The sequence below is a fragment of the Hymenobacter metallilatus genome (genome assembly GCF_003944705.1).
GTDB classification, from domain to species: Bacteria; Bacteroidota; Bacteroidia; order Cytophagales; family Hymenobacteraceae; genus Hymenobacter; species Hymenobacter metallilatus.
The window spans coordinates 172,682-226,193 of sequence record NZ_RWIS01000005.1 but is presented as its reverse complement, the minus strand read 5'-3'; the positions used below and the strand labels follow the sequence as shown (position 1 = coordinate 226,193).

The window sequence follows — 53,512 nt, the reverse complement described above, 5'->3', positions numbered from 1 at the left end:
GAACCTGCTCTTTGGGTGTCTTGATGGCTTCGCTCATGACGTCTTTCCTTTAGTGTCCTGTAGTACCGTATTTGTTTACGTGAATATAACGGGCTCCTCGCCAAAAAGGTGCAAAATCACGTCCGATTTTTAACAAATTTTCTTCCTGATTATCATGTAGTTAAAAACTATATTTCCAAAATTTTTAGCCAAGCATAATTTTTAGCTTTTCTACCCATGCCGGAGTCAGCGTATCTGCCCTTTTCTGGTCCTTCGCGGCCTTCAAAAACGGAAAACCCGCTGCCTCGTTCCGGTAACGCGGCAGCGGGTTAGAAAGCACGGTCCGGGGCAAAGCGGACGCGCGACCAGATTAGACAAAAGCCACCTGAACCAGTGGTTCAGGTGGCTTTTCAACAGGTGGTTAGGCCAGGAAGTTCCACTTAGTCCTGGGTATTCTCCTATCCTTCCCAAATATTTCCATCTTTCATCGTAATCTTCCGGTCAGCCATTTCGGCTAGCTGGTCGTTGTGGGTTACGATGACGAAGGTTTGGCCCAGCTCTTTGCGCAGCAGAAAGAAAATCTGGTGCAGCTCCTGAGCGTTCTGCGAGTCAAGGTTGCCGCTGGGTTCGTCGGCGAAGATGATTTCGGGGGAGTTGATGAGGGCCCGGGCCACAGCCGTGCGCTGCTGCTCGCCCCCGCTCATTTCAGAGGGCTTATGGTCGGCGCGGCGCTCCAGGTTCAGCATCCCGAGCAGCTCCCGGGCCCGCACTCGGGTCTCTTTTTCGGAGCGGCCGGCCAAGTAAGCCGGCAGGCACACGTTTTCGAGGGCCGTAAACTCGGGCAGCAGGTTATGAAACTGAAAGATGAAGCCGATGTGCCGGTTCCGGAACCGGGCCAGGTCGGAGCGGCCCAGGGAGCTGACAGATTCTCCATCGAACAGCACTTCCCCGGAGTCAGGGTTATCCAGCGTACCCAGGATGTGCAGCAGGGTACTTTTGCCGGCCCCCGACGAGCCAACGATGCTCACGATTTCCGACTTCTCAATCGTTAGGTCGATGCCCTTGAGCACTTCCAGCGTGTTGTAGCTTTTACGGACGTTAATAGCTTGCAGCAAAACGGACTAAATGTAAAGTGGAGCCGGAGTACGGGAAACAAATCTACGGAATGTAGGGCGTTGCGGTGGTGCCGGCAGCGTAATCAGGCAAAACAGCGGCCAAACCTACCCAAATCAGGCTACCTTACAAGCTGCTATGGTTGTTGCTATGCCTCGTCTGCCGCTTCGTTCTGTTCGCCGGGCTGCCTGGGTACTGGTGCTGCTGGCGCTGGGCGGCCTGAGCTGGCTCCGGTGGCCCCGCCCCCAGCCCGCCACGTTGCCGCCCCTGTCTTCCGTGGGCCCTGCCCCAACTGATGGGCGCCTGCGGGGCGTGAGTTGGGTAGCTGGCGACTCCGTTTCGGCCCTCGACCTGGAGCCGCTGCGCCGGGCCGGCGTTACCTGGATTGCCCAAACCCCGTTTGGCTGGCAGCCCAGCGCCACCGGCCCCGAAATCCGACTGAGCACGGGTAATAACCGCCACTACTGGGGCGAAAGTGACCGGGGCATCCGGCTGACGGCGGCCCGGGCCCGGCAGCACGGTATCCGGACGCTGCTCAAGCCCCACTTATGGCTGCGCAACGGGGGCACCTGGCCCGGGGATATTGCCATGACCTCGGAAGCCGACTGGCAGCAGTGGTTTGCCAACTACTCCCGGTTCATCCTGCACTATGCCCAGTTGGCCGAAGCCAGCCAGATTGAGGCCCTGTGCATTGGCACGGAGCTGGAGCACGCCAGCGGCCCGACCCACGAAGCCGCGTGGCGTCAATTAATCCGGCAGATCCGGGCGGTGTACCATGGGCAGCTCACCTACGCCGCCAACTGGAGCGGGGAGTTCGAGCGGGTACCGTTCTGGGATGCGCTGGACTTTATCGGGGTGCAGGCCTATTTTCCGCTCGCCACTACCAACAGCCCCGACAAAGCCACGCTGCTGCGGGCCTGGCGGGGTCCGCTTAAGCGCTTGGAAGCTGTGCAGAAGCAGTTTGCCCGACCTGTTGTATTTACGGAGGCAGGGTACAAGACCACACCCGACGCGGCTATTCAGCCCTGGACCTGGCCCGACCGCATGGCCCTGCTCAGCAAGGCCGACGAAACAACCCAGGCCACTTGCTACGCGGCCCTGTTTGAAACGTTCTGGGCCCGCCCCTGGTTTAAGGGGCTGTTTGTCTGGAAGTGGTACCCTGGCCTCTCCCCCGATGGCTCGGCCCGCCGCCACCTCGACTTTACACCCCAGCACAAGCCCGCGGAACGGGTAATGGCCGAATGGTTCCGGAAGTGAGCTGCTGGGAATTGAGTTGTCTGGTGTCGGTTTTTTGGTTTTTGGCAGGTCGGATGTTGATGCCCAATTATCAGCAATGAACACTATTCTCCCAACAGTATCACCCAGCCACAGACAACGAATATCAAACAACGAATAACTAAGAACTCATTTCTCCCTACTTTCGCGCCTAGTTAACCACCCCGAAACCCCTCTTAACTGACTCTATGAACATTCACGAGTATCAGGGCAAAGAAATTCTGAAGCGCTACGGCGTGCGTGTGCAGGAAGGCATTGTGGCCGATACGGCTGAGGAAGCCGTGGAAGCTGCCAAAAAACTGACCGAGGAAACCGGCACCAGCTGGCACGTAATTAAGGCGCAGATCCACGCCGGCGGCCGTGGAAAAGGGGGCGGGGTGAAACTCGCCAAAAACCTGGAGCAGGTAAAGGAAATTGCCGGTCAGATTATCGGTATGCAGCTGGTAACCAAGCAAACCGGTGCCGAAGGCCGTAAGGTGCACAAAGTGCTGGTAGCCCAGGACGTGTACTACCCCGGCGAGTCGGAAACCAAGGAATTTTACATGAGCGTGCTGCTGGACCGTACCTCCGGCAAGAACGTTATCATCTATACCACCGAGGGCGGTATGGACATTGAGGAGGTAGCTGAGGCTCACCCCGAGAAAATCCACCGCGAGCATATCGACCCCCGCGTGGGTCTGCGTCCTTTCCAGGCCGCTAAAATTGCCTTCAATCTGGGCCTGACCGGTGCCGCCCAGAAGGAGATGGTGAAGTTTGTGCAGGCTCTGTACAAAGCCTACGACGAGACGGACTCGGCCATGTTCGAAATCAACCCCGTGCTGAAGACGTCGGACAACAAGATTCTGGCCGTTGACGCAAAGGTTACCCTCGACGAAAACGCGCTGTACCGCCACAAAGACTTCGTGGAGCTGCGCGACACCAACGAGGAAGACCCGCTGGAAGTAGAAGCCTCGCATTCTAACCTGAACTACGTGAAGCTCGATGGCAACGTGGGCTGCATGGTGAACGGTGCCGGTCTGGCCATGGCTACCATGGACATCATTAAGCTGAGCGGCGGCGAGCCGGCCAACTTCCTTGACGTAGGGGGTGGAGCCAATGCCCAGACCGTGGAAGCCGGTTTCCGCATCATTCTGAAGGATCCGAACGTGAAGGCCATCCTCATCAACATCTTCGGCGGCATTGTACGGTGCGACCGGGTAGCCAATGGGGTGGTAGAAGCCTACAAAAACATCGGCGACATTAAGGTGCCCATCATTGTGCGCCTGCAAGGAACCAACGCCGAGGAAGGTGCCCGCATCATTGATGAGAGCGGCTTGAAAGTGTATTCGGCTGTGCTCCTGAAAGATGCTGCCCAGAAAGTGAAAGAAGTACTGGCCGAGCAGGGAATTTCATAGTATTTCCAAGAAAAAATTGTTTACTTACAAGACCCATTCGGACTTCCGAATGGGTTTTTTGTTTGCCTGACCTTCAACCCCGGGGCCGGGGGTTGCGTTAAGAGCAACTCATCACGCATTGCCTATGTACCGCAGAACGTTTACGCTTCTTTTCACGGCGTTGAGCATGTCGCTTATGGCCCAGGGCCAGGCGCCAACTGCTGCGCCCGATTCCCCGTACCTGGCTACCCTCGACCCGGTTGCGTACCCTTTTCAGTTCAGTTCGCCCAAGGAACCCTACCTGACCCGGTTCCGGGAAATGTTTGGTCTGCAGGAAGTAGTTGCTCAGGAAACTACGGATCTGGGTCGGGCCCGGGCACTGTGCCAATGGGTGCATTTCCGGTTGGAGCATGACGGGCACAAGCAGTTCAAGTCTCAGGACCCGTTTGCCATTCTGAAAGCGGCGCAGGCAGGCCAGCAAGTGCAATGCGTAGAGTTTGGCCTCGTGCTGGCAGCCGCCTTCAATGCCGTGGGCATTCCGGCCCGTCCGCTTTACCTGAAAGCCGAGGACGTACAGACGCGGGCTTCCGCCGCCGGCCATGCGTTGGCTGAGGCCTGGCTCCCTGACCTGGGAAAATGGGTCATGGTGGATGCACAGGCGGATATAATTCCGATGCTGGGCACTACTCCACTCAACGCAGTAGAACTGCAGCAGGCTATAGCCGCCGATGCCGAAGGCCTTACCGTGTTGACATCTACGGATGCTAAACCTAAATCTTACTTTAAGTGGGTAAACCAGTACCTGTTTTACTTCGATACCGTTATGGATAACCGCTACGGTGTGAAGTCGGCCAGAACCGGACTAATGCTGGTGCCGCTGCGTGCTCATAAACCCGTAGTGTTCCAGCGCACTGAAGCCATTCATAACATTCGCTACACTAACTCGGTAGCTACTTTTTATGCCCCTCCTACCTCATCTACCGAAATGACGGCAAAGTCGGGTAGCCTCTCGGCTCCCTAAGCAACACGGTAGCCAAACTACTCCCGTACACGCAACGGCCCAGCTACTCAAAAAGTGGCCGGGCCGTTGCGTGCACGGGAATAATTAATGCCTAGGAACTGGCCTGCGCGGCCACTCCGGCATTTTCCTCAGCCTGTACCGGAATACTTTCTCCCTGCACCCGCAGCTCTACCTCCATATTGCCGCGGGTACCCACCGAATAAGGGCAGATTCGGTGCGCCTGCCGGACCATCTCAATGGTTTTGTCCCGGTCGAATGACTTTAGGTCAACATCCAGCACTGCCGATAAACCATAGCCTTCACCTTCCTGGAAAAGCGAAACGGCACATTTTACTTCAGTTTGCGGGTCCAGCCGGTCGCCAGCGCGCTGGGCAATAACAAGCAGTGCCTGCTGGAAACAGGAGGAATAACCGGCAGCGAATAGCTCCTCGGGATTTGTCGCTCCTTTTTTACCTCCCAGCCCCTCCGGCACCGACATATCCAGATCGATAATGCCGGTAGTGGAGCGTACGTGGCCACTACGGCCACCAATGGCCGTTGCTTCGGCCGTATACAGGGTCTTTTTTTCGGTGCTGGCCATACAAAATGGGTGTAGTATCAGAATTAGTGTGATGAGTTAACTCCCCTGAGCAACCGAAGGTTACTGAAACAGAGTGCAGGATTTTGCAGAAAATGCAGAAAGCGGTTTGGCAACAGCCGGTTTTCTGGCTAGTTTTGCCCCTGCTTACCGGGTCGCGTAGTACAACGGATAGTATGGGAGTCTCCGAAGCTCTTGATCTAGGTTCGATTCCTAGCGCGACCACCACGTAGTAACAAAACCCCGATTCCAGTCCGGAATCGGGGTTTTGTTTTTACAGTGTGTGATGCAGTGTGCGAGAGTATATAAAAACGCCCCGACCTAACCGGCCGGGGCGCTGTATTTCCACCTACAGAGTACCACAAGAAATATTAAGTACAATTCTCCCTAAGCTGGGCGGGAAGCGGGGTAATTTCCATCCTTATCCCGTCCCATGTCAGCCGATAAAGCCGCCGTATTTTTATCTTCTATTGCTCCTCACATGCTTCGCCTGGTCAGTTATGCCCGGCACGTCATTGGCCACCAGCGGGCCGACGCCGAGGAGTTGCTCCACGAGGCTATCCTGACCTGCCACCGCCGCATTGAGGCCCGGGGCTTCCAGGGCGAAGACGATGCCATGGTGGGCTACCTCTACCAGCAGATCAAGCACGAGTACGATTGCCAGCGCCGCTCGGCCCGCCGGCATCCGGAGCACGAGCTGCCGGGCCAGGTGCCCGACCAGCTGGAGGAGGCCCCTACCCCGGCCGGGCCGTGCCCCGATGCCGTGCACGTGTTCCTGCACCAGCACTTCTCCCCCGCCGACTGTGCGCTGTGGGAGTATCACTTGGCAGGCGTCACGCTGGAGGAAATCGGCTTTCTCACCGGCTCGACGAAAAGCACCGTGCACCGGCACCTCGATAAAATCCGGGAGGCGCTGCGAAAGGAGTTTCGCACCTGGGACGACGACCAGGACTAAACCGGCACTACCCCGCCCGGCACGCCCAGCGCCGCGGCGGCCACCAGGAAGCGCCGCTCCCGGTCGGCGTAGCCGTTGGTGCCACCATTGATACGTTTAGTGATGGTCAGGAAGAAATTCCCGTCGGCCAGCGCGTTCAGGTTCCGGCTGCTCCAGTACCACCCAGCCGACAGCGCGGCGTACAGTGGCTGCTCCAGTAGCAGCGGGTTGGCCACGAAGTCCACCCCGAAGGCCTTGCTGAGCGCGAAGTAGTTGGCGCGGCCCGTAATCTGAATGAGGCCGCGCCCCCGGAAGCGCACCCCGTCGCCGGGCTGCACGTTGCCCAGATCCTTCCGGCCCTCATAGGCGGCTCCGCTGGCATATTCGCGCACGGCATCGAGGCCGCACGACTCGTGGCCAATCTGAGCCAGGAAGTGCGCCACCCGGAGCGGGGTGTTAATCTTGTACTTGGCCAGGGTCTTGTTTACTGGCTCCAGAAACTTGTCGGCCTCGGCGGCCGTGCAGCCGATGAGGGCTGCCATAAGGAGTTGTTTGGTCAGTTGCACGTGGGCAGCTAGTTAAGAGTGGGGGTATCCTCGCAGGTGAGCGAGGCTAGGGCCACAACGACCCCGCCGGCGACGACGCAATACCCGCCGGCAATCGGTAGCCAGGGCGGCAGCACGGGAGCGGCGGCGGCCATGGCTGTGCCAGCCGAGCCCAGAAATAACCCAAACCGGCGTACTTTTTTCCAGAAAGCCGGCGTCGGGGCTTTCAAGCGGTGTAGTATTTCCTGCATTATGGAGCTAGTGAGAGGTAGACAATAGAGCCCAGCACCGTTGTAAGCCCGGCTACCAGCCACCCCCGCCGGCGGGCCCGGCCCTGCCAGAGCTGAGAGCGTTGCTGGCTCACGTCGAGCCGGCGGCTGAGCAGCTGCGTGGCCCGGGCCGAGGAATCGGCGGCCGAGCGGAGCGTGACTACCTGCCGGCGCCGGAGGCTGTCGGCCGCGGTGAGCTGCACGAGCAGGCGGGTTTGCACCTGGTGCGCCTCCCGGAGCACATCGTAGCGCCGAAGGGCGTCGGTTACAGTATTTGCCTGAGTCCGGGGCACACAAATCATGTCATCCTGAGCAGGACGAAGGACCTTATTGGTAGTCTGACAGGTAGCGCGTAACGCGGTCAGCAGGCCAAGCAGAAGCAGGAGTGCGGCGAATTTCTTCATTGCGGGTTTGGAAGGTTTTCAGCTCCCGGCGCGTACGGGCCAGGGTGCTGTCGTATTCGGTGAGTTGAGACTGTTGCCAGCCGGCCAGCAGCTGCAGGCTGTCGGCCGTGCGCTGGAGCCGTGCCACCCGGGCGGCTTCGGGGTTGGGTTTGGGCTGGCAGGCCGTAGCCAGTACCAGGCCCATGAGCAGGAGCTTCCTCATATGTCGGAGGGGTTGGGAGGTGGAATAATGCCCTTGGATATCAGCCACCGCGTGAGCGAGTCGTGGCTTTTGCGGAGGCTGGTATTCTCGGCGTCGATGCGCTCCACGTGCTCGGCCAGTCGCTTCGTTTCGGCGGCGTTGGTGTTGAGGGCCGCCGTCAGGGCTTTGACGTTGCCCACCAGGTCCTTTGCATTCCAGGCCAGCAGGCCGAAGGTTGCCGAGCAGAGCGTGCCCAGCAGCAGTTTTATAATTTCTTCTACTGACACGGTTTACAGGACAATGCCCCCGGAACGGCGGCGAATGGGCGTATAAGGGGGAGCTTCGGGGTACGTGGTGCGGCGGGCCTCAATCCACTTTTTCAGGTCGCCGGTGCGGTCTTCCGCTTCGGTCTGAATAGTTTTCTTCAGCTCGTTGTAGGCCCCGGGGCTCAGGGGCTGGCCACTATCGACGAGGCCGGAGTTGGTGGTGCGCAGGTTCAGGAAGGGCAAACTCTGGAAGTACACCCACTGCCCTAGCATCGGCTCCAGTGCGGTATGCAGCTCGTCGAGGCGGTCGGGCATCGGCACGGGTTGCGGCTGCTGCTCGGCCCGGTAGGCGTCGCACACCAGCTCGTAGAGCGGCCCCAGTACCGGCACCAGGTACTTCTCCTGCGCCCGGATGATGCGCGGCTCGAAGTAGGTAGGCGACACATTTCTCTCCACGTCGGTAAACTCGTGGATGCGGCTTGCGGCGAGTAGTTTAGTTTCCATCGAGGGGGGCGGCGTAGTTGAGCACCTTGCCGGTTTTTGGATCCAGATAATTGAGAATGCTCACCACCTCCACCGACCGGAATGAGCGCCACGCCTTTTTGCCGTAGTCGTAGTAGGTTTTCGTGGTGCGCGAATACGGCCGGAAACTCTTGGGCTGCTTGCTGGCCGGCACCAGCTGCAGGTTGCGCGTCCCCTCGGCCAGCCGAATGCGCCCCTTGGGGCTCCCACCCCGGGCCGAGCCATCGGTTACCGTCTGGTAGGTGAAGCGCACGGCCGTTTTGCCCAGCAAGTCGAGCAGGTACTCCTTATTGCCCCACTTCTTGCGCTGGTGGAGCTGTACCCGAAGCGTCCTAGCCATCACGTAGCGCCTCCAACACCGTGCGCTGCAGGCTTTCGCCGGTATCGGTGGGGTTTGGGTCGGGACCCTCTCCCATCTCAGCCTTTTCCTCGGCAGTGAGCTCCGGCTCATCAATCCATTTCCGGAGACGCGAGGCCGGCAGAATCTGCTCGAGCAGGTTTTCCGAGAACGTCATGCGCACCGGCAGGCTGGTGGTGATGTCGAGCGTCTCCACGGCCTCCTCCTCCACGTCGCAGTACTCGAGCAGCCGGCGGAAGTCTTCACAGAGTTCCTCCTGCTCCGGGCGGCACTCGGTATTGTAGAACAGCTCGTAGGCGTTGCGCAGCTCGTTGCCGTTGCCGCCGAGGCTACCGGTGCCGGGAATGCCGGCAATCACCGGCGAGGTGAAGCCGTTGGCGGTGAGAATCTTCTGCTGGCAGAGTTCGGCGTAGGTATCGTAGAGCGTTTCCCCATTGGCTGTCGTGTAGCTCAGCAGCTTCGTGGACTCCGGATCCGTGATACCGGTCATCACCATCAGCGACTTGCCGCGGGCCCCGGTGAACTTGTCCTGAATCTTCTTCTCGAATTTCTGGGCTGCCTCCTCCGGCGTCAGCCCCTCCCCTTCCGGCTCCTCCTTCGTCACCAGGATGGTGTTCACGGCGAAGCGGTTCTGCACGTTGCTCAGGTGGAACTCCGACAGGTCGCGCTCCAGCTGGGCGTAGTTGATGGCCGCCCAGTACTCTGGCTCCGGGTAGTACTCGATGTCGTCCGACTCGGTGATGCTCACGTAGAGCTGCCGCTTCTGCTCACGGGCCAGCTCCGGGTTGAAGGCCGGAATGGATACCGGCTTATTCTTGCCCCGGGGGTTGGCCCAGTCGCGCGACACGAAATACTCCTCACTCTCCCCCTCGTCGTTCCACTTGCCAAAGCGCACCTGCTTGAAGCGCTGGTAGTGGAGCTGGGTAATCTGCGTGCCGTCCTCATTCCAAATGACCTGCACCGCCCACCCGCGAAAGGTGCGCTTGTCGAGGGTAATCTGCTTGAGCAGCTGCTTGGCCGAACGCTTACCGTCGATTTTCTTGAAAAACTCGAACAGCTTGGGGGCGTCCTGTTTATCGACGGCAAAGCCACTGCCGGCAATGAGCCGGGCGGCCGTGTTGATGCAGCGGGCCAGCGTCGTCGAGCGTTTTTTGATGGCCAGCAGCTCGTCGAAAAACAGGTTGTTGGCCCCAATATTCACCCACTCGCCCCCCGTACCCTTGGTTTTCACCACGGGCGGGGCGGGAATGACGAGCGAGAGGGCCACGGAAACGACTTGCATGAAAGAAGCTTAGAGGAGGTTGAGAAAGCCCGGAATGAGGGCGGCGGCTACCCGGTCGGCCTTGCGGGTGGCCTGGCTGGCGAGGCTCACGGACAATTCCACGCCGGGCGTGTCGGCGACATCGAGCGAGAGGCCGAACTCGGCCCCGGCCCACCACCAGCGGCCCTGCAGGTCCTGGGCCAGCGCGTGCACCGGGCCGGTGGCCAGGTCGAGGGCGGCCCCGGCGAGGGAGCCGGCGGCATCGGTGGTGGAGAGGCTGAGCTTCTGCGTGACGAGCGGCCCCTGCTGCGTGAGCTGGCCCTGCTCCGAGAGCTGGCCAACGGTGCGGCCCACCAGCAGCAGACCGCCGGCAACGGAAAGGCCCAGCGTACTCACCTCCCGCCGGTCGGGGGTCGAGTAGAAATACTCGACCCCCGGTTGGAATGGTGTGAGCAGCAGGGCCCGGATACCCATTGCCGAATAGGTAGCCCCGGCCATCGGCTTAGGCGACCAGGGCGGCTTTGATGCTGTCGAACGCGGCCGGCGCCACTTCCAGCGGCCGGCCGTTTTCGGCACCGGCCACGGCAATGTCGTAGCCGTTCAGGTCGCCGGCGGCGGCCCCGGTCGAGCCGTCGTTTTTCTCCGCCTGCAGGCCGTTGAGAATGCCAGCAATCCAGCGCTTACCCCGGCGGTCGGTCACCAGGTACGTGTGCGGCTCCAGGTCCATGGCCGCAGCGGCGGCCGATTTCTCCTGCGAGGCACCGCCCAGCACCAGGGCGAGGGTTTGCTTCACGTAGGTGGAGGCCCCGAATTGGGTGGCGAAGTCGAGCTTTACCTTGTCCTTGTCGGAGTCGAGGGCGACCACCTTCACACCGGCGGCAACTACGGCCGTGGCCACGCTGCCGTCCTGGGCGTAGGTGTAGGTAACGGAAGGCGTCACGCCATCGGCCAGGAACGTGGCGAAGGCCAGCACCGTCACGAGGGCACCGCCCTGGTTGTAGGCATTGGCCTGTTTTACTGAGTTAGTGAGCTTGGGCATTATCGGGGGAAATTTCAGTGATAGAATCAGCGTCACCGCCGGCGGCAGCCAGGGCCGCATTTTCGTCGAAATAGGCAGTGCCAGCTACCACGTAGCCCTTCTCCAGTCCGTAGCGCTGGAGCAGCTCCCGGATTTCGGCGTGTTCGTCGGTCGGCTCCTGCTGCTCAGTTGCGGCCGGCTCGATGGCAGCATCCTGGGCCGGATGGGTCTGCTTGTAGGCTTCGAACTCCTGCTGCAGCTGCTGGAGCTTTTGCTCGGCTTCGATGCGGCCATTCTTTTCGCGCGACACCGACAGCTTCAGCCCCTTCACTTGCTGCTCCAGCTTCAGCTCAGCCTCCGACTTCGTGATGGGCAGGCCCGACTCGGCGGCCGTGGCCACCGATTGACGCGGGGCAGTGGCTTCCACTGCCCCGGTCGTTTCGTTGGTTACTGCGTCCATCTTAGAGCGAGAGCACCTTTTTACCAGAGTTGAGCACCGTCGTGTCGGCGGCCGCTACCATCTTGAAAAAGAGGTCGTCGGAGTAGTTATTCACCTTGCCAACTTCGAAGGTGCTGTCATCCGACGTCAGGTCGCAGGCGTGCACGAAGTCACCATCTTCACCGGCCTTGCCAGCGAAACGAGGGCCACCGGTGGGCACGAACTCAACCGGCACGTTCAGGAACGTCACCTTGGCGTCTTTGCCCTGGCCTGTTACCACGAACTTGTCCTTGAACTCGGCGTTCAGGTTGGCCAGCTGCAGAATCTGGAAATCGTCGAGGGGTGCGAAGATTACCACGTTGCCCTCCTCCAGCTCGGCTTTGTCGATCTTCTTGTAGATGTCGGCGTAGGCCGTCACGATGTTGCTTTCCACAACACCGCCGGCGGGAGCCGCTACAAACTTCACCACACCACCGCCCACAGTGCTGTCAGTAGCCGAAATCATGCGGGCAATCAGACCATCGAACTCGCCATCTGGCTGAGCAGCGGCCCACGCCTTCTGAGCGGCGGGAACACCGGCAGCGCCCGCAATCGTGGCCTTCGTCTCAGGCGTAATCGATTGGTAGATCAGCTCCTCGTAGCTCTTACCCATGCGGGGCACGAGGTAGGTGGTGGTAGCCTTCTCAAACTCCGTCGAGCCGATGTTGGCCGCACCGGGTGCCATGGAGGCACCGAAGCGGGTGGAGCGCAACTGGTTCATCAGCCAGTTGTCAAAGGCCATGATTTTCTTCGGCATCACCTTCCGGTCGCCGAATTTCATGTCATTCTTAGAAGCCAGGGCGTCGATATCGGTTTCCCGAATCTTCTCCTTGTACTTCTGCCACGCCACTTTCCCCGAAATCGAGGTCAGAATGCGCTCATTCTTCACGTTATCCTCCTGGCGCAACAGTCGGCGCTCGGCGGTACGGTTGGCTTCCAGCACGGCCGCGTAAATCTCTTGGGCGTGCTCACCGGTAAAATTGATAGGATTGTACTCCATGAGTGAATTGGCCCGAAGGCAGGTTGAAAAAAGGTGGTAGATTATTTGGTTTCGGCCTTTTTACCGTTCGCCTGGGCCGCACTCAGGCGCTGTTTCCACACGGGCATTTCGCCAGCTTGCTGCTCGGCTTTCTCGGCGCCTTTGTCGCCGGCCAGCTTCACGGGAGCAGCGGCGGGCTTGGCCTTGAGCTTCAGGTTGGCCTCGGCCAGCTCAGCCCGGAGGTTGGCAATGACCGTTTTGTCGGCCTCGGCCGCCTTCTCGGTGGCTTCGAGCTGAGCTGAAAGAGTTTCGGTGGTTTCGTACCACCACTGGTCGAGCGACACCTTGAACATCACGCCGTCCGCCGTCTTGTACTTGCCGCTCTTGAGCAGCTGGCCCGACGCGTCGTAGAGCTTTTTGGAAATCGGGTCGTGCTTGACGACCTCGCCCGTATCGAGCGTGATTTCGGCCATGGTCACGGCCGCCGGCGTCTCGGTGGTATCGGCCTCGGCCAGCTTCTGCTCGGCCATTTTCATGTCATCGCTAGCTGCAGTGGCCTCCAACTCATCTCCGGCATACCACTTGTGCACCGTGCCGTCGGGAAGCTTGACGGCATAGAAGCCGTCTTTGACTTCGGCAATGGTCAGGGCCAGGCCTTTGTGCTCCGGCATGTGCTCCTTGCCGGCCTGCACCTTCACGGCGTCGCCGCTGGCAAACGTGGCGGCCATAGCGGTGTCAGTGGTATCCGTAGTATCAGCCGCGGCCACTACCTTCATGCCGTCCTTCACCACCAGCTCGCCACCGTCCTTGAGTTTGTAGGTACCATCGGCCACCAGCTCGCCCCGGTTGCCCTCGGCATCGAGGCTGAATACCTCGCCGGTGGTGTCGTCTACTTCCACGCTCGAATCGTCGTCGAGCGTGAGCATGGCCAGGCTGACGCCGACCACGAGTTTCTTCAGCTCACTGAAGAACGCGGCCAGTTTATTGGCCGGCTTGGGGGTTTTCTGCACGGATTTGGGGGTTGGTTGAATGGAAGAAAGCTGCGCGGAGAGGGTGGTGTAAGCCAGCAAACCCTCGATGGAAAAGCCCTTCACGTTGCCGGTTTCCACCTCATCGGCCCAGAGCTTGGCATCCGTCACCTTGTAGCTGGCCATCCACGTGCCCACCGGCACCTGCTCGGCCGTGAAGCCCAGCGCGTAGGCCTTGTCCTGGGTGCTGTCCGTCACCAGCCAGGACTCTTTACAGAAATTGCCCTCCAGCGCGGTGTCGTGCTGCAGGTTGGTGGCGTGGGTGTTCTGCTGCTCGTGGAAACGCTCGTGCATCTGCTCGATGCACTCGGCTGAGAAGTTGAGGTAGTAGAGCTGGCCCTTGTCGTCGAGGCGGGCAATCTGCTTGTTGGGAATGAGCACCGGCCCCGTGAGCACCTGCTTCTTGGCATCGGCCTTCAGGGCCACGGGTAGCGTCTGCTCAGCCGACAAGGCCACGAAATCCACGCCGATAGCGGGCTTATCCACGAACGAAACCAGGCTCACTCCTACTTCCGGAGCGGCGGGCGCGAACTGAACGGCGTACACGGGGGGCTTTTTCTGCGGCATGTTGCCCCTATCACGCCGGCCCCTCCGATTTTTCCCACGGGCACCGGGAAAAAAGCATCCGGCGGCCGTGATAGAGGCATGATAACCAAAGCCTACAAAATCACAATTGACGGGCAGGAGGCTCTCGCCACCACCGGCCAACTGAAAAAGGAAATCGAGCGGCTGGAGGAGGAGCTGGATAAGGTCCAACTCGGCTCACCGGAAGCCGACGCCTACGTGCGCGAGCTGGGCAAGGCCAAGGCCGCGCTCAAAGGGCTAGAGGAGTCGATAGACGTGGCCTTTGATAAGGACAAGGCCGGGGCCTTCGTCGATGCCGCCGCCGGTCTGGCCGGTGCGTTCGAAGTGGGCACGGTGGCCGCCACCAACTTCGGCCTGGTGTCGGCCGAGAGTGCCGAGGCCTACCAGAAACGGCTCACCGAGCTGATTGCCGTAGTGCAAGGCCTCGAAGCCGTGCACAAACTCACCACCAACGAAGTATCCACCGCGCTAAAGGGGGCCTGGTCGGATGCCAAGCGCGTTATTCTGGGCTACCTGGGCATTGGCGAGGCAGCCACGGCCAGCGGTACCGCCGCGGCCACCAGCGGCAAGGTGGCCCGCCTGGCACTGGCCAGCATCGGCATTGGCGTACTACTGCTGCTGCTGGGCCTGGTGGTGACCAACTGGGATAAAATCACCGGCGCCGTAGAGCGCAACCGGGAGAAAGTGGTGGGAGCCCTCAAATACATCTCCCCTCCTATCTACGGGCTGATTTCGCTACTCGACGAGGTAACCAAACGCTTCGGCGGGCTAAGCCAGCTGGCCTCCGGGCTGGGCGCGGCCCTGGTGGAGAGCTTCAGCGTCGCCGGCGACGTGCTGGGCAAGCTGCTGCAGGGCGACGTGACCGGGGCGCTCGACGAGGCCCGCAAGTTCGGCACCCGCACGAGTGAGGCCTTCGACAAAGGCGTTACCGAGAAAAACGCCGAGCTGGCCGAGGAGCGGGACCGAAAGGAAGCCGTGGGCCGGGCCGAGCGCCTGAAGCGCCAAATTGCCGAGGAGGAGGCCGCCGGCCGGGAGGTTTTCGCGCTTAAAAAGCGCCTGCTCGACGAGGAAATAAAGCAGCTGGATAAATCGGCAGCTGACTACGCGACGAAGCTGGCCGATAAGCAGTCGGAAATCCGGGCCCTGACCAATGCCCATACGAAGCAGCTGGCCGACGATGCCGAAAAAGCCCGTAAGGAAGAGGAGGCTAAGCAGAAGGCAGCCACCGAAAAGGCCCAGAAAGAGGCCGAGGAACGATACGCCAAGCTCCGGGCGGCCCAAAAGGAGGCCTCCGAGAAGGAATTGGCCGCCAATGAGGAGGAGCGCAAGCGCAGAATTGCCCTGTCCAGGGCCACCGGCGGCTCCCAGCAGGCCATTTTACGGGCCGAAATTGATGCCGCCAAGGATGCGCAGGTGGAGCTCCTGCTCAACGGCAAGGGGTTTGGCTCCGACTACCTGGCCTTGAAAGAGGAAATCCGGGTGAAGGAGCAGCAGATTATCGACGCGAACCTGGCCGACCAGAAAAAAGCCCTCGACGACCGGGCCGCCCTCCAGAGCAGGGAGCTGGCCGACTTGGACGAGGTGCAATTTGGCCGGCTCAGCCGCCTGCAGCGGGCAGGTGCCAGTGAGCAGCAGCTCGATAAGCAGCGCCTCGACGATTTACGGGAGCGGCAAAAGCTCATGGAGAAATTCGGCCTCACAGCTTCGCGGGCCTTCCAGGAGGTACTCAACTCCATCGACGAACTGGAGAAGAAACTCAAGCCTAAAACCCTCACCCTCGGCCAATCTATTCTAAAGGCCCTGTTTGGCCTGACCAATGAGGCGGCTGGTGAGTTAGCAGGAGCTCTGACTGAAATTTTCGGGCAAGTGTACCAGGCTGCTCAGATCTTCAACGACCTGTTTTTTCAACAGGCCGACGAGCGGCTGGCTCAACAAATACAGAAGTACGACGACCAGCTGGCCGCGCTGCAGGACCGGGGCAAAACCATCGAGCAGGAGCTGGCCGACGCCACCCGCACCCGGGAGCAATTGGAGAAGGACGTGGATAGCCAGCGCGGCGCACGTCGGGAGGCTACCATTGCCCGCATTGCGAAGGAACGGGCCGAGGAAAGCCGCCTGGCCAGAGAGAAAGCCAAAAACGACGCCGAACAGCTGAAGGCAGCCAAGCTGAAGGAGGATGCCGAAAAACGCCGGCAGGAGCTCCAGAAGCAAAGCCAGATACTTTCGGAGTCGGCCCAGCTTGCCGCCAACGGGGCCACGGCCGCCGAGGCTATTCTGGCCGGTGTGCGAGCCGTATCGGGGGCCAACGCTATTCCGTTCCCCGGAAACCTAATAGCCGTAGTGTCGGCGCTGGCAGCCACTGCTTCAGCCATTGCCAGCGCGAAAAAGCTGGGCGCAACCATCAAAGGAGCGAACGGTGGCTTGCTCGAAGGACCCTCCCACGCGCTGGGTGGTATTCGCGGTACTGGCCGTTTCGCCAATGTGGAAGTAGAGGGCGGCGAGGCCTTGACCAACCGCCAAGCTACAGCCAACAACCTGAGCACGCTGGCCACCATCAACAAGTACGGGGCGCGGGTGCAATTCGTAGCCATCCCGCGGGCCCTCGTGCGCGGGACAAGTGGTGGCCAGCTCTCGACCGATGGTGGACTCGACGTAGCCACCGCCAACGGGGGCGACATGGTCACGGTGCCGGCGGCCCAGCTGGAGCGCACCAACCAACTACTGGAGCAGCTCGTGGGCCACGCCGCTATTACCGCTACGAAGGAGCCGTTTGTGTTTGATGGGCCCAACAGCCGGCGAATTGCCGACCGGGCCGATCAGGAAAAGGCCGATGCCGGCGGCGGCCGGCTGTTCTAACAAAAAGCCCCGAGTTCGGCTCGGGGCTTTTTTATTAGCAGAATGGCAACAGACCGGAGCCTGTTTGGCGGCCACCCCGCCAACACGGTAAGGCGAAGCTAGTCAAACTCGGGCGAAAACTCACCCTGGTAGAACTCGTGCACCTCGGCACCACCGCCGCCACCTGGTGCTCCTGGTGCTGGCACTCCACCGCCAAAGGCCGCCGGCACCCGCCGCAATAGCTCCAGTGGCGTATCACCCTCCCCTCCCACCGTAAAGCTGGGAATCCGGGCCAGTCGGTACAGACTCCCGCCCAACTGCACGGGCACCGCCGGCGAGAGGCGGGCATAGTGGCCCGGCGTAAGCGCCACACCAAGCCGGAGCAGGTGGCCATGCAGCAGCTCGTCGAACAGCCCGGCATAGTACCGCTGGTAGAGGCCCTGGCTTCCCCCAAACCACCAGCTACGCGGGAACTCGGCCAGCCCGTACGCCCCCGTAGGCTTGAACCCAAACGGGAGTACCTGGCTGGCCACCGGTGCCGGTCCCCGGTACACGAGCAGCCGGGGGGCATAGCTGTAGTTCCAGCTCACCTCGTTGAGTGGCGTGGCCAGCGCGTCGGCCGTGGCCATGCACGGCAGGTGAATACGCACCACCGGGCCGGCCACCCCGGGCAGGCCCGTAACGGGGTCCGGCAGGCCGGCCCGCTGGTAGAGGTACTCCCGGCGCACGATGGGTGCCCATGGGAGTCGCAGCTGCTGCTCCTCCTGCTCCACGCCGGTCGGCACCCGGTCGGGCTGGTACACGTAGTCGGCAAACCCTTTGCGGGCCTGCAGCAGCGCGTCGCTCTCGTCATCGGCCCAGCCGAGTACGATACGCCGGGCGGGTAGAGCAGGCAGGTACTCCCCTTCCTCGGGGTTGCACCTGTCCGACAAGTCCATGGCTAGTGCCGGCGGCAGCTCGTACCGCTCCTGGTAGTGAAAGGTGAGCGTGCGCGTGAGGGCATCGGTGGTAAAGCGCAGATTCCGGGAGGCCACGAAGCCGCGCACAAAGTCGCGCTGGCTCAGTGCCGGTAGCAGCTTGGCCACGTCGAGCGAGGTGGGCCAGGCCTCCCGGGGCTCCACCTCCAGCGACCAGGCCGTATAGTCGAGCCGGAAGCCGCTGCCCGGGGCCGCATGGTACACGACAGCGAGCAGGCACTGGCCGGTTTCCAGGTAGAGGCCGTTCAGGCTGAGCGTATCCGTATCGAGCACGTGCTCCCCCACGGCCAGGTACGTGCTCATCAGCACTTTCCCCTCATTCACCTTCTGGCCCGCCAGCAGCCGCACGAGCTGGAGCTGGCAGGGCCCACCGCTCAGCCCCGATACCAGAAAACGCACCTTGGCCCGGTAGCCTCCATCGAGGCGCACCCGGTAGGCTTCGCGCCGGCCATCGGTAAACACGCCCGACTCCCCTACGTCGGCCCCACGCAGGCGGCCGGCCGGGTTGTAGGTGGCCACGGGTTGCAGCGCCCAGTAGCCGGGCGGCGTTACGCCCGGATCTGCTACGAGCGGTATCTGCTGGCCGAACATGCCAGTATCGAAGAAATTGAACGGTACGGCCGGCACCCCGCCCTCGGCCCGGGCCTTGAGCAGCTCCCCCCAATTCCAGGGCATTTCCGAGCCGGTAAACGGCAGGCAGGCCTCCCGCACGTCGGCCTGCTCCAGCACCTCGCCGCGAATGCTCCAGCCCACGTCGGCAAAGATTTGCCGGAGGGTGCGCACAAACGATACCGAGGGCAAATACTCATCCACCTCCAGCGGGGCCCCGATGCGGTTACTCGGCGGTACCGTTAGCTCCCGGTCGTCGACTACCTGGCCGGGCTGGTAGAAGTTGCCGTAGGCCACAAACGGAAACTGCACGTCGGTATCGGCGCAGCTCAGGCCCAGCCGCTCGTCGAACCCATACCGGCCCCGGTACACGAACGGGGCAAAGCCCAGCTCCTGCAGGGTTTTCGTGCCGATGCTGGTAAACACGTCTACCTCGTCGCTCACGAGCTTGCCCACGTAGGCTCCTTTGATGCTGGTGAGCTGCCAGATACCCCGAAAGAACAGGTTGCCGCCGACGTACAAGCGGGCCACGTAGGGCACCAGGGGGGCGAACTTGTCGAGGGTTTGCGGGTCGCGGTGGTGCTGAAACACCCGGTCGTTTTGCCGGGTATACTCCAGTGCCAGCGTGTAGCTGCTCTCGGCCGAGCGAGTGTCGAGGCTGGCCACATCGGTACCGGGCTTCTGCATGCGCAGCAGCCGGCGTACATCTTTGGGCAAGTCTACTTCCTGGTCATTCAGGAATAGCCGGATATCTTCCATTTAGTTGCTGAGCGTGTACGTGGGCGGGGCCGGCACCACGTCGAGGGTGAGGCTGTAGGTATTTTCGGGCTCGTTGTAGTCGGGGCTGAAGCCGGTTACGACCACGGGTTCCAGCTGCTCGTCGAGCAGGTACACCTCCGGCGAGGTGGCCAGCTCGTCGCACAGCCAGTCGAGTCCGCCCCGGGTGAGCGGGCCGCTGGCCAGCTTCCGGACTGGCTCCAGCTCCACCCGGCGCACGGCCTGGCTGGTACCGCGGCTGTAGAGCTGGGCCGACCGTTTGGGCGCCGGCTCAGTCAGGCCGAGCAGCCAGATCGTTTCGTAGGCCCCGCGCCGGCTCAGGAAATGCAGGCAGGCCCGGGCGGGCGCGTGCTGGTACCGGCCGCCGCCGACCGGCTGGCCATTTACCTGTAGCGTCAGGTTGGAAAACAGCGCCTCAGCCGGCAGCTGACTCAGCAGCCCGCCGAGGGCCAGCGTGTGCACGCCGCCGGCCGCCACGGCCTGCACACTCTGCGTACTGAGCACGCCCGTGGCCGAGCGCGTATCGAGCTGGGCCCGCACCGTGGCCCCGGCTTCGGCCAACAGGTACACCCGCTCCGGATAGGAGGCCCGGCCAACGGGTACCCGGCCCTGAGGCATCGGCACGGACAACGACAGCCGCGTGGCCAGCGGCGGTACCGGTACCGCCGACTCCAGCCCAAAGCAGACATCAGTGTCGGCTACCACCAGCCGGCGGCGCAGCTGCTCCCCTTCGGGAATATACATTTCCCCGAAGCGCACGAAGTAGGCCACCAAGCGGTCGGTGCTCGTCGTGCGGCTGTGGCCCACCAGCGGTAGCAGAGCCGGCGACAGGTCGAAGGTGTAGCGGTTGCCCGTCCGGTAGAGCTGCTCCAGCCGGTCAACCAGGTAGGCGCTGCTCAGATTAACGGCTCCACCAAAGGCCGCCTCCGGTACCGCCCAGATTTCCACGTAGCAGCCCCACTCCTTTTTCGTCTGGCTCCGGAGTCCATCCACGCCGGCGGTGAGCTGCAGAGTGAGCCCGCCCTGCTCGTCACTGGTCGAGGCCTGAGGCGTGAACTGTGAGCCCTCGGCCAGCGCCACCAGCTCCACGCTGGTGGCATCGGGCTGGCTTACCCGGTACCGGGCGCTCAGGGTAACGGAGCTGGCCAGTACGGTTGCCAGCGTGGCCGCCGAGGCGAACTGGCCCGGTCCCGGGTTGGTGGCCACGGCTGTGAACGTTTCGCCCTGCAGGGTGAGCACGGTACCGGCTACTAGGCTGGCCACGGTGAGCAGCAGGCGGGCTCGTACCGATGCCTGGCCGGTTTCGGCCGACTGCACGGTAAACAGAAGCGGTACGCCCACAGCCGCCAACCGGGGCAAGGTGCTGACATCGAGGCGGGGCGTGTACACGCACGTGCCGTTATCTTCCGTCGCGTTGGCGTTGTAGTTGGTGGCCTCGGTATCCATGCAGCCGGGCACCGGTGCCGGCGGCGCGTAGCCACACGTCGGGCTGTTTTTCTGCACGAGAATAGCCGTTTCCCCGCCGGCCCCATCGGCCACGATGCGGTACCGGTCCAGTCCACGGCACTCGTGCCGGAGCACGGTACCGGCCACTGGAGGAGGCGTATAGCCACATGCCGAGCTGTTCTCCTCCCGCTCAATCCGGAAAGTACCGTTCCCGTTGTGGAAGAAGTCGCGCTTGGTGGTGCCGGCGCAATCATCGTAGAAGGCCGTGGTAGTACTGATACCGCTTGATTCCGGCGGCGGGGGTGCCCCCTGGTAACCGCCGGTGTAGAGAACATCGGCCTCCCGGGCACCGGAGGCCTGCTTGGTTACGGTATCGAACTCGTAGCGGGTCGGCTCGTAGCGGGCGGTATAGACCCCGGGATTTTGGGGGTCGTCATTCTGGTCGAAGGGGCCGTCGAGGGCCAGGTACAGAAAAATCTTGGCCATTAGGCAGCGCGTTTTTTAAACACTTGGTCAAGCTCCAGCGTGATGCTGTTGAGCAGGTCTTCGTTGAGGTAGATGTCGAGCAGCTGCTGGCCCTCGCTGAAGGCCGGCGTGAGAAAGTGCCGGCCCCGGATGCCATTGCGGTAAATGGCATTCTGAATGAGGAAAGCCAGCTGATTGGCGCTTTTGAACTGGCCACCCTTGCGCCGGTTGAAAATCTTGCGCTTGCGCATCCACTTGAGCAGCGCATCGAGGGGCACCTTCTTGGTGAACTTGGGCCGGCCCCGGTCGAGGTATTCCAGGTAGTCGAGGGCGTAGAGCTCCAGCGAGGCCGAGGCGGTGAACTGGCCGCCGGCGCTGCGGGCCTGCACGGCACGGGCCTGCAGGCTCTTGAGCAGTGGGGAGGTGCGACGGTCGAGCGGGTAGCGCCCACTCTCCAGCACGAAGTAGATGTGCTGCACAATGACTTCGCCCACCGCCTCCAGCACCTGTTGTATGTCGCGGTAGGTAGGCATGCCGGTATCACGCCCGGCTACGTGGTTTTTCCCGCTGGCCACGAAAAAGCCCCACCGGGTGGGTGCCTCATATGGAGTAATATTGCTTACTACCTTTGCTCCATGAAAAAATCAGCTATTCTACTCGTATCACTGCTCACCACCAGCTGCAGCTATTTTACCCCGCAAACCAAGATAACCTTCGTAAGTAACAGTCTGATGGCGGGCGACGGAGGGTATAAGCTTGATGAGAAGATTCTGGCTGAATTGAAGCACAACGGCGTACGAGCCGTTGGACAAAACCTATCCGTGGGCGGCACTACTACGGCGCAACTGGCCACCCGTATGGCGGAAATCAATGCGGCCTGGGACAACTCGAAGCAATACAACGTGTTACTCGTATGGGAACAGACCAATCAACTCTATTTCGGAGCCAGCCCCCTACAGGCCGATTCAACCCTACGCAAGCTCATTACTGATGCCACGGCCGTACACCCTTGGAAGGTAGTAGTGGCCACGGTACTGCCGCGGGCCAACGATGGCACACCGCCTGATCAGGAAACCAAACGCATCAAATCCAACCAGATGCTACGCATCAACCATACTGGCTGGCAGCTGGCCGATGTAGCAGCCAACACCGAAATAGGCGAGCCGGGCGACTGCTTGAACTCGAAGTATTACTATGATAAGGTACACCTCAATGATGCCGGCCAACAGATAGAGGCCCCCATATTTGCTGAGGCAATTGAGAAAGCGCTGAAATAAAAAGAGCCCCACCGTATTGGTGGGGCTCTTTCTTTACTAGGCAGGCGTGAGGCCCACGCCTTGCAGGTGATACATGGCACCCGGGCCGCTGATATCCACTGCTACATATAGTATGTTGGAGCTGTTGCTGGTATGGGTGCGCTTCAGTATCCACGAGCTCCCCCCGTCCACTGAGATTTCTGAGTAAATAACCGAGCCGGCCCGCCGCAGGCGCATAAACAGGCCCAGAGAACCCGACTGATTTAACGCTACGCCCCCGCCGCCATCGAAGGCGTACAGGAACTTCCCATCCCCGCCGCCCGCGTCGTAGCTGGCATTCCAGATACCTGCCTGAAAGCCGGTATAGAAATTACCATTGGAATCAAACTCAATGGTGTTGGTGGTTTTCAGCCCCAGCACGGCGTCGAAGGCATCCGGCTGGCTGAGCTTCATGGCGACCCAGCCGTCGCCCTCCAGTTTCACGCCGGCCAGGCCTGCCCCACCGTAGAAGCCGAAGGGTTTGCCCGTCGTAGCCGTTACCTTGGCACCGGCCTGCTGCACATAGACGGATGACACCGATAACGCCGTGGCCCCGGGTAGCAGGGTCACGTTGGTATCTGCCGTGGCCAGCACCAGGCCCGCGCCCTGTGGGTAGGTGAGCTTGCCTGATTTCTCAATATCGGATACCAGGTACAAGTCAGCAGCACTGGTATAGGTGTAGGGATAGACATCCGTCCATGCCGTGCCGTCGCTGGATTTCTGCGCTTTCAGCCCCGAGCCGTTCCGAAACAGGCGCAGGAAGTTCCCCACTGCAGCCGTGATGCCAGTAGCAGTCGGAGCCCCGGCATTATCGACTACGTAAATCTGCCCGTCGCTGCTGCTGCGCCATACGGCCGCCTTCATGGCGGCATACCCCACGCGGCTGTTATCCGTGTTTACGCCCACAATGGCATCCTGTGCGCCGGCGGTAATCTTGCTACCTACCCAGCCGGTGCCACCAGCGGGCAGTTTGTAGCCTGACAGGCCCGTCGCCCCGTAGCCCGCCGCCGTAGCCGCCGAGGTAATCACGCCGGCCTGAATCACCTGGTTTACCTGGGTGGGGTAGGTGACCGCCTGGGCACCAGCTGCATAGTTGCCGGCCTGCGCAGGCGGCTGCACCGGGGCCGGCTGGGCGGTACCGAACAGGTACTGCATAATGCCGGCTACCAGCCGGTTGATCAGATTTCCGCCTGAGCCATACCCGGCCAGCGTGGGGTGTACCCCGTCGCCGGACAGCTCAGGGTTGGTGGCATCATACGCCGGATCAACCAGCGTCAGCACATCAAAGCCGGCCGTACCCGCGGTTTTCTTGGCCTGCAAAATGTTCACGCATTCGGCCATGACCTGCGCAAAATCGGCCCGGGGAGGGTAGTACGTGGCGTTGGTGGAGTCGCGGAAGTTATCCGGAAAGCCCAGCAGGGCTACAATGCCCAGGGAGGGATGCGCGGCTTTGCGGTTCAGGCAGTAGGCATTGAAACTGTCGGCTCCCTGCTGCGCGGTGGTCGTTGCGTACGGCGGGCGGAAGATGTTGAACGGTTCCCCGATGGTCAGCACCACGTTGCGCTTGGCCGCGTCGAACTGCGTATCAATGTCCTGCGCGGCGCTGTTCATCTCGTCGCTGGTCTGGCCGCTGATCCCGTTCCAGTCAAACGACAGGCTGCCACTCAGGCCGGCGGCAGCTAGTTGTTGCGGGGTTTTAGCCGCCAGCGCGGCGGCCACCGCCGCCTCGAAGGTGGCGTGCCACCCGGCCGCATAATCTTCGGTGCTGATGCTGTTGCCATCCACAATGAACTGCAGGTCTTTTACCCCAGCCACCGGCGTAGCACTCACCACCATGCCAGCCAGACTGGTACCAATAGCATTCGTGGCAAATGCGCGGAACTGGTAAGCGGTGCCGTTGGTCAGCCCCGTAATTGTAAAGGAAAGGTTGCCCGTGGTGCCGGCCACGCTCCAACTGGTCGCGCCGGTTGGGCGGTACTCGTAGCGGTAGCTCAGAATGGGGGAACCGCCGTTGGCCGGCTCTTCCAGGTTTACCACTGCCTGCGCATTGCCGCCGGTGGCATCTAGTTGCGTAACAGCCGAGGGCACGGTGGCCACGGGGGCAACTGGGCCAGTGAATACCTGCTTATTTAGCACAAATGGTCCCGCCGGCTGGCTGCCAGAAGCAGCTACCCGGAAGCCCACCTCATCCACTGCAATAGAACCTGTCAGGCCCTGCAGGTAAATGCGGCCGTTCTGAATGTAGGCATTCGACGAGGTGAGGGGCACGATGCCAGCCACGCCCGGAAAACCAAAGCCCTCGTATTGCACCAGCGCAGGAAAGCCGGCTACGAGCTGGGCCGAGAACGTGTTGGCTACGTCATCAACCTGGCCGTTTTGGGGCTGGCCAATGGCAACCGTGGGTACAGCTGCATTCAGACGCTTGAGGACATACTCGAAAGCGGCGGCCTGCGTGAGCAGTGCGGGGTGGTTTCCGTACTGGTTGGCCTGAATGGGCGTGTAACCGAGGCTGGTAATCATCGTTTCCAGCACTTCGCGCAGCTCGTACGCCCGGGTAGGGCCGAGTTGAGCATACTCGGGAGTGCCCTCGTCGCGCAAAATGGCAACGACTTGGGCAAGCATTTCTTGAATAGAGGCCATTAGGCGGGGGTATAGCGCGACCAGAGGGCCTCGCGGTTGACAGCTGAGGGATAGGTAAAGCTGATTTCGACTCTCCAGCCGCTTGCCTGGTCGGTGCTCACATCGGTCAGGCTCACCGCCGATACCTTTTTCACGTCGGTGAGCTCCTCCTCCAGCCGCAGGATTTCCACCAGCTCCTCCACGTAGCCGCCGGTGGTGGCCAGAATGCCCGCCTGCAGGCGCGTGCCCTCGTTGGTACCATGCTCAGCCGGCAGGCTCAGCACGTGGAGGGCCACCTGGTAGGTATCGAGGCCGGGGCGCTCCTCTCCTATCTGCATTTCTGCTTCGAGGAAGACCTGCGGATAGGGCGTATTACCGGCCCCGGCCTGCTCGTCAGGGTAACCGATTTGAAAGTGGGCAATGGGCGAGTAGCGCTTCACCACGTCTTCGAGGTAGGCGAAGATGCGGGCGGCTCCGGAGTCGAGTGGTGGCTGGTCGGGCATGGTCCTATCACGCCGACCGGGGCGGCATTTCCCGCTTCAGCTCGTACGCCATATCTTCTAAGAGCTCCTCAATCGGCCAACTACGGAGCGCACGTACCGTCTCGCCAATCCGGCGGCTATGCCAGAGCAGCGCTGCCGTAAACCCGCCTTCGCTGGCTGAACGGAAGTCAGGGCCAGCATCTGCTCCAGCGCTGTCTCCATCCTCGTCGTCGCGAGGGAAGAGGCTTGGATGCGTAGCGCGGGCATCATCCAAGCCTTGAGAAAATTTAGCACGTAGGGCCAGGCCTGCTCCATGCTCAGGCCAGCCAGGGCCTCGGTGGCCTCCCGTACGGCCTGGGCATCCTGCCGGCCACCGGTGCGCACGAGCAGCACGGCCAGCAGCTCCGGCGCGGCTACGGCCGCACTTCCGCCGGCGGCATCGAGGAAGGCCAACAGCGCTTCGAACTGGCCGGCGTTGAGCCGGGAAAAATCTCCCTGCCAGGTGTACTCGATACCCCGATGCACGAGGGTAGCCGCCGGCTCCGCTTCCGGAAGGCCGGTAAAGAACCAGGGCATTTGCTGGCCGAGGTAGGCGGCTAGGCTCACGTCGGCGGCCAGCACGTCGGCGGGCAAGCTGGTGAGGGCCTGCACGGCTGAGAGCATGGCCAGCTCCGGCCGGCGCTCCAGCTGCAGGCGGGCGAACTGTTGGAAGGCCGACACGGGCACCTCGTGCCAGCCGGTCGGAATGTGGCCCGGGTATACCTGATTGGTGGCCGGGTCGGTGATGGTGATACTACGCATAGGAGAATTTCTTTTTGCTCTGATTGCGGGAAATGGCTTGAGTGAGCGTATCCAGCATGTCGTCGTGGGCGGCGGTCGGGAAAGCCGCACACTGGTTGATAAAGGCCTCGTTCCAACTTCCGTCGATCAGGACCACCCGCTGGGCCTCGATGAAAGGCGATGCGGCCTGCACCCGTTGGGTTTTGTCGCCAGAGGGCGGCGGAGCCTCCACAATGTTGAGTTGGCTATTCTTGCGAAGCCAGCTCACAATGTCCTTACCGTTGGCCTTGGGCTCGATGTGGAGCTTACTCTGCCGGCCGCACCCATGGGTTTCGGCCAGTTTCGGCAGCAGCTTCACCAGCTCATTGAACTCCTCCCAGTATTCGCCGGCGTACCGCACGTAGAGCGTCTGGCCCACGTAGGCGGTAATGAGCACGGCCGAGGGGTCGTTTTTCTGATTGTCGGTATAAGCCCCGTCGTAGTCGAGGTGCCAGACAGCCGCCCCCGCCTCCGGCAGCTTGAGGAACTCGGCAAACGTGATAGTCTTAAACCAGGCCTTTTTCAGAATGCCGCCCTCGTCGGGTGCCGGCATCTGCAGGATCTGGCCCGCGTAGCCGTAGCTACCCAAATCCTCCTTCAGCGTGGCCAGGGCCCCGCGGTCGAGGCGGCCCGCATCGAGCAGCCCGTTGGTATAGCGGGCCACCAGCTCCGCCGGCCGCACGTTCTTACCCAGCTCTCCGGTTTTACTGTCGGGCGTCAGCTCACCAGGCAGGCAGATGTGTCGAAGGTTTTTCTTCTTCTTCAGCCAGGCCCCAGCCGGGTCCAACTCGTGTACCCGCTGCATCACCATAATCGACACCGTGCGCTTCTTATCGGTTTTCCGGCTCGACACCGTTTGCACGTGCTTGGCCGACTGCTTGCGGTGCTTTTCGTTCTCGGCCTTCTCCGGGTTGGTCGGGTCGTCGATAACGATGAAGTCGGCGTGTACCCCCGTTACGCGGGCCCCGCTGGAGGTAATGAAGCGCTGGCCGCCGGCGGTGTTGCGGTAGTTGGTCTTACCGTTCTGGTCGGCCTTGAACTCAATCCGGCCCGGAAACAGACGCTGAAACTTGGGGTGAGACAGGCAGTCGCGCGACTTCAGGCCGTGGCCAATGCTCACGTCGGAGGCAAACGAAGTGCTGATAATGCGCATGCTCGGCTCCATCAGCCACAGCCAGGCCGGAAAGAGCTGGGTAATGGTGGTGCTCTTACTTGTGCCCGGCGGGATATTCACCAGCACGTCGCCCTGGGCCTCGCCCCGCTTCCACCGCTCGTACACCGCCTGCATTTCGTCGCACAGGTACTCGATATGCCAGTTAGGCACGAGCTCCACCGCCTCAATGGTTTCCCACATTTCGAGGAAAAACCAATAGAAGCGCTGGTAGCACTGGGCAGCAATGACAGTATCGAGGGGTAACAGCTCCACTACTCAGTCTTCAGGAAGTCGGCGTAGGGCTGCAGGTGCTTGACCAGGGCGGGCCGGCCACCGGCGCGGTACACCCGGCGCAGCTCCCGTAGGTGCCGGCGGCGGGTGTGTTTGGTTACCACGAGGTAAAGCTTATGGCCGACGAGGGGCTGGCCGTGGATGGTGAGCAGGTCCGGGTACTGGCTGGCCAGCACGGCACCGGGTTGGGGGGCACCATTGGCAAAGGCCGGCTCCGGCATCCGAGCGGCAAATTGACGAAGGGCGTGGTCGAGGTCGGGGGTGATGAGGTGCTTAGCCATGGGAGAGAGTTTGATGTGCGGCACGCAGGGCGGCCAGCTGTTCGGGGGAAAGTTTCTTGGCCAGCTCGGCCGGGTCGTAAGTGGGGGCCAGCGACTCGCCGCCGCTGGTCACGTCTATTTTGTTGGTGAGCATGCCGCGGTGCTTGGCCAGGTTCACCAGGGCGGCGTCCTGGTCGCGTAGGGTGAAGGAGGTACCCCGGGGGCCACTGGTGATGCTGGCCACCAGGTCGAGCAGGCCGAGGGCCTCGGCTTTGGCGAGGTCGAGCTGCATTTCGTATTTCCACTGCTTCGGACCATCCACGAAGCACACGGCGTCGGGGTCGTTCTCCAGTTGCACCTCCAGCCGGACCAGGTGAAGCTCCCGGCGCTCGTGGGCCACCTTCTCCCGCTCCCGGAACTTCTCCCGCTTCTTGCGGTCAAGAATCACCGCCTCGGAGCGAATGGCTACCTCCTGTTCGAACTCCATGTTCTTGCGGTACTCCTCCACCACCTGAGCCAGCTTCTTCTCGATGCGGGGCTTATACTCCACCTTCACCCGGGTGTAGAAGTCGGCGAGGTTGGCCGTGGCCAGGCGCTGCCAGCGGGCGGCCACCTCCTCCGGGCTCATGCACTCTTTGAGCAGGTACTTGATGGCCGCTTGGATGTCAACAGATGTTAACAGGCGGGAGCCCTGCTGCCGTGCCGTTTTCTCGCTGTATCCGGCCTCCTGTGCCGACTTCGTGGCATTGAACGACAGCACATACGCCTCAACGAACTTGCGTCGCTGAGGGGGCAGATGTTGCACGGGGCTTTTCTCAGCCATGGCACACCAGGTAGAGGGCCACGACCTCCACCACCGCGCCGGCTATGGCCAGGAGGGTGCGGGTGCGGCCGTTGAAATCATTGCGAGCCGTGGTGGTCGGGCTCTGGTAGCCGTACTCAAACTCTCGCCACGCCATTTCCCAGGCGATATAATCCGCCTCCGGGTTATCGGGCTTACAGCGCTCTCTCCAGCTTATCCAGAGCCGTACAAAATTGTACACCTCGTCGTGCACCATCGGGAAGCAGAGTACCGCCGCCACCAGCTCGGCACCGACGTACCACCAGCTCCCGCTCCACTGCATCGTCACGATAGCCGCCGGCACCAGCAGCAGCACGGCCAGGCGCTGGGCCACCATCTCCACATGCTCGTTTCTTGAAAACGCTTCTGCTCCTCGTCGGGAATACAGAACGGCCTCCACCACTCCAGACAGAGCAGCGAAGGCCGAGTACAGTACAACAAGCATTAGTTCGCCTCCTTCTCCTCAGCCCGGGCCAGCAGGTAGCCAAACACGATGCAGCCGAGGGCACCGGCAACTAGGCCAATGCCGCCGCCAGCCAGCACCTTTCCGAACGTGTAGGAAGCGGGGGCACCGTACTTCAGCCACCACAGCAGCGTCGAGCCGACGAGGAAGTGGTAGCCGCCGGCGTAGGGGTACGGCACGGGGTAAAACAGAAACGAGGCAACGCGGAGCAGCTTACGCATGATACAGGGTGTGAAGTGTGAAACTCTTGGACCTGTATCACGCCGGCAGCCGGCCTATTTCCCGCTAGAGCCGGGGCCGCTTCTGCAATTCGGGGTGGCGCTTGACGAATTGGTAGAGACTGCCGACGGGGCGGCCGAGCAGCTGGGCCAGCTCCACCGCCGGCGTGCTGGAGTAATTGGCCTGAATGGTGCGCCGGTCGGCGGTGGAGAAACTACGGCGGGTAGAGGGTTGGCTCATGGAGCGGTGACGATGGAAATAGCCTGGTCGATAGTTTCGACGACGTGGTAGGGTGAACCCTGCCAGGTGCGCCGGAATTCCTCCTCCCCCGGCGTGAGCTTGCGTTTGCTCGGGGGCTGAGCGGGGTCTTTGATTTCCATGAGGTGGGTGCGGCCGCGGTAGCCGACCAGGATATCAAAGCAGTTCTTGAGCTGGTGCGTGAGCAGCACCGTGCAGCCGATGCGCCGGAGGCTGGCTACGATGGTGGATTGGTTGCCATCCACGCGGGAGGCAGTACGAAAAGTGGACATACCACTACACGCCCGCCTCCCATGGATTTCCCGCTAATCGTCGTCTTGGTCAACTAGAAGGCATCCACATTGCGAACAGATAGGGGCTCCTGCCTCATCCGAGCCACACTCGGGGCAGGTATCGGGGTTGAAGTCGTCGGGGTCCTCTTCCTCATAGTCGTCCTCCTCTTCCTGCTCAGCTGCTTCCACTTCCATTTCCTCCCGTTCCTCATCACTACATTCTTTGCAGATGACGGTACCAGGATACCAGGATTTAGAACCGCGGCCGTTGTGTAGGTCGAACCATTCACCACAGCGCTGGCAAGGGCAGGGCATTTCCATGTCTTCGTCGAGTTCGATGTAGATGATGCTCATTTTCCGGTAACAGCTAGGCAACCGGCACACTTGGGGCCGGCATCCGTGTGACGGTTTTCAGATTCTGGGCGTTTGGCCTGGGCGTAAGCGCCACAGGCAGACAAGGTGGTACCACGGTAGTAGTGCGCCTTTCGGTTGCGGCTATTTCGGTACCAGCCATAATCCAGCAGGTAAGTTTTCATCACACGTTGGCGTTGTACTCGTGGTCGAAAGTGTAGAGGGCTGCTGGCTGCATCGAGACGCCTACCAGCTTGAGCATGATGGGCCGGCCAGCATTTATGGCCTGTATATCCTCGTGGCTGGGCTGCCAGGCGGTGAGCACGAAAGGCAGGTTATCACTATCCCGACCAACGTAGGCCGAGACGGGCATACACTGTTCGTCGGTCATATCGGCGGGCTTGGTAAAGGTGGTATTAGCACCCTCGAAATGGACTGGCATCATAGTTTTCTGAGTTGGCGGGCCAGCACCACGTGCACGGCCCCGGTTTCAAATTGGACGAGCATGGAGCCGTTGCGGCCCCGGATGCACTTGCCGCCGGCGGTGCGCACGGCCTGGCAGGGCTGGCCCCTCAGCTCGGGAGCGGTGAGCCGGTCGCCTCGGTAGGTGTAGCTGCTCATGGGCTTACTGAAAAAGTGAAGGCACCTGCACCGACTGTAGCCGGACGTTAGCCTGTGTTACTTGTTGTGGATCCACATCACAGCCGGCGAACTCCCGGCCTTCCAGGAGGCAGGCGTGGGCCGTAACTCCCGAACCGGAGAAGGTGTCGAGCACCCGCTCCCCTTCGTTGGAGTAGCTGCGCACCAGCGTCCGGATCAGGTCCAGCGGCTTCTCGGTTGGGTTCAGGCAGTGCAGCGTGGGTACGCTGTCGAACTCCAGCACCGAGGTAGGGTAGCGGGTCCCATCGTCGGCATACTCACTGTTGCGGTGGGTACCGTAGTGGGCCGTTGCCTGGTTTTTGCGGTAGATGCTTTTGCGAACAGAGGCAGCACCGCGGCGGCTCTTTTGCGGGTTGAAGGTGCTGGCATCAGCATTTCGGCCAAACACCAGAATATCTTCATGCCCGCGCATAGGCCGTTTTTTGGCCGAGAGAAAACCAGTGGCCTTGCTTTTTACCCACACCATCCGGTAGCGGTAAGCAGCCCGGTTGGCCAGAATCATATCGACGGTGAACAGATCAGCCGAGAACATGAGCACCACCCCGGCCGGCACCAGTACCCGCTCTACCTCTGCCCACCAGGCAGCGAAGTCCAGCGGCGGCGCTTTGTCGAAAGCCAGCTTCGTGGTGCGGTACGGTGGATCTGCAATGATGAGGTGAGCCGAAGCAGTACCCTGAGCGGCCAGAAAATCAAGGGCATTAGCTTCCTGAATCATGCGGCGGGGGCTTCAGGTTGCTGCTCTGCTTCCTGCTCCGCCCGCTCCCTCTCCCGCTGGGCTACCCATCCGGCCCGGAAGCGCTTGTACTCCTCCTCGCTGGCCTCGACGGCACCGGTACCGGATTCATTTACCACCAGCACCCGCCGCAGCAGCTCCAGCTTGGCCCGCTCCACCAGCACCGCCGTGGCCAGCTCGATGCGCAGGGCGGCGTGGGGCTCCATCGGCCGGGCCTCATACCAGGCAATGCCCTTCTGCAGCTGCTCGTCGGTGAGCGTTTCCAGGTGCCGGATATAGGCCTGCTCGTCGGCCGCCCGAGCCGGGCCCTGGGCCTGTTCTGCCAGGCGGCGGGCTTTGTGCTCCTCCCGGGCGGCCTGTTCCACCACGGCGTCGCGCACCTCGGCGTAGGCAGTACACCAGCCGTGCACGGTCGGCGCGTCGATGGTCGAGTAGTTGCAGCCCCACCGGCCGGCAATGGCCTCTTTGCACAGGTACACGAACTCGTCGAAGCGCCAGAACCAGTACCGCTCCAGCAGGTCTTCCGCCAACAACCCCACCTGCATATCACTCAGATTGCGCGGCACGTTGAACTGATGGGCCGCGAAAATGAGCAGGTTGCCCAATGCCTCGGCCGTTTCGCGGGGAGCCTGCCGGGCCAGGACGGAAAGTTGCGGGCTCTGCAGCGCCTTAGCTGGCGTCAGACCCCATTGCCGGTCCGTGATGGCCAGGGCCAGCGCTTCGGAGCCGCGCGCGGCGCTCAGCAAGGGCGCCAGCGAATTCGCTGCCAGCACTGGTAGGTTTGGCCCCGTTGGCCGGCCGCTGGGGTTGCTGTGAGAAAGTTGAACGGCTTGCATGAGTTGTAGCGGAATCGTTGGGAGGAGTGGTGATCAGGCCGGTTTCGCTGTTGGCGTCGTTGGTGAGGTAGCGCTGGATGAAGTTCTGCCAGCCCTTTTCGTCGCGCTGCTCAGCTCCGGCCTTGAGCAGCATCTGGCCCCGGTAGTGCGGGAAGTAGGCGGCCTGGTAGCCCAAGGCCTCGGCAATGCGGGCAAAACCCTCCGGCGTGATGTGCTTGCTCTCGGCGAGCGGCACCTTGTGGGGGTCGGTGGCCGCGCCCCCCCTGGTGTGCGAAGCCGACGCGACAGAACTGGCAGGACGAACGGCAGCCAGGGAGTTGCGGAGAGCATTCCGTTCGCGGGTTCTTTCCTCCAGCTGGGCCGTGAGCTCCCCTATTTTTTTTTGGGCGGCGACGAGGGCGGAGCGTAGCGCCACCTCCTCCTCGTTCTGTTCGTATTGGTCGTCTCTATATACGCGCGACCCTGTTTGGCTATAGTTGCTACCACGGTTGGCTATAGTTGTGCCACGGTTGTCTATAGTTGGGTCCGGTTTGGCTATAGCCATTTTGGCCGGAGTGTCTATAGTTTTGGCTATAGTTTTGTCTATAGTTGGCTCCTCCGACCGGGCGTCGAGCAGGGCCGACGAGAGGGCCTGAATAGCGGCCGTGGTATCGGTGCCGGCATAGCACGCCCGGAGCCCGGCAGAGGGCAGCAGCACGCGCTTATTGGTGGCACCCGACGAGGTGAGCAGGCCCGCCTCCTCCAGCCCCGTAATGGTGCGGGAAATGGTGCGCAGGCTGGCCGAGAGACGTTCGGCGAAATACTCATTCTGAGCAGAGCACTTGCCCTGCTTGCCATTCTCCACCAGCTCACACACCTCAATCAATACCGCCTTATAGGTGCGGTTGATACCGGTGAGCTGGTTGAGGTTTTGACGAATAGGTAGCATACGGCGGGGGGAAGCGGAAAGGGACAGCCCACCGGAGGAGGCTGCCAGTAGTGGAGCGGTATTCATCAGGCAGCTGCGAAAAGTGAGGGTTGATTTACTACCACCTTCTTGCTCGATGCCTTCGCGGCCAGCGGCCCATTGATGGGCTCGAGCTGGTGTAGGTGCTGCAGCAGGCCGAAGCACATCTCCACGTCACGCAGGGCCCGGTGTGCGCCGTGGGTGGCAATACCGAAGCTGGTGCACAACTCACCGAGGCCGTGCTTGCGCTTCGGTAAGCGCTGCTTACTGAGGGCCAGCGTGCAAAACCATTCGTTCGGTAGTGGCTCCCGGGCCCCCTGACGAGTGCGGGCGGCCTCCAGTATCCGTCGGTCGGCACTCAGGTTGTGGCACACCAATAGGGAGTCTCCGGCCAACTTGCGGAAGGACGTGAGCACGGCCAGCTCGTCGGGCGCATTCCACACGTCGTGCCGGCTGATGCCGGTGAGGGTGGCCACGTGGAAGTTTAGCTCACCCCGGAAGCGCACGAAGGTTTGCAGCTGGTTTACGGCTTGCCAGTTCTGGTAGCGGATTGCAGCCAGCTCTAGCATTTCAGAGCCTTGAAATTCAATATCCAGCACGGTAAAGTCGGCCAGGAAGTGAGGTGCTTCGACAACGAGTTTCACCTCTTCCGGATCCGGCTCGTTTGAACCATTGAACTTGCCGGTTTTGAGTAGCGCAGCAAACGCCTTGGCCTTGGCCTCTTCATCGGCTTTTTTCTTCTCTGCAGCCATGGCCTTAGCCAGCGCAGCCTCATACTCGGCTACAGTGCAGGGCAGCGCACCTGGTGGCACCGCCAGCAAGTGGCCCGGAAGCTCGGCATACTTAAAGGGTGGCTGCTCACCTTTCGGCACCTTCAGCTTACCCTCACGCCAGGCCAGCCAGTCGGCAGCCGGCTTGCTCAGGTCACGGCGGTACGTGGCAGGGCTGCGGTACACAAACCCGTCCTCATACACGGCTACCTGAGCCAAGCGGCCCGACGCATCTCGATAGAAGTACTCGTCTTTGTACACGCAGATTTTCTTCTTAGCCGTGGCGTCATCGACGCCACGGCTAAGACCTGTCCGCAGTTTGAAGTAGCTAGACTGACTCATTTGGACGGCCCCTTCTTTTTCTTGGTGTAGTAGCGGTTCTCTACCCACGCATCGGCCTGAGCACCTACCTCCTCATATCCTAAGCCCTGGCCACGAAGCAACGAGCCAATAACAAATTGGCGGTCTTCATATTCGTGCTCCATGCGGTGGCGCACCTTTCTGGTAAAGTAGAGCCACAGCAGCTCGTCAAAGCTCCGAGGTGTGAGCTGGCCGATAAGCCAGTTCCGAAATGGGGTATTACCTGCTGCGTCCCGCTTGTCCCAGTCAGTGTTGCGCTCGTCTAGGGTGGGCTCAGGACAGCCCAGCATGTCCACTACCAGCGCAATATGAGCGGAGCCGATAGCCTCGAGCAACATGTAAACGAGTACGGCATGCCCTACAGGTCCAGTAGCAGAAGGGACAAGATCGGCCGTTAACTTATCGGCCAGTATGATGCGCTCGGCCTTCTTTACCCGCTCTTTCCGGAGGCGGATAGCATCCTGAGCTTTCTTCTTAGCCTCGTCCTCCTCCGACACAACTTTGCTCCAGGAGGCGAGCTTGCCCCAACGTTCCGCACCAGCCTCAGGCCCGTCGAGCACCAAGGCCCGCACGACGCCGGCAGCGCCCTTCTTGCCCTTTTCAAACTCGTAGCTATAAACAGCTTTGGGATACTTCTTGCGAGATTCGGCTTCTACACCAATCAGTACAGGCATACGCCCATCCTCCTGCTTGATTTCAACTAGGCGGCGCTGAATGTAGGCTTGCGTCTTGCTGGCAAAGCAAGCAGCATCTAAACACTGGTCCTTATCCGACTGGTCGGAAAACAGTTGCAGGTTGGCCCGGCTACGCTTGGGGCAGGCCTCACAGGCACCCACGCCCGGGCATAGGGTGGCATCGTCCTTTGGAAACACTACGCTGGCCAGGTCGCGCAGCACGTCGCGCCGGATAGCATTACTTACTTGCCCAGCATCATACTTTGGGCTGTTGCCATTGTAGTAATACTCCAGCGACTTTTTAGCAGCTAGTTGGCTGTGGGCGGGCAGCCGGGCCAGCTCATGCGCCGACACCAGGGGCAACCGTTCTTCCTGCAGGGCCTCCATCCAAAACGGAATAAGGGTAACGAGCTTGGCCCGCTGGAGCACGAACTTAGCAGGCTTGCCCACCTTTAGGGCAATTTCCTCCGGAGAAAACTTGTGCACGTTCAGCAGCTCGGCAAAGGCCATCGCCTCGTCGGCCGGGCGCACGTCCACGCGCTGCAGGTTCTCCAGCAGCTGCACCTCCAGAAACTCCCGGTCGGTGAGGTAGCGCACCATGGCCGGCACGTGCGTCAGGCCGGCCAGCTCCGCCGCCCGGTACCGACGCTCACCCGCTACCAGCTCATAGCCTTTCGGATCCGTTAACCCGTTATCACGCCGGCGCACGACGATGGGTTGCAGGATGCCGTGGGCCTTGATGCTCTCAGCCAACTCAGCCAGCGCCACCTCATCGAACACCTTGCGCGTGTTGCGGGTAATGGCAATGCTGGAGAGGGGCAGCATCCGGAAGTCGGCGGTTTCAGATTCCTCTGCTACCGGGGCCGTTTCGACTGGATCCGGAGCCGCTTGTTGTGCGGCCAACAGGCCGGCCGGTGTCAAGCTAAACCCGCCCCCCTCTTCTACTAGCAGACCAGACTTTTCCAATTCAGCAATGCAGGCTTGCGCCGACTCACTGCTCACGTTGGCAAAGGGTACCGTACCGCCACACACTTCAATCGTTTCCAATAAGTCCCATGCCTTCGTGCTCAGGCACACCTCTACTTTGGGCGCGGCCTCCGGTTTCGGTGCAACCGGTGCTGGGGTACTCAGGTAGGTGAGGTTGCGCAGGAAAGCAGGAATGGACGGAGATTCTTTCCAGGTGGAAAGTTTGTGCAGTTGCACTGTGGCCACTGGCTCCTGGTTGCCTTCCTTGACATGGATGGCCATGAGGATGCCAGCCCCGCCGCTATGAATACTGGTAGGATGCGTGTAGCGCACTTCGTCGCCAACGGCTATCGGATGCCCGTCAGTATCTTCCCAGTATTTGGCTGCAGGAGTTGCCTTCTTGCGCTTTGGCGCCTTCGCAGGCACGTGCCGCCGCAACTCCACGTCATTAAACTCTACTTCCTGCTCTGCTGCGTCGTTCGTAGCAGGATAGAGCACGGTAACACGTGGAAAAACCGTATTGCCGGAATCATTGACACGCTGCACCGCCCCTACCAGGCCAGCATACAGGTCATCCGGGTTTATTACTTCGACCAGGTCGCCGGCCGCAAACTCATACACGGGGTTTGTGGCTGGCAGTGTTTCGGCTAACTCGTGCATGGCCGAGGCAACAGCTCCTTTTTTCAGCTTAGCCATTGGACACCTCCTTTCCCTTTTTCACGCGCAGCACCGTAGCACCGGCAGTAAGTAAGCCCACTACGCGGGTGTTCTTGGATCCGGGTACTACTGTCAGTTCAGCAGCTAGCGGCATGGAAATAGAAGAGGCCTCCCCAAAGGTTTTGGCAGGAAGTGAGTCTATAATCTCCCGTACGGCGGCGCTGTGTGAAACCGAAACAGTTTTGGCTTTACGCTGCACGGTAGCTGTTTCCCCTGTTGCAGCGGTGAAGCCCACCAGGTACACATTATCTTCCTCGTCCTTGGCCACTGCCAAATGAGGATATTTATCCAGATCCAACAGCTCAGCAGCGGGGCCGTTAAAGCCAATGCGCCCCCCAAGCAAAGAGAGGGTAATCGTTGGAGTTTTGGCCTTAGCCTGTCCTGGGCGAGCAGGAGCAATGAATGTGAGTTTCATACTTTTGCAGTGTTGAAAAGAAGTAAATGGGGGCCACCGTGGCGACGGTGGCCCTCGTTCGTGTTAGGCTGCCAGTGTCTGGTTGCGCTTCAGGTGCTCCTTCCGCTCCTCTTTGGCCGAGTACACAGCCAGCTCCTCGGCTACCTGCTTGGGAATGGTTTTCCACGTGGCCTGCAGCTCGTCGAGCGTATTCGCCTCGTTGATGGAGTCAATGGCCGACGCAATGGCCATGAAGTCGTCGGCATCATCCGGGGCGCTGCTTGGGGCGGCACCAGCGGAGGGAGCCGGGGCGGCGGAACTGTTCCCGCCGCCGGTCGTAGGGCGCTGCTCAGTGGCCTGCTCCAGCGTGGGGCTGGCCTGGTTGCGGGCCCGGGCGAAATCATCCGCCTCCTCCTCTCCAGACACGCCCAGCTTCGAAAAGCCCATCAGCTTGAGCACGGCCCGTACGGTGGCGCGTTTCTCGGCCATTTCAGCGTAGTAGCTGATTTGGGTACAGTTCTTCGGGTTGGCCGAGCCCAGCGTGCGGGCCGTAAGCTTTTTCAGCGTCGTTTTGCCCTCCACCTTCACGGTGCGGGTGGCCGTTACTTTTACAATGGCGAAGTCGATGCCGGCGGCCGACACGTCCATATCAATGTCGATGTTGTTACGGCCCTGGAGCTTTTCAGCCCCGACCTTCGACATAATCCAGTTACCGGACTGCTTATGCTGCCACAGGTCGGTACGCATATCCAGGCCATTCTCCTGGCAGAGCTGGCGCAGGTCAGTCAGTTGTTCGGAAGTTTGCATTAGCTTTGTGGTATTCTGAAGTTTGAAAGTGTGATAGGGCCGCCCCGGGCAATGGGGCGGCCCTATCGTTTTAGAGGGCCTGCCAGGTGTAGGGCGAGTAGCGCGGCGCGGGCTGCTCCACGTCCCGAATGCCGAGGCCGGTGGGCTTGCGGTTGGCGCGGGGGCCGTACGCCACGCAGCCGAATACCAGCCAGCACAGGCCGGCGAGGCCAACCAGGATGAGCAGCTGCAGGCGCCCGCGGGCAATCTGCTTTTTGCGCTGCCGGCCGACAGTGGCCTGCTCCAGCGCGTAGAGGCGGGGGTGAGAGTGGCGCTGCATTACAGGCGGCTGCTGAGTTGGCGGGCCTCACTCACCGACGCGGCGGTGGCAATGTTCTGCCGGCGCTGGAGCTGCTCGGCCGAGGTGCGCACGTGTTGGGCCAGTGCCACCGCTACCCGGCTGCCGGTACCGGACCAGGTTTCGGAGCAGAGGTAACGGCCGGCGGCATCAGTGGCCGTAATCGTGGTTTCGCGCCGGGCGTGGTCGATGGATTTGGAGAGCGTAATCACAGGGCAATTGTGGTTGAAGTGAGAAATGAGTTAGGCGGCGTCCCGGTCGCACTCGTCGTACATCTGCTCGATTTCTTCGTGCAGGGCCAATTCGCGCAGCCGGAATACTTCCTTGAGAAAGGCCCGGTACCAGGCCCGCTCCCGGCTGTGGAGCATAAAGGCGAAGTGCCGCACGGCCGAGCGCTCCACCCCGTTATCGAGCAGGCCGTTGTGGGCCTCGATGAAGCTGAGCAGGTCGTGCAGCGTCAAATCGTCTTCGCCGGGCTTGGCTTTCTCCTTGAGCCGGTCCCGCTCGGCTTTGAGCCGGTAGCGGAGCTGCGTGCGCTCGGCCGGTGACCAGCCGGGCCACTGCTCCGTCCGTTCAGCCAGGAGCTTCGGGTGAGTCTCGACGAGGAGCGGATTCTGGAGCCAGAACTCCAGCGAGGCGGCGGTGGGCAGCTTGGCCGGCACCACGTGAAAGGAAGGATTGAAGGAAGCAGTAGCGAGTAGCATCGGGATTGCGGCGTTAGCGAGTGGGTACCATCATGGGCCGGGCCCGGCGGCGGGCTTCCCGCTCTACCACATAGGCCGTTTCCTCGGCGTAGCTGGGATGGTCGAAATTGATTTGCCAGCGGCGGGCCTCCAGCTGCTCCAGCGGAGCGGCGGCCACCACGGCGGCCGGCATGAGCTGCTCCACCCGGGCCAGCTCGGTGAGGTTGACGGTGGGCTTGGGCGTAGTCGTTACCAGGTGCATCGGACTAGGCAGCTTTGCGGTGAGAAACCTGCATTGGCGCATCCCCGAAGAATTCAAGTACCGCCGCCTCCGTCACGATGTATTTGGCCCCAATGCGGATATGCCGCAGGCCCCCGGCTTTGTTCTCCTCGTAGCGCTTGAGCAGCTCGTAGGCTTTGGTTTTCCCGCAACCAAGACGGATATGCAGCCGGTCGTCGTATTTCTTCTCGGCGCTCTGCTTGGGGCTTTGCACGTAGGTGCGGGTACTAACTTCGGCTTCGGCAGCCGCCTTGGCCTGAATTTCCAGCATGGTTACCCAATCCTGGGAGCTAACACCGCCGGGCATGGCGGTAAGCATGATGTTCTGAAGGTGAGACATAGAAAGTGAAATGTGATACTATAAGTGAAAAACGTGAAATGCAGGGCAAAAAAATTTACGCCGCTGCTGCCTGTCTGGCACACCGGGTAAGCCACATGGCAACGACCTCACTGACACTGGGCCGTTTACCAGTTTCTTCCTGAATCTTGTTCTGCTCTGCTTTGAGAGCCTTTTCCGTTTCAGCATCAACTACAGAGCGAACGGCGTAGGTTTTGGGGGTTTCTGCTACTTCCATGGCGGTAAAGCGTGGTATGATGTGACAAATATATGTTACAATACGTGTTAAAGCAATACTAGTTGTTACTATTTATCACTAGCCGTTACAGTTTTCCGTTGCTTTGTTCACGGAATTCACTCTTATCACATGTCCAGTACACGAGCCTCCCGACTAATTCGCCTTCGTGATGATGCAGACCTGACCTTGGAGGAGGCCGCAGCAGCTATCGGTATGAGTCGTCAGACCATCTATCGATATGAGTCTGATAATAAGAGTAAGATTCGCGCCTCAGTACTGGAGAAGCTGGCTAAAATCTACAAAACTACTGTAGAGTATATTGAAACTGGACGCGCGTCCGCTGTGAAGCCAGCGCCGGGCCTGTTAGATGAGTTTATGTTTATTGACCAGGACAACGCAGAGTTTATCGACCTGCCTTTCATCGAGCCCGTGGCCTACGGCACCTTCTCCAACAGCTGCCACGACCGAAACTACGGCGACTTTGCCACCATCCGGATTCAACGCCGCCCGGGCAAGGACTACACCAACGCCGCCGTTATCGAGGTGCGCGGCAACAGCATGGCCGACCGCTACCCCGACCGCTCCCAGCACGTGGTACGCCCCGTATCGGACGGTAATTTTCAGTACGCTACCGGCGTACACGCCCTCTCGCTGCGTAGCCCCGCCTTCCTCATCAAACGCATTGTCAGCAACCTGAACGGCCTTATCCGCCTCCGCTCCGACAGCAACGGCGAGGAAATGGAAATCACCCTCGGCGACATCAACTGCCTCTGGAAAGTGGGCGAATCCGTGTACATGCCGGAGGAGGAGTAACCGATGGCTATCCGGTTCTACCTGCACAACAAGGCAACGGCCGGTATGCACCCTATATATATGGAGGTGCGCTGGGCCCGGCACCCGGCGGCTGAGCCGGGCACCAGCCCGGCCGTACGGCTGGGCATTCGCGCCACCGTGCTCAAAAAGTATTGGACGAAAAAGCAGCGCGTCAGCACCCAGGACGAAGGCCGCTGCCTCACTATTAACCGCCGGCTCGGCAAGCTGGAGAAAACCGCCACCACGCTGCTCGACGACGCCGAGGCCGCGGGCCAGCGCGTAAGTGCTGAGCAGATGCGCGAGGCCCTGCTCATCGTGCTGGGCCAGGCCGAGGCCTCCGAGCCCACGCCGGCACCAGCGGAGCCAGCCGCCCCGGCCGTGGCCACTATTGCCCAGGTCGCCCAGGAGTGGAAAACCTTCTACCGGGCCAAGTACAGCCCCAACTACCTGCGTAAAGCCGACCCCATCGTTTCCCACTGGGAAGCCTTCCGGCCGGGCACAACGCTGCAGCAGCTGCTACCCGACCCCAAAACCCGCCGCTCTGACCTGGTAGAGCAGTGGTGCGAGTACCTGGTGGAAGAGGCACCCAACCGGAGCACCGGCGAGCAGGGGCTGGAGTCCAACAGCATCGGCCGCTACGTGGGCGGGCTGCGGCAGCTGCTCAAGTTCGCGGGCCTGCCCTGCGAGTGGCTTACCGACGAGTACACCTACGAGGTAGAAATCGAGCCGCTGCTGTTCGAAGAGGTAATGGCCCTCTACGACACCCCCCTCCCACCCGGCCACATCAGCCAGGCCCGCGACGTGTTCGTGTTCAACTGCTTCACCGGTCCCCGCTACGGTAACCTCAAAGCCCTGCAGCCGGCCGACGTGGTGCTGGAGCAGGGCAGCCACATCCTGGAGTACGTGCAATTCAAGGGCCGGCGCAAAAAAACGAAGGTGCGCGTAGCCATGGACCCGGTGGCCGTGGAAATCTGGCAGCGCTACGAAGGCCAGTTGCCCGTCTTCTCCAATCAGAAGATGAACGACTATATTAAGGAGGCCGCCCAGTTGGCCGGCATCGACCGGCCCGTGCTGCAGGTGCGCCAACGGGGCCCCCACCGTATCGAGCGCCGCGGCCCGCTCTGGCAGTTCATCACCTGCCACCTGGCCCGGCACACCTTCGCCACCCTGCTGCTCGATGGTGACGCCGATTTGGGTCAGGTGCAGAACAGCCTCGGTCACTCCGGCATTAACACCACCCGGCGCTATGCCAAGAGCCGGGAGCAAAAGCGGCACGTAGCCACGCTCTCCGCTTTTGATAAATTACGGGCGTCGCACACTGAGGGCTCCAGTGTGCGACGAGCCCCGGTAAATGATAGTAAACGGTGGTAAACTATGGCAAGCTGAGGAATGGCATAAAGGGCCGTAATTGCCACCGTTTACCGGGATTTGTCAGGGTTTGCCACGGTTTACCGCTACGATCGTCTTCTAGCGCGACCACCACTTAGTAACGAAACCCCGATTCCAGTCCAGAATCGGGGTTTTGTTTTGCCAGACTGTTCGGAAGCACTGTCATGAGTAAAGCCTTTCGGGGAGCTTACTTTTTATATATACGCTGTGTCATTTGAGGAACGTCCGTACCGCTGCCGTTTCTGGTAGCACGCCGTCGAGTAGCGGTAGGTCAGGAAGCAATAGGGCATTCATTTACTGCTTTGCCCACAAGTGTATAATGCCGCCTCCCTGCAGTAGTCAGTACCAGTAATCTATCTCATATATATGCCGTTGCTACTTCGCTCACCTGAAAGCAGCAACCGTGTATTTGGTTTAGATGCATTGCGCGCATTTGCCATCTGCTCGGTTGTGTTGGTACATGGGGCAGTTTGGGTTTCGCCTAGCTTTACTTTCTTCCACCGCTATATCAACCGGTTTGATGGGGTGGCCATATTCTTTGTTTTATCGGGGTTTCTTATTGGAGGAATTTTGATCAGGACAATGGAAAGCAGGCTAGCCTGCTTGCATACGTTGTGGGACTTCTGGCTGCGGCGGTGGCTGCGCACCTTGCCCCCTACTATCTAGTATTGCTCGTTACTATTCTGCTGGAAACACAGCTTGGCATTTTTCCACTGGAGAACTACCCGGCTTACTTCGTCTTCCTCCAGAATTTCAACTGGGTACATCACCCCAATTACGGCGAAGCGTGGTCGTTGGCAGTCGAGGAGTGGTTTTATCTGGTGTCTGCCCCGGTTGTAGTTGCACTTTGTGCGTTACGGCTGCCGCCCAAAATTGCCGTTCTCACAACTGCCATTACGTTGCTACTGGCTACTACCCTGTACCGGTACAGCTACTACATGCATTTTCAGCCGACATCACTGGCGGAATGGCAGAACCACTTCTACAAAATTGTACTACTACGCCTCGACTCGCTTATGTACGGGATGGTGGCTGCGTGGTGGGCATTCTACTACCCGGGCACTTGGGTTCGGTGGCGGTTAGCAAAGTTTATAGGTGGCGTGGTGGTAGTGTATTCCCTTACTGGTCCGGCCTCGGTGGATGAGCTCAACCTATTCTTCGGTGTTTTCCATTTCGGTTGCTATCCGCTGGCCGTCATGTTCGTATTGCCGTTGCTGAGCACTTGGAAAAGAAGCCGCGGTTTAGCAGGCTCGGCCATCACCCACATCAGTCTGATTTCCTATTCCATGCATTTATTGCATAGCTCCCTGATTCATAATCAGCTTGTTATTCCCCTGGTGCAATCCTTGGCCCTGCCATCGTATTTAAAATCGTTGCTAGGAATGGGGCTGTTATGGGTATTAACGTTGGTGCTGGCCACGTTGCTTCATACATATGTTGAGCGCTTCGTAATGAACCTGCGCAAACGACTGAAGGCGTAGTCCATACTATATCATTTTCACACGTGTTGTAAGGACGCGACATTTCGCGTTTTCTTCTGCGAGCCTTCTGGAGAAGGCCGTTCCACTCGAAGACGAGAGGTGCCGCTTTTCTAATATTCATAACGCCGTGCATGAAACGGCTACATCCTTTGGCCTGCTGCAGTGCAGGCTACATAGCACATACTTTGAATATTGCGTACAGGAACTCATGGTGAAAAGGTAGACACTTTACGCTAGCACAGAGCAGTTAAGCTTTCGTTACGTATCCATCAAAAACACCTGTTCTATATCCTTTCTGTTGAGGTTGGCGTACAAGGCAGACATTTTCTCTCACAGGGTGTCCACCCTCAACCCTTCTGTCTTATGAACAAGTATCTGCTCTCTACCCTGGCACTGGCCTTCACGCTGACGACTGGCTCGGCCGTGGCCCAGGGCAAAATGAAAAGCAAGTCGGACGACGAAAAGACGAAAACCAAGGATGGTGAAATGACCACCAAAACCAAGGTGGCCGATGACGGCAAAACCAAGGTAAAAGGCAAGTCAGAGGACGGGGCCAAAATTAAGGCCACCACCAAGCCCCGGGAAGGCAAGGACATGAAGGATATGACCATGACGACCGGTAATGGCGTAATGGTGGGCGGTTCCATGATGACCCCCGATAAGGATATCGTGGATAATGCGGTTACTTCGGCCGACCACACCACGCTGGTGGCTGCGGTAAAAGCGGCCGGCTTGGTAGAAACCTTGAAAGGGGCTGGTCCCTTTACGGTGTTTGCCCCCACCAATGCTGCTTTCGATAAGCTGCCCGCCGGCACGGTGAATACGCTGGTGATGCCCGAAAACAAACAGAAGCTCACGACCATCCTCACCTACCACGTAGTACCGGGCCGCCTGTTGGCTGCCGACCTGAAAGATGGCCAGACGCTGACTACCGTGGAAGGAGAAGCCCTGACGGTACACCGCAACGGCAACATGGTGATGATTCATGACGCCAAAGGCGGTATGGCCAACGTAGCCATTGCTGATGTGGTATCTAAAAATGGGGTTACGCACGTAATTGACACCGTCCTGATGCCCACCAAGTAGCCTCTTCTTACTTTGTTGAGAAACACCAAAGCCAGCCTTCCGGGCTGGCTTTTTTGTGGCCCGGCTTCCGGATGAGTGGTTGCGGAAGCGTATGGACAGCGGAGAGGTTACGGGCAGGTTATTCTTGCAGATGGCCAGCCGGTTGCGTGTCAGGGTTTCCTAAAAGAGTACGACATTTGTATTCCTCTTTCATTCTCACACACCTTCCCCCCCGTTAATGAAGCACTTTTTCTCCTGGATGGTAGGAGCAGCCTTGAGCCTTGGCTCGGTAGCGGCTTCTGCGCAAACAATGCCCGCTGCGCCTCCTACCTCACTGCAGGGTCAGCCCCTGAAAGACTGGCTCCGTCAGAACTGGTACGATGGTAAGCGGGTGGTACTGAGCTACAACGATGCCCGTGGCAAGATGTACAACTTCGTGGACAACCAGAATGGGCGCGTGGTGTGCGTATACTCCGGCTACACCGAAACCGTCCGGCTGGACTCCGCCAGCACCAGCCCCAGCGGCGTAACCCGCATCAACTGTGAGCACACCGTGCCCCAGTCGTGGTTTAATGAGGCGGTGCGGATGCGCTCCGATATTCACCACCTGTTCCCGACTTATGACACTTGGAACTCCAACCGGGGTTCCGACCCGTTTGCGGAAATTCCGGATGCCCAAACCCAGCTCTGGATGCGCAACAACGCCAGCCAGACCACCATCCCGACGGCCAACATTGACGAATACAGCGAGGATACCAACTCACAGTTTGAGCCGCGTGAGGATCATAAGGGCAACCTGGCCCGGGCTATCTTCTACTTCTATACCATGCACCAGGGTCAGGCCTTCGACCCGGGTAAAGACGTAATTACGGCTGCTGCGGATGTGAACACCTTGTACCAGTGGCACCTGGCCGACCCAGTAGATGCCCGGGAGCGGGAGCGTAACCGGCGCGCCGCCAAGAGTCAGGGTAATTTCAACCCTTACATTGCCTACCCCGATCTGGTAGCCCGGGCCTGGGGCTTCCAGGTGCTGCCTACCTTCTCGTTTTCGGCGGCTACCGCCAGCATTGCGGAAGGCAACACTGGCACCAGCACCTACACGGCCACAATTAACGTGACGCCCGCCCCCACCTCGGCCCTCACGGTGCAGGTAGCGCTGGATGCAGCCAACTCCACGGCCACGGCCGGCTCCGACTTTACCTTCACCTCGCCCCAGACGCTGACCTTCGCCGCCGGCCAGACCTCCCAGACTGTGACCGTAACCGTGAATGGCGACACCCAGGCCGAAGCCGACGAAACGGTAGTACTGGCTCTCAGCAACCCCTCCACGGGTGGGGCAGTAGGCGGCCCGGCCTCACAGGAGCTGACGATTACCAACGACGATGGAGCGGCTCCCACTATCCGGTTTGCCTCGGCAACTGGAAGCTTGGCAGAAGGCAGTGCGGGTACCAGCACCTACACCGTGAATGTAACGCTGAGCGGCAGTGCCCCAACTGCCAACGTGACCATTCCGGTTACGGTAAGTTCCAGCGGCACCACCGCTACTTCTCCCGCCGATTATACCCTCAGCACCACTTCCCTCACCTTTGTGGCCGGTCAGGCTACGCAAACTTTTCCGGTAGTGGTAGCGGTAGTAGCCGATGCGCAGCCGGAGCCCAACGAAACGGTGCGTCTGGTACTGGGTACTCCCACTACCGGCGGGGCCGTGCTGGGTGCGCCCTCGGCCCACGTGCTCACGATTACCAACGACGACCAGGCTCCGGCCGGCTCCCCCTGCACCGATTTGTTTTTCTCGGAATATGTGGAAGGTAACACCAGCAATACCAAGGTGATAGAAATCTATAACCCCTCGCCGGCTCCCATTAGCCTGGCGGGTATTGAGGTACGGCTGTTTGCCAACGGTGCCACCTCGCCCACGGCCACGCAGGCCCTCACCGGCACCATTGCCCCCGGCGACGTGTACGTAATTGCCAACACCGGCGTAGCCTCGCCGGTAGTGGCAGCCCAAACCGATCTGCAATCCAACGTGGGCTTTTTTAACGGCGACGATGCGCTGTTGCTGCTGGATGGTACCGATACGCTGGATGTTATCGGGGTGATTGGTCAGCAACCGGCTGGTGGCTGGCAGCTGCCGGGCGGCGGCTCTACCACCAACGCCACGCTGGTGCGCAAAGCCACCGTGAATGCCGGCCAAAAGCGGTGGAGCCAGGCGGCCAGTGAATGGCAGTTTGTTGGTACGGACGTGTATACCAACGTGGGGAGCCATACCAGCGGCTGCATCACAACGGCCACCACCAAAGCAGCGCCCCTGAACGTTGGTATTGAGGTGTTCCCGAATCCCGCCGCTGACAACGTGCAGGTACGCTTGCCGGAGTTGCGGGGTCGCCACACCGCTACTATTCGCTTCTTCAATGCTCTGGGTCAGGAAGTTCTCCACCGCACAGTAATCACATCGGCAGCCGAAACCACCCCGGTAGCGGTGCATACGTTACGCAGTGGCTTGTACACCGTGCGGGTAACCGTTGATGGGGTACGCTACAGCAGCCGGGTAGCCGTGCAGCACTAAATCCCGCAGCTAATTACTTGTCGGATAGTTGAGTACCATAAGGCCCGCCTCCAGCCCCCGGATGCGGGCCTTCTTGCTGCCGGCATCCGCCGGGGCCGGTTAGCTGGGCAGGCCAGTGTAGCAGTACCGGGTGAGGATGCTGCCGGGCTCCTGCTAGCTACCCGCTGTATCATTGTATCTATCCGAACCTGTGGCAGCTAAAAGGGCCCGCATTGCAGTGCGGGCCCTTTTCACATGCGGTTGGTTATGAGATGCAAACACAAGCTATAGGAGAATAAACGAGCCGTCTGGTTCTAGATTTCCGGGATGGTGAGTACGGGAATACGGCTGTGCGCCAGCAAGCCAGCTGTTACACTCCGCAGAAACTGTTTGCCCGGATACATGCGCTGCCGGGTAACAAAAGTCAGCAAATCGGCCTGGTGCCGATCAGCCGCGTACCGGATACCTTCCTCGATAGAAGGATAACGAGTGGAAGTAACGGTATGAGCTACTCCGTGTAGCAGGCCGGTTGCCTGAATATTATTGGCCACATCAACCAGTTCCGGCGAAGCGGGGCTAGTATACACGTGCAGGCCCACTACGGAGGGAATCACCCGGTTTAACAGGTCCTCCACGTCGCCGGGCAGGTGCGAGAGGGTAAGCGGCTGACTGGAGTCGGTGAGCTGTGCCAGCAGACAGGGGATAGTGGAAGCAGCCACTGGCAAACGCACTTTCTGCCGGTCGGTATCCAGGACCACGCGGCGGGGTATGGCCCCAGCCCGGTAGGTAATTGGCACCACCAACAAGGGCTGGGCCAGAGTTTGCACCAAACGTAGGGCAGCACTGGAAGCTGCTGCCTGCATAGATTTAACCGGGTTGGCATTACCTACCACCACCACGTTGCCAGCCTTGGTGCCCAATGTAGCCACCAGATGTTGCATAGGGTTTTCCAGCAGTAAAGAGGTAGCACAGGGTACGTATTGCTCTACTTTCCGGGCTACCTCCAGCAGGGAAGCCTGGGCCTGGGCAGCCGTGCAAACAGCGCCCGGGCTACCAAAATAAGCAGCACTGCTGGCCTGCCTGGCCGGCAGCATGTGCCACAGGTGCACAAGCCCTCCTACGTGTCGGGCCAGCACCACGGCGTAATGCAGCGCATTGGTTGCCGCTGCCGAAAAATCGGTGAGGACGTGGAACGTAACCATTGAGTGAAAGCCTGAGAGGAGCAGATAAGCTTACAGAAGGAAAGGTACTCTTTTCCCGTACGCCAGGAATTAAGATTCCATTAAAAAACGACAAATCAGCTGGTTACACGTGCTCCTGGGCCAAATGGTTTTGCCGGGTGAGGTAGCCCCCTCAGGTACGGAGTTCCAGCAGATCGGCGTGCTGGGGGTGGCGCTGTAGGTACGCCTGCACAAAGGGGCAGCTTGCCCGCACTCGTAGCTGCTGCTGCCGGGCATAGGCCAAGCCCGCCTCCGCCAGCTGCTCGCCTACACCCTGCCCCCGTAAGGCTTCCTCCACATAGGTATGCGTGAAGTCGATGATGCCGGGGCTGGGGTAGCTATATGCCAGCTCAGCCGAGTGACCCTGCCGTTTCAGTGTAAATTCCTGGTCGTGGACCTGATGGGTGATGGAAGTAGCCATGATTATAAAAGAATTGTGCTGAGGCAAACAAATGCGTTTCGCCATTTGCCAGGAGTTTACGTATGAGCCAGAGAAGCGGGCACTCCGGTGCCGCAGCATCCCGAACTATTCTCTCCTACACACATTCACATGCAAACCACTCCCGATACCTCTGCCCCCACCCCGGAAAATACTCCTGCTGGCGCTGGCACCCCACAATATGGCGACTTTGGTAAGCCCACAGCACCCGAAAGCCGCACCCGGGCCCAGCAGGAAGAAAGCGTAACTGAAGGCGGCCAAGTGGCACCGCCCGTTGCCTTTCCGGAGCAACGTGGTAGCACCCCCCAAAACCTGGAGCCTTCCACCGTACGGCAGGTAGAGGATGCTGAGTACTTTGAGCAGCGGGAAGGCTGGGCTAAAGATGACCCCCGGTATGCCGGCGGAACCCGCAACTGGCCTACCAACGAGCCGGCCAACCATACTACCGAGCCAGCCCCGGAGGACGAAGAGCATCCCAAAAATCCCAACGTGGGTAAAAACGACAACCCCGACGAGTTCAGCGCATTCCGGCCCGACGAAGGGCGCGGGATTCCTGGCTCCGGCAAGTAATTGCCCCAGGGTTCATACCACCTCCCATTCTACTTCTTTCACATGGCAACTGATAACAACCAGGACCCCGCCGCCGCTTTAAACCCCGATTCGGGCGCCAATTTAACCGATGCGCAGCGTAAGCACCGCGAGGAGCTATACGGTTATCAGCGCGACGAAGAAGGTACGCTGGATACTTCTGCCCGCCTGGAGGCCGAAACAACCGGCATTCCGACCGATAGTGCAACCACTGGCCCCGACCCGGATAACTCCAGCATGACGGATGAGCTGATGAACCCGGGCTTCAACAACCCCATCGACGACAATAACCGCTAACATGCCGGTGCCGCAGGGCTTCTCGGTGGGTAGTCTAAACTACTGAGGCGGTTGCGTTAAGTAAAATAGGCTCTCCTTCCTGTCTGGGTGTACCTGTTGAAGCAAAGGCGGTAACATCCCTGCTGATTCAGCAACACTAGCTTTAGCGCGCTGGAAACGTAGTCCTACCTGAAAAAGCACCCTGAGCTTGGCTCAGGGTGCTTTTTTCGTCTATAGAAAAAAACAACCGAAGAGCTGTTGACATTTTATGCAGATATGACGTATGTTTACGTCATACAACAAGCACTTGAAATGACATACGCCAAGCTTACTGAGTTTACCATTGAGCAGCAGCAACTGGCCCGGATGGCCAAAGCCCTGGCTCATCCGGCCCGGGTGGCCATTATTCAGCTGCTGGCAGGCAAAACCACCTGCATCTCCGGCGACATTGCGGCCGAGCTTCCATTGTCGCGCACTACTGTCTCGCAGCACTTGCAGGAGTTGAAGGCTCTGGACCTCATCCGGGGCGAAATTGAGGGCCTCACCGTGTGCTACTGCCTAAACCGGCCGTTGTGGCAGCAGGTGCAGCAGCAGTTTGCTTTGTTTTTCGCGCAGGCCACAACTACTACTGGCTGCGACCCGGCCGATAGTTGCGGCTGCTGATTATTTCCAGGCTTTTTCACGTTTTACTTCTTTCAGCTATGAGCACTTTCCCCCGCATGCACGTGTCGCTGTACGTTTCTGACCTGGCGGCCACGGTTACTTTCTACACCGCCTTTTTCGGGCAGCCAGCCAGCAAAATCAAGCCCGGTTACGCCAAATACGTGCTGGATGCTCCCTCTCTGATTATTTCGTTTGTGCAAAACCCGGAGCGAGTGCACAGCAATTTCGGGCACCTGGGGTTTCAGGTAGAAACGCTGCCGCAACTGGAAGAGCGACTGGCCGCGGCCCGGCAAGCCGGTCTGGTACAGCGGGAAGAAATCGGGACGAGCTGCTGCTACGCCAAGCAGGACAAATTCTGGGTGAACGACCCCGATGGCACCGAATGGGAGGTGTACTACTTTCACGAAGATGCGGAATTTAATGACCCGCGCTACCAGCAGGAGTACGACCAGACGGCGGAGAGCAGCCAGTGCTGCATTGCCCCCGCCGCCGTAGCCGAAGTGATACCTGCCATGGCTCCTATGGCCTTCACGCTGGCAGACACTAGTGCTGCAGCCGGGGCCGCCTGCTCGCCCGCTGGCAATTGCTGCTAACTGCTACGCCTTAACTCATCTTTCGCTATGAATATTCTGGTTCTTTGCACTGGCAACTCCTGCCGCAGCCAAATGCTGCACGGCTATCTGCACCAGCTGTTGCCTACCGCACAGGTATACTCAGCAGGCGTGGAAACGCACGGGCTGAATCCGCGGGCAGTACAGGTGATGGCCGAAGACGGCATCGATATCAGCCAGCACACCTCCAATCTGGCTACCGAATACGCGGCCGTGCCCTTTGATGTGGTAGTAACCGTGTGCGACCATGCCCGGGAAACCTGCCCCGTTCTGCCGGGTGCGGCCACTGCTACCCGTTTGCACCATAGCTTCCCCGACCCAGCCCGCGCAACGGGCCCGGAGGAGGTTATTTTAGAGTCCTTTCGGGCTACGCGCGACCAAATAAGGGGCTATGCGCAGGAATTTGCGCGCACGCACGTGGCTTCGCCGCTTGCTCACGGGCTGTAACCAGCCTGGCCAGGAAACCGGAGCAGCCGGCACACAGCAGGCAATTTCGGGGCGGAATGCAGCGTACTACCACATTTCCCGTATACTTCCGGTAGTAATTGATCTGCTCCTATCCCTAATCAGCTTTTCCGTATGGCCGCTCCTTTTCTCGTGCTTACCGATTTCACCCCCGCTGCCGACCAGGCTCTGCGCTATGCGGCAGCGCTGGCAGCCCCCGTACAAGCGCCGCTGGTTCTGTTGCACATTCGGCGTGAAACCCTCCTGGATCCGGATGCCTTTAATGGGAGCATCCGGCATCTGAGTGAGGGCGAGGTAGCGGCGGCTCTGCAGGAACGGGTGCAGCCCCTGGGCGTGCCCGTAGTAGTGGAGTCGGCGGTAGAAGGTGTGGAGGCCGCCGTAACCGATGCCGTTCGCCGCCATGCACCCAGCGTGCTTATTTTGGGAAAGCCAGACACCGAAACTACCCCCGACGAGCTGGTTACCAGCACTTCGCTCAAACTCCTGCGGGCCACCCGCACGCCGCTGTTGGTAGTACCAATAGGCACTCAGGCCGTGGTGCCTCCTCACTCTATTACTATAGCCGCCGACAACAGCTCCATCAGCCTGAAAACCCAGTCAGAAGGCATGCGGGACTTACTCATGCAGCTGAAACCCCGCCTGACAGTAAGCCACGTGGCCGAGCCCGAAGACAGCGACACCTGCACGGCCGCGCTGGATGCGGTGGCCAGCAGTGGCCTGGTAACCGGTATTGAGACGCGCATTCATTCGCATGGGGTGCGCCACCGCCGGATTCCGGAGGGTATTTTACAGGCCGCCCAGGAAACCCACGCCGACCTGCTGGTGCTGGTAGCTCGGCGCCGTAGCTTTCTGGGGCAGCTGTTCAACCGTAGCGTTACCTCGCAGGTAGTTCTGCACGGCCACTTGCCAATGCTTTTGCTCCCTGCCCTGGACTAAGTAACTCAAGCTGCGAAGGATTTTCTGACGGCTGTTCGGGTGTTTATCAGTCCTGCGTTGCTGTTTGATGCGCGCTTAGGACGATTGAACGCCAGACCCGTTAGCGCCCCATTTCAGTAAATCACCGCACTACGGCGTTCCAGCAGGCATACGTCGCGCCACTGGCCGTGAAGCTGGCCCAGCTTTTCGCGGGTGCCAACCAACCGGAATCCGGCTTGTTCGTGCAGGCGCAGGCTGGGGGTATTTTCGCGGATGATGCCAGCCTGCAGCGTCCAGATGCCCTGTTGCTCGGACTGCTGCACCAGTTCCCGTAGCAACAGCAGTCCTACTCCCTGTCCCCGGTATTTGGCTCCTACGTACACACTCACTTCCGCTACGCCGCTGTACACGCACCGTCCCGATACGGGCGTTAACGCGGCCCAGCCGGCTATTTCATCTGTAGGGGTAAGCGCCACCAGGCGGCTGTGCGGCAAGTGGGCGGCATCCCAGGCCTCCCAGGCAGGCACTTCTGTGTTGAGGGTGGCCTGGCCGGTGGCAATACCTTCAGCGTAGATGGCGGCAACGGCCGGGTAATGCGTGGCTGTAAGCGGGGTAAGCAAAAGCGTTTCGGGCATGATAAAAACAGAAGAAGTGATGCGACAGTGAAGGTAGAAGAATCGGGCATTAAGTAACAGTGCGGCAGTTT

65 protein-coding genes, 1 tRNA gene and 1 pseudogene (1 of these 67 only partly in view) are annotated in these 53,512 nt (G+C 60.3%); 20 read left to right on the top strand and 47 right to left on the bottom strand.

Annotated features, from left to right (window positions below):
* On the bottom strand, positions 1–37 hold the 5' end (the start) of the coding sequence (locus tag EI290_RS09740; RefSeq protein WP_125429156.1) for a hypothetical protein. 755 nt of this gene lie to the left of the window's left edge; the window shows 37 of its 792 coding nt (coding positions 1–37); the start codon lies at positions 35–37; the stop codon falls past the left edge of the window.
* A gap of 400 nt (positions 38–437) precedes the next feature.
* Entirely contained in the window at positions 438–1,094 is a 657-nt protein-coding gene (locus EI290_RS09735) for an ABC transporter ATP-binding protein (RefSeq protein WP_125429154.1), read from the bottom strand.
* A 148-nt stretch (positions 1,095–1,242) separates the two neighbouring features.
* Between EI290_RS09735 and EI290_RS09730 the strand changes: the two genes are divergently transcribed.
* The 3 genes from EI290_RS09730 (at position 1,243) to EI290_RS09720 (ending at position 4,761) form a co-directional block, all read left to right on the top strand.
* The gene (locus EI290_RS09730; RefSeq protein WP_185816929.1) at positions 1,243–2,349 is read left to right on the top strand and encodes a glycoside hydrolase family 113; all 1,107 of its coding nucleotides are present in this window, start codon (positions 1,243–1,245) and stop codon (positions 2,347–2,349) included.
* 206 nt (positions 2,350–2,555) lie between these two features.
* A complete protein-coding gene (gene sucC / locus EI290_RS09725; RefSeq protein ID WP_125429150.1) occupies positions 2,556–3,761 on the top strand; it encodes an ADP-forming succinate--CoA ligase subunit beta in 1,206 nt (401 codons plus the stop codon).
* A gap of 124 nt (positions 3,762–3,885) precedes the next feature.
* On the top strand, positions 3,886–4,761 hold the full coding sequence (locus tag EI290_RS09720) for a transglutaminase-like domain-containing protein (RefSeq protein WP_125429148.1): 876 nt from the start codon (positions 3,886–3,888) through the stop codon (positions 4,759–4,761).
* 91 nt (positions 4,762–4,852) lie between these two features.
* Here EI290_RS09720 and EI290_RS09715 read toward each other — a convergent pair whose 3' ends face one another.
* Positions 4,853–5,341, bottom strand: a complete 489-nt coding sequence (locus tag EI290_RS09715) for an organic hydroperoxide resistance protein (RefSeq protein WP_125429145.1) — start codon at positions 5,339–5,341, stop codon at positions 4,853–4,855.
* Between the two features lie 150 nt (positions 5,342–5,491).
* Here EI290_RS09715 and EI290_RS09710 point away from each other — a divergent pair.
* Together EI290_RS09710 and EI290_RS09705 are read left to right on the top strand one after the other, a co-directional pair.
* Positions 5,492–5,566 (top strand) — tRNA-Arg (locus tag EI290_RS09710).
* A 253-nt stretch (positions 5,567–5,819) separates the two neighbouring features.
* Entirely contained in the window at positions 5,820–6,293 is a 474-nt protein-coding gene (locus EI290_RS09705) for an RNA polymerase sigma factor (protein ID WP_125429143.1), read from the top strand.
* Here EI290_RS09705 and EI290_RS09700 read toward each other — a convergent pair.
* Genes EI290_RS09700 through EI290_RS09640 form a run of 13 tightly spaced genes read right to left on the bottom strand, consistent with a single transcriptional unit; the run spans position 6,290 to position 14,127 of the window.
* A complete protein-coding gene (locus EI290_RS09700) occupies positions 6,290–6,838 on the bottom strand; it encodes a glycoside hydrolase family 19 protein (RefSeq protein ID WP_221766249.1) in 549 nt (182 codons plus the stop codon). The genes EI290_RS09705 and EI290_RS09700 overlap by 4 nt on opposite strands.
* Positions 6,839–6,846: 8 nt before the next feature.
* Positions 6,847–7,068, bottom strand: coding sequence for a hypothetical protein (locus EI290_RS09695; protein WP_125429141.1), 222 nt, complete (start codon positions 7,066–7,068; stop codon positions 6,847–6,849).
* Positions 7,068–7,388: a hypothetical protein gene (locus EI290_RS09690; RefSeq protein WP_125429139.1), complete on the bottom strand. Its 321-nt coding sequence runs from the start codon at positions 7,386–7,388 to the stop codon at positions 7,068–7,070. The genes EI290_RS09695 and EI290_RS09690 overlap by 1 nt, the downstream gene beginning before the upstream one ends.
* A 25-nt stretch (positions 7,389–7,413) precedes the next feature.
* On the bottom strand, positions 7,414–7,692 hold the full coding sequence (locus EI290_RS09685; protein ID WP_125429137.1) for a hypothetical protein: 279 nt from the start codon (positions 7,690–7,692) through the stop codon (positions 7,414–7,416).
* Positions 7,689–7,958 carry a hypothetical protein gene (locus tag EI290_RS09680; RefSeq protein ID WP_125429135.1) on the bottom strand — a complete coding sequence of 90 codons (270 nt, stop codon included), beginning with the start codon at positions 7,956–7,958 and terminating at the stop codon, positions 7,689–7,691. Before EI290_RS09680 ends, EI290_RS09685 begins: the two co-directional genes overlap by 4 nt.
* A gap of 3 nt (positions 7,959–7,961) precedes the next feature.
* The gene (locus EI290_RS09675; RefSeq protein WP_125429133.1) at positions 7,962–8,441 is read right to left on the bottom strand and encodes a DUF6712 family protein; all 480 of its coding nucleotides are present in this window, start codon (positions 8,439–8,441) and stop codon (positions 7,962–7,964) included.
* On the bottom strand, positions 8,431–8,799 hold the full coding sequence (locus tag EI290_RS09670; protein ID WP_125429131.1) for an SH3 beta-barrel fold-containing protein: 369 nt from the start codon (positions 8,797–8,799) through the stop codon (positions 8,431–8,433). Before EI290_RS09670 ends, EI290_RS09675 begins: the two co-directional genes overlap by 11 nt.
* Positions 8,792–10,099 carry a phage portal family protein gene (locus tag EI290_RS09665; RefSeq protein WP_125429129.1) on the bottom strand — a complete coding sequence of 436 codons (1,308 nt, stop codon included), beginning with the start codon at positions 10,097–10,099 and terminating at the stop codon, positions 8,792–8,794. The genes EI290_RS09670 and EI290_RS09665 overlap by 8 nt, the downstream gene beginning before the upstream one ends.
* Positions 10,100–10,108: 9 nt before the next feature.
* Complete coding sequence (locus EI290_RS09660) at positions 10,109–10,552, bottom strand: hypothetical protein (RefSeq protein WP_148103629.1); 444 nt, start codon at positions 10,550–10,552, stop codon at positions 10,109–10,111.
* Between the two features lie 28 nt (positions 10,553–10,580).
* A complete protein-coding gene (locus EI290_RS09655) occupies positions 10,581–11,117 on the bottom strand; it encodes a hypothetical protein (RefSeq protein WP_125429125.1) in 537 nt (178 codons plus the stop codon).
* A complete protein-coding gene (locus EI290_RS09650) occupies positions 11,101–11,556 on the bottom strand; it encodes a hypothetical protein (RefSeq protein ID WP_125429123.1) in 456 nt (151 codons plus the stop codon). The genes EI290_RS09655 and EI290_RS09650 overlap by 17 nt, the downstream gene beginning before the upstream one ends.
* 1 nt (position 11,557) lies before the next feature.
* Positions 11,558–12,574, bottom strand: coding sequence for a hypothetical protein (locus EI290_RS09645; protein WP_125429121.1), 1,017 nt, complete (start codon positions 12,572–12,574; stop codon positions 11,558–11,560).
* Between the two features lie 41 nt (positions 12,575–12,615).
* Entirely contained in the window at positions 12,616–14,127 is a 1,512-nt protein-coding gene (locus EI290_RS09640) for an XkdF-like putative serine protease domain-containing protein (protein WP_185816928.1), read from the bottom strand.
* 99 nt (positions 14,128–14,226) lie between these two features.
* Between EI290_RS09640 and EI290_RS09635 the strand changes: the two genes are divergently transcribed.
* Positions 14,227–17,022, top strand: coding sequence for a hypothetical protein (locus EI290_RS09635; protein WP_125429117.1), 2,796 nt, complete (start codon positions 14,227–14,229; stop codon positions 17,020–17,022).
* A gap of 98 nt (positions 17,023–17,120) precedes the next feature.
* On the opposite strand, the gene EI290_RS09630 is transcribed toward EI290_RS09635, so the two are convergent.
* From EI290_RS09630 to EI290_RS09620, 3 genes are read right to left on the bottom strand one after another with little or no spacing between them, the layout of a single operon-like run.
* Positions 17,121–19,346 carry a hypothetical protein gene (locus EI290_RS09630; protein WP_125429115.1) on the bottom strand — a complete coding sequence of 742 codons (2,226 nt, stop codon included), beginning with the start codon at positions 19,344–19,346 and terminating at the stop codon, positions 17,121–17,123.
* Positions 19,347–21,296: a hypothetical protein gene (locus tag EI290_RS09625; protein WP_125429113.1), complete on the bottom strand. Its 1,950-nt coding sequence runs from the start codon at positions 21,294–21,296 to the stop codon at positions 19,347–19,349.
* A complete protein-coding gene (locus EI290_RS09620) occupies positions 21,296–21,808 on the bottom strand; it encodes a hypothetical protein (protein WP_125429111.1) in 513 nt (170 codons plus the stop codon). The genes EI290_RS09625 and EI290_RS09620 overlap by 1 nt, the downstream gene beginning before the upstream one ends.
* Before the next feature lie 102 nt (positions 21,809–21,910).
* Here EI290_RS09620 and EI290_RS09615 point away from each other — a divergent pair, with 102 nt between their 5' ends.
* On the top strand, positions 21,911–22,552 hold the full coding sequence (locus EI290_RS09615) for an SGNH/GDSL hydrolase family protein (RefSeq protein WP_125429109.1): 642 nt from the start codon (positions 21,911–21,913) through the stop codon (positions 22,550–22,552).
* Positions 22,553–22,588: 36 nt separating this feature from the next.
* On the opposite strand, the gene EI290_RS09610 is transcribed toward EI290_RS09615, so the two are convergent.
* The 25 genes from EI290_RS09610 to EI290_RS09495 all read right to left on the bottom strand — a co-directional run bounded on the left by EI290_RS09610 (position 22,589) and on the right by EI290_RS09495 (position 40,101).
* Positions 22,589–25,210, bottom strand: a complete 2,622-nt coding sequence (locus EI290_RS09610) for a fibronectin type III domain-containing protein (RefSeq protein ID WP_125429107.1) — start codon at positions 25,208–25,210, stop codon at positions 22,589–22,591.
* Positions 25,210–25,692 (bottom strand): hypothetical protein, encoded by a 483-nt coding sequence (locus tag EI290_RS09605; RefSeq protein ID WP_125429105.1) that lies wholly within the window; start codon positions 25,690–25,692, stop codon positions 25,210–25,212. The genes EI290_RS09610 and EI290_RS09605 overlap by 1 nt, the downstream gene beginning before the upstream one ends.
* Positions 25,693–25,749: 57 nt before the next feature.
* Entirely contained in the window at positions 25,750–26,472 is a 723-nt protein-coding gene (locus EI290_RS09600) for a hypothetical protein (protein WP_125429103.1), read from the bottom strand.
* Positions 26,465–27,916, bottom strand: coding sequence for a phage terminase large subunit (terL, locus tag EI290_RS09595; protein WP_125429101.1), 1,452 nt, complete (start codon positions 27,914–27,916; stop codon positions 26,465–26,467). The genes EI290_RS09600 and terL overlap by 8 nt, the downstream gene beginning before the upstream one ends.
* On the bottom strand, positions 27,916–28,215 hold the full coding sequence (locus EI290_RS09590; RefSeq protein WP_125429099.1) for a hypothetical protein: 300 nt from the start codon (positions 28,213–28,215) through the stop codon (positions 27,916–27,918). Before EI290_RS09590 ends, terL begins: the two co-directional genes overlap by 1 nt.
* A complete protein-coding gene (locus EI290_RS09585) occupies positions 28,208–29,017 on the bottom strand; it encodes a terminase small subunit (protein ID WP_125429097.1) in 810 nt (269 codons plus the stop codon). The genes EI290_RS09590 and EI290_RS09585 overlap by 8 nt, the downstream gene beginning before the upstream one ends.
* Complete coding sequence (locus EI290_RS09580; protein ID WP_125429095.1) at positions 29,010–29,480, bottom strand: hypothetical protein; 471 nt, start codon at positions 29,478–29,480, stop codon at positions 29,010–29,012. Before EI290_RS09580 ends, EI290_RS09585 begins: the two co-directional genes overlap by 8 nt.
* Entirely contained in the window at positions 29,480–29,719 is a 240-nt protein-coding gene (locus tag EI290_RS09575) for a hypothetical protein (RefSeq protein ID WP_125429093.1), read from the bottom strand. Before EI290_RS09575 ends, EI290_RS09580 begins: the two co-directional genes overlap by 1 nt.
* A 64-nt stretch (positions 29,720–29,783) precedes the next feature.
* Complete coding sequence (locus EI290_RS22430; protein ID WP_185816927.1) at positions 29,784–29,957, bottom strand: hypothetical protein; 174 nt, start codon at positions 29,955–29,957, stop codon at positions 29,784–29,786.
* Complete coding sequence (locus EI290_RS09570) at positions 29,954–30,247, bottom strand: hypothetical protein (protein ID WP_125429091.1); 294 nt, start codon at positions 30,245–30,247, stop codon at positions 29,954–29,956. Before EI290_RS09570 ends, EI290_RS22430 begins: the two co-directional genes overlap by 4 nt.
* A 33-nt stretch (positions 30,248–30,280) precedes the next feature.
* Positions 30,281–30,601 (bottom strand): hypothetical protein, encoded by a 321-nt coding sequence (locus EI290_RS09565; protein ID WP_125429089.1) that lies wholly within the window; start codon positions 30,599–30,601, stop codon positions 30,281–30,283.
* Between the two features lie 181 nt (positions 30,602–30,782).
* Entirely contained in the window at positions 30,783–31,043 is a 261-nt protein-coding gene (locus EI290_RS09560; RefSeq protein ID WP_125429087.1) for a hypothetical protein, read from the bottom strand.
* Positions 31,040–31,219 carry a hypothetical protein gene (locus EI290_RS09555; RefSeq protein ID WP_125429085.1) on the bottom strand — a complete coding sequence of 60 codons (180 nt, stop codon included), beginning with the start codon at positions 31,217–31,219 and terminating at the stop codon, positions 31,040–31,042. The genes EI290_RS09560 and EI290_RS09555 overlap by 4 nt, the downstream gene beginning before the upstream one ends.
* 4 nt (positions 31,220–31,223) lie before the next feature.
* Positions 31,224–31,973 (bottom strand): DNA-methyltransferase, encoded by a 750-nt coding sequence (locus EI290_RS09550; RefSeq protein ID WP_125429083.1) that lies wholly within the window; start codon positions 31,971–31,973, stop codon positions 31,224–31,226.
* The gene (locus EI290_RS09545; RefSeq protein ID WP_125429081.1) at positions 31,970–32,737 is read right to left on the bottom strand and encodes a hypothetical protein; all 768 of its coding nucleotides are present in this window, start codon (positions 32,735–32,737) and stop codon (positions 31,970–31,972) included. The genes EI290_RS09550 and EI290_RS09545 overlap by 4 nt, the downstream gene beginning before the upstream one ends.
* The gene (locus EI290_RS09540) at positions 32,661–33,755 is read right to left on the bottom strand and encodes a helix-turn-helix domain-containing protein (protein WP_185816926.1); all 1,095 of its coding nucleotides are present in this window, start codon (positions 33,753–33,755) and stop codon (positions 32,661–32,663) included. The genes EI290_RS09545 and EI290_RS09540 overlap by 77 nt, the downstream gene beginning before the upstream one ends.
* A 65-nt stretch (positions 33,756–33,820) precedes the next feature.
* A complete protein-coding gene (locus EI290_RS09535; RefSeq protein ID WP_125429077.1) occupies positions 33,821–34,885 on the bottom strand; it encodes a 3'-5' exonuclease in 1,065 nt (354 codons plus the stop codon).
* Entirely contained in the window at positions 34,882–37,203 is a 2,322-nt protein-coding gene (locus EI290_RS09530) for a ParB/RepB/Spo0J family partition protein (RefSeq protein ID WP_185816925.1), read from the bottom strand. The genes EI290_RS09535 and EI290_RS09530 overlap by 4 nt, the downstream gene beginning before the upstream one ends.
* Positions 37,204–37,231: 28 nt before the next feature.
* Positions 37,232–37,675, bottom strand: coding sequence for a hypothetical protein (locus tag EI290_RS09525; protein WP_125429073.1), 444 nt, complete (start codon positions 37,673–37,675; stop codon positions 37,232–37,234).
* Positions 37,676–37,738: 63 nt separating this feature from the next.
* Positions 37,739–38,461, bottom strand: coding sequence for a hypothetical protein (locus EI290_RS09520; RefSeq protein ID WP_125429071.1), 723 nt, complete (start codon positions 38,459–38,461; stop codon positions 37,739–37,741).
* Positions 38,462–38,531: 70 nt separating this feature from the next.
* Entirely contained in the window at positions 38,532–38,780 is a 249-nt protein-coding gene (locus tag EI290_RS09515; RefSeq protein ID WP_125429069.1) for a hypothetical protein, read from the bottom strand.
* A complete protein-coding gene (locus EI290_RS09510) occupies positions 38,780–39,010 on the bottom strand; it encodes a hypothetical protein (RefSeq protein WP_125429067.1) in 231 nt (76 codons plus the stop codon). The genes EI290_RS09515 and EI290_RS09510 overlap by 1 nt, the downstream gene beginning before the upstream one ends.
* A gap of 30 nt (positions 39,011–39,040) precedes the next feature.
* The gene (locus EI290_RS09505) at positions 39,041–39,502 is read right to left on the bottom strand and encodes a hypothetical protein (protein WP_125429065.1); all 462 of its coding nucleotides are present in this window, start codon (positions 39,500–39,502) and stop codon (positions 39,041–39,043) included.
* 13 nt (positions 39,503–39,515) lie between these two features.
* Entirely contained in the window at positions 39,516–39,743 is a 228-nt protein-coding gene (locus EI290_RS09500; protein ID WP_125429063.1) for a hypothetical protein, read from the bottom strand.
* 4 nt (positions 39,744–39,747) lie between these two features.
* Entirely contained in the window at positions 39,748–40,101 is a 354-nt protein-coding gene (locus tag EI290_RS09495; RefSeq protein WP_125429061.1) for a hypothetical protein, read from the bottom strand.
* A 364-nt stretch (positions 40,102–40,465) separates the two neighbouring features.
* Here EI290_RS09495 and EI290_RS23010 point away from each other — a divergent pair.
* From EI290_RS23010 to EI290_RS09460, 7 genes and pseudogenes are all read left to right on the top strand, one after another.
* Positions 40,466–40,645: pseudogene (locus EI290_RS23010) on the top strand (helix-turn-helix transcriptional regulator); the annotation flags it as partial.
* A gap of 33 nt (positions 40,646–40,678) precedes the next feature.
* Positions 40,679–41,149, top strand: coding sequence for a S24/S26 family peptidase (locus EI290_RS09485; RefSeq protein ID WP_246008908.1), 471 nt, complete (start codon positions 40,679–40,681; stop codon positions 41,147–41,149).
* A 3-nt stretch (positions 41,150–41,152) separates the two neighbouring features.
* Positions 41,153–42,520 carry a site-specific integrase gene (locus EI290_RS09480; RefSeq protein WP_125429055.1) on the top strand — a complete coding sequence of 456 codons (1,368 nt, stop codon included), beginning with the start codon at positions 41,153–41,155 and terminating at the stop codon, positions 42,518–42,520.
* A 384-nt stretch (positions 42,521–42,904) separates the two neighbouring features.
* Positions 42,905–43,204, top strand: coding sequence for an acyltransferase family protein (locus EI290_RS23005; protein WP_125429053.1), 300 nt, complete (start codon positions 42,905–42,907; stop codon positions 43,202–43,204).
* Positions 43,153–44,019, top strand: coding sequence for an acyltransferase family protein (locus EI290_RS09470; protein ID WP_185816937.1), 867 nt, complete (start codon positions 43,153–43,155; stop codon positions 44,017–44,019). The genes EI290_RS23005 and EI290_RS09470 overlap by 52 nt, the downstream gene beginning before the upstream one ends.
* A 594-nt stretch (positions 44,020–44,613) precedes the next feature.
* Entirely contained in the window at positions 44,614–45,105 is a 492-nt protein-coding gene (locus EI290_RS09465) for a fasciclin domain-containing protein (RefSeq protein WP_246008915.1), read from the top strand.
* Between the two features lie 217 nt (positions 45,106–45,322).
* Positions 45,323–47,650: an endonuclease gene (locus EI290_RS09460; protein ID WP_125429047.1), complete on the top strand. Its 2,328-nt coding sequence runs from the start codon at positions 45,323–45,325 to the stop codon at positions 47,648–47,650.
* Between the two features lie 293 nt (positions 47,651–47,943).
* Here the strand turns inward: EI290_RS09460 and EI290_RS09455 are convergent, their stop codons facing one another.
* Together EI290_RS09455 and EI290_RS09450 are read right to left on the bottom strand one after the other, a co-directional pair.
* Positions 47,944–48,831: a universal stress protein gene (locus EI290_RS09455; protein ID WP_125429045.1), complete on the bottom strand. Its 888-nt coding sequence runs from the start codon at positions 48,829–48,831 to the stop codon at positions 47,944–47,946.
* A gap of 151 nt (positions 48,832–48,982) precedes the next feature.
* Complete coding sequence (locus tag EI290_RS09450; RefSeq protein WP_185816924.1) at positions 48,983–49,270, bottom strand: GNAT family N-acetyltransferase; 288 nt, start codon at positions 49,268–49,270, stop codon at positions 48,983–48,985.
* Between the two features lie 129 nt (positions 49,271–49,399).
* On the opposite strand from EI290_RS09450, the gene EI290_RS09445 reads away from it, so the two are divergent.
* The 6 genes from EI290_RS09445 to EI290_RS09420 all read left to right on the top strand — a co-directional run bounded on the left by EI290_RS09445 (position 49,400) and on the right by EI290_RS09420 (position 52,827).
* On the top strand, positions 49,400–49,858 hold the full coding sequence (locus tag EI290_RS09445; protein WP_125429041.1) for a hypothetical protein: 459 nt from the start codon (positions 49,400–49,402) through the stop codon (positions 49,856–49,858).
* Between the two features lie 42 nt (positions 49,859–49,900).
* Positions 49,901–50,173 carry a hypothetical protein gene (locus tag EI290_RS09440; RefSeq protein WP_125429040.1) on the top strand — a complete coding sequence of 91 codons (273 nt, stop codon included), beginning with the start codon at positions 49,901–49,903 and terminating at the stop codon, positions 50,171–50,173.
* Between the two features lie 291 nt (positions 50,174–50,464).
* Positions 50,465–50,815, top strand: a complete 351-nt coding sequence (locus EI290_RS09435) for an ArsR/SmtB family transcription factor (RefSeq protein WP_125429038.1) — start codon at positions 50,465–50,467, stop codon at positions 50,813–50,815.
* 38 nt (positions 50,816–50,853) lie between these two features.
* Positions 50,854–51,408, top strand: coding sequence for an ArsI/CadI family heavy metal resistance metalloenzyme (locus tag EI290_RS09430; protein ID WP_125429036.1), 555 nt, complete (start codon positions 50,854–50,856; stop codon positions 51,406–51,408).
* A 27-nt stretch (positions 51,409–51,435) separates the two neighbouring features.
* A complete protein-coding gene (locus EI290_RS09425; protein ID WP_125429034.1) occupies positions 51,436–51,873 on the top strand; it encodes an arsenate reductase ArsC in 438 nt (145 codons plus the stop codon).
* 132 nt (positions 51,874–52,005) lie between these two features.
* The gene (locus EI290_RS09420) at positions 52,006–52,827 is read left to right on the top strand and encodes a universal stress protein (RefSeq protein WP_125429032.1); all 822 of its coding nucleotides are present in this window, start codon (positions 52,006–52,008) and stop codon (positions 52,825–52,827) included.
* A 113-nt stretch (positions 52,828–52,940) separates the two neighbouring features.
* Here the strand turns inward: EI290_RS09420 and EI290_RS09415 are convergent, their stop codons facing one another.
* Entirely contained in the window at positions 52,941–53,441 is a 501-nt protein-coding gene (locus tag EI290_RS09415) for a GNAT family N-acetyltransferase (RefSeq protein ID WP_125429030.1), read from the bottom strand.
* Positions 53,442–53,512 lie beyond the last annotated feature (71 nt).

What these genes read in the sequence shown, in the direction of transcription:
- EI290_RS09730 (WP_185816929.1), top strand. Translation starts at nt 1,243, where the DNA reads ATGCCTCGTCTGCCGCTTCGTTCTGTTCGCCGGGCTGCCTGGGTACTG.
- sucC (WP_125429150.1), top strand. Translation starts at nt 2,556, where the DNA reads ATGAACATTCACGAGTATCAGGGCAAAGAAATTCTGAAGCGCTACGGC.
- EI290_RS09720 (WP_125429148.1), top strand. Translation starts at nt 3,886, where the DNA reads ATGTACCGCAGAACGTTTACGCTTCTTTTCACGGCGTTGAGCATGTCG.
- EI290_RS09715 (WP_125429145.1), bottom strand. Translation starts at nt 5,341, where the DNA reads ATGGCCAGCACCGAAAAAAAGACCCTGTATACGGCCGAAGCAACGGCC.
- EI290_RS09705 (WP_125429143.1), top strand. Translation starts at nt 5,820, where the DNA reads ATGCTTCGCCTGGTCAGTTATGCCCGGCACGTCATTGGCCACCAGCGG.
- EI290_RS09695 (WP_125429141.1), bottom strand. Translation starts at nt 7,068, where the DNA reads ATGCAGGAAATACTACACCGCTTGAAAGCCCCGACGCCGGCTTTCTGG.
- EI290_RS09690 (WP_125429139.1), bottom strand. Translation starts at nt 7,388, where the DNA reads ATGATTTGTGTGCCCCGGACTCAGGCAAATACTGTAACCGACGCCCTT.
- EI290_RS09685 (WP_125429137.1), bottom strand. Translation starts at nt 7,692, where the DNA reads ATGAGGAAGCTCCTGCTCATGGGCCTGGTACTGGCTACGGCCTGCCAG.
- EI290_RS09675 (WP_125429133.1), bottom strand. Translation starts at nt 8,441, where the DNA reads ATGGAAACTAAACTACTCGCCGCAAGCCGCATCCACGAGTTTACCGAC.
- EI290_RS09670 (WP_125429131.1), bottom strand. Translation starts at nt 8,799, where the DNA reads ATGGCTAGGACGCTTCGGGTACAGCTCCACCAGCGCAAGAAGTGGGGC.
- EI290_RS09665 (WP_125429129.1), bottom strand. Translation starts at nt 10,099, where the DNA reads ATGCAAGTCGTTTCCGTGGCCCTCTCGCTCGTCATTCCCGCCCCGCCC.
- EI290_RS09660 (WP_148103629.1), bottom strand. Translation starts at nt 10,552, where the DNA reads ATGGGTATCCGGGCCCTGCTGCTCACACCATTCCAACCGGGGGTCGAG.
- EI290_RS09655 (WP_125429125.1), bottom strand. Translation starts at nt 11,117, where the DNA reads ATGCCCAAGCTCACTAACTCAGTAAAACAGGCCAATGCCTACAACCAG.
- EI290_RS09650 (WP_125429123.1), bottom strand. Translation starts at nt 11,556, where the DNA reads ATGGACGCAGTAACCAACGAAACGACCGGGGCAGTGGAAGCCACTGCC.
- EI290_RS09645 (WP_125429121.1), bottom strand. Translation starts at nt 12,574, where the DNA reads ATGGAGTACAATCCTATCAATTTTACCGGTGAGCACGCCCAAGAGATT.
- EI290_RS09635 (WP_125429117.1), top strand. Translation starts at nt 14,227, where the DNA reads ATGATAACCAAAGCCTACAAAATCACAATTGACGGGCAGGAGGCTCTC.
- EI290_RS09630 (WP_125429115.1), bottom strand. Translation starts at nt 19,346, where the DNA reads ATGGAAGATATCCGGCTATTCCTGAATGACCAGGAAGTAGACTTGCCC.
- EI290_RS09625 (WP_125429113.1), bottom strand. Translation starts at nt 21,296, where the DNA reads ATGGCCAAGATTTTTCTGTACCTGGCCCTCGACGGCCCCTTCGACCAG.
- EI290_RS09620 (WP_125429111.1), bottom strand. Translation starts at nt 21,808, where the DNA reads ATGCCTACCTACCGCGACATACAACAGGTGCTGGAGGCGGTGGGCGAA.
- EI290_RS09615 (WP_125429109.1), top strand. Translation starts at nt 21,911, where the DNA reads ATGAAAAAATCAGCTATTCTACTCGTATCACTGCTCACCACCAGCTGC.
- EI290_RS09610 (WP_125429107.1), bottom strand. Translation starts at nt 25,210, where the DNA reads ATGGCCTCTATTCAAGAAATGCTTGCCCAAGTCGTTGCCATTTTGCGC.
- EI290_RS09605 (WP_125429105.1), bottom strand. Translation starts at nt 25,692, where the DNA reads ATGCCCGACCAGCCACCACTCGACTCCGGAGCCGCCCGCATCTTCGCC.
- EI290_RS09600 (WP_125429103.1), bottom strand. Translation starts at nt 26,472, where the DNA reads ATGCGTAGTATCACCATCACCGACCCGGCCACCAATCAGGTATACCCG.
- EI290_RS09590 (WP_125429099.1), bottom strand. Translation starts at nt 28,215, where the DNA reads ATGGCTAAGCACCTCATCACCCCCGACCTCGACCACGCCCTTCGTCAA.
- EI290_RS09585 (WP_125429097.1), bottom strand. Translation starts at nt 29,017, where the DNA reads ATGGCTGAGAAAAGCCCCGTGCAACATCTGCCCCCTCAGCGACGCAAG.
- EI290_RS09580 (WP_125429095.1), bottom strand. Translation starts at nt 29,480, where the DNA reads ATGCTTGTTGTACTGTACTCGGCCTTCGCTGCTCTGTCTGGAGTGGTG.
- EI290_RS09575 (WP_125429093.1), bottom strand. Translation starts at nt 29,719, where the DNA reads ATGCGTAAGCTGCTCCGCGTTGCCTCGTTTCTGTTTTACCCCGTGCCG.
- EI290_RS22430 (WP_185816927.1), bottom strand. Translation starts at nt 29,957, where the DNA reads ATGAGCCAACCCTCTACCCGCCGTAGTTTCTCCACCGCCGACCGGCGC.
- EI290_RS09570 (WP_125429091.1), bottom strand. Translation starts at nt 30,247, where the DNA reads ATGTCCACTTTTCGTACTGCCTCCCGCGTGGATGGCAACCAATCCACC.
- EI290_RS09565 (WP_125429089.1), bottom strand. Translation starts at nt 30,601, where the DNA reads ATGAGCATCATCTACATCGAACTCGACGAAGACATGGAAATGCCCTGC.
- EI290_RS09560 (WP_125429087.1), bottom strand. Translation starts at nt 31,043, where the DNA reads ATGATGCCAGTCCATTTCGAGGGTGCTAATACCACCTTTACCAAGCCC.
- EI290_RS09555 (WP_125429085.1), bottom strand. Translation starts at nt 31,219, where the DNA reads ATGAGCAGCTACACCTACCGAGGCGACCGGCTCACCGCTCCCGAGCTG.
- EI290_RS09550 (WP_125429083.1), bottom strand. Translation starts at nt 31,973, where the DNA reads ATGATTCAGGAAGCTAATGCCCTTGATTTTCTGGCCGCTCAGGGTACT.
- EI290_RS09540 (WP_185816926.1), bottom strand. Translation starts at nt 33,755, where the DNA reads ATGCTACCTATTCGTCAAAACCTCAACCAGCTCACCGGTATCAACCGC.
- EI290_RS09535 (WP_125429077.1), bottom strand. Translation starts at nt 34,885, where the DNA reads ATGAGTCAGTCTAGCTACTTCAAACTGCGGACAGGTCTTAGCCGTGGC.
- EI290_RS09530 (WP_185816925.1), bottom strand. Translation starts at nt 37,203, where the DNA reads ATGCACGAGTTAGCCGAAACACTGCCAGCCACAAACCCCGTGTATGAG.
- EI290_RS09525 (WP_125429073.1), bottom strand. Translation starts at nt 37,675, where the DNA reads ATGAAACTCACATTCATTGCTCCTGCTCGCCCAGGACAGGCTAAGGCC.
- EI290_RS09520 (WP_125429071.1), bottom strand. Translation starts at nt 38,461, where the DNA reads ATGCAAACTTCCGAACAACTGACTGACCTGCGCCAGCTCTGCCAGGAG.
- EI290_RS09515 (WP_125429069.1), bottom strand. Translation starts at nt 38,780, where the DNA reads ATGCAGCGCCACTCTCACCCCCGCCTCTACGCGCTGGAGCAGGCCACT.
- EI290_RS09505 (WP_125429065.1), bottom strand. Translation starts at nt 39,502, where the DNA reads ATGCTACTCGCTACTGCTTCCTTCAATCCTTCCTTTCACGTGGTGCCG.
- EI290_RS09500 (WP_125429063.1), bottom strand. Translation starts at nt 39,743, where the DNA reads ATGCACCTGGTAACGACTACGCCCAAGCCCACCGTCAACCTCACCGAG.
- EI290_RS09495 (WP_125429061.1), bottom strand. Translation starts at nt 40,101, where the DNA reads ATGTCTCACCTTCAGAACATCATGCTTACCGCCATGCCCGGCGGTGTT.
- EI290_RS09480 (WP_125429055.1), top strand. Translation starts at nt 41,153, where the DNA reads ATGGCTATCCGGTTCTACCTGCACAACAAGGCAACGGCCGGTATGCAC.
- EI290_RS23005 (WP_125429053.1), top strand. Translation starts at nt 42,905, where the DNA reads ATGCCGTTGCTACTTCGCTCACCTGAAAGCAGCAACCGTGTATTTGGT.
- EI290_RS09465 (WP_246008915.1), top strand. Translation starts at nt 44,614, where the DNA reads ATGAAGGATATGACCATGACGACCGGTAATGGCGTAATGGTGGGCGGT.
- EI290_RS09460 (WP_125429047.1), top strand. Translation starts at nt 45,323, where the DNA reads ATGAAGCACTTTTTCTCCTGGATGGTAGGAGCAGCCTTGAGCCTTGGC.
- EI290_RS09455 (WP_125429045.1), bottom strand. Translation starts at nt 48,831, where the DNA reads ATGGTTACGTTCCACGTCCTCACCGATTTTTCGGCAGCGGCAACCAAT.
- EI290_RS09450 (WP_185816924.1), bottom strand. Translation starts at nt 49,270, where the DNA reads ATGGCTACTTCCATCACCCATCAGGTCCACGACCAGGAATTTACACTG.
- EI290_RS09445 (WP_125429041.1), top strand. Translation starts at nt 49,400, where the DNA reads ATGCAAACCACTCCCGATACCTCTGCCCCCACCCCGGAAAATACTCCT.
- EI290_RS09440 (WP_125429040.1), top strand. Translation starts at nt 49,901, where the DNA reads ATGGCAACTGATAACAACCAGGACCCCGCCGCCGCTTTAAACCCCGAT.
- EI290_RS09435 (WP_125429038.1), top strand. Translation starts at nt 50,465, where the DNA reads ATGACATACGCCAAGCTTACTGAGTTTACCATTGAGCAGCAGCAACTG.
- EI290_RS09430 (WP_125429036.1), top strand. Translation starts at nt 50,854, where the DNA reads ATGAGCACTTTCCCCCGCATGCACGTGTCGCTGTACGTTTCTGACCTG.
- EI290_RS09425 (WP_125429034.1), top strand. Translation starts at nt 51,436, where the DNA reads ATGAATATTCTGGTTCTTTGCACTGGCAACTCCTGCCGCAGCCAAATG.
- EI290_RS09420 (WP_125429032.1), top strand. Translation starts at nt 52,006, where the DNA reads ATGGCCGCTCCTTTTCTCGTGCTTACCGATTTCACCCCCGCTGCCGAC.
- EI290_RS09415 (WP_125429030.1), bottom strand. Translation starts at nt 53,441, where the DNA reads ATGCCCGAAACGCTTTTGCTTACCCCGCTTACAGCCACGCATTACCCG.